General features: G+C 65.3%; 46 protein-coding genes, 1 pseudogene and 1 riboswitch. Of the genes and pseudogenes, 9 read left to right on the forward strand and 38 right to left on the reverse strand.

Annotation, left to right across the window (positions count from 1 at the left end; all coding sequences use genetic code 11):
• Both RUW20_RS10825 and RUW20_RS10830 read left to right on the forward strand, forming a co-directional pair.
• A pseudogene (locus tag RUW20_RS10825) lies at nt 1-453 on the forward strand (glycosyltransferase); the annotation flags it as partial.
• A 172-nt stretch (nt 454-625) separates the two neighbouring features.
• Nucleotides 626-1,987, forward strand: a complete 1,362-nt coding sequence (locus RUW20_RS10830) for a hypothetical protein (protein ID WP_313952223.1) — start codon at nt 626-628, stop codon at nt 1,985-1,987.
• A gap of 67 nt (nt 1,988-2,054) precedes the next feature.
• Here the strand turns inward: RUW20_RS10830 and RUW20_RS10835 are convergent, their stop codons facing one another.
• From RUW20_RS10835 to RUW20_RS10875, 9 genes are all read right to left on the reverse strand, one after another.
• Nucleotides 2,055-3,998, reverse strand: a complete 1,944-nt coding sequence (locus RUW20_RS10835) for a tetratricopeptide repeat protein (protein ID WP_313952224.1) — start codon at nt 3,996-3,998, stop codon at nt 2,055-2,057.
• A 101-nt stretch (nt 3,999-4,099) separates the two neighbouring features.
• The gene (locus RUW20_RS10840; protein WP_313952225.1) at nt 4,100-4,996 is read right to left on the reverse strand and encodes an ABC transporter ATP-binding protein; all 897 of its coding nucleotides are present in this window, start codon (nt 4,994-4,996) and stop codon (nt 4,100-4,102) included.
• Nucleotides 4,993-5,832: a hypothetical protein gene (locus tag RUW20_RS10845; RefSeq protein ID WP_313952226.1), complete on the reverse strand. Its 840-nt coding sequence runs from the start codon at nt 5,830-5,832 to the stop codon at nt 4,993-4,995. Before RUW20_RS10845 ends, RUW20_RS10840 begins: the two co-directional genes overlap by 4 nt.
• On the reverse strand, nt 5,832-6,635 hold the full coding sequence (locus RUW20_RS10850; RefSeq protein WP_313952227.1) for an ABC transporter permease subunit: 804 nt from the start codon (nt 6,633-6,635) through the stop codon (nt 5,832-5,834). The genes RUW20_RS10845 and RUW20_RS10850 overlap by 1 nt, the downstream gene beginning before the upstream one ends.
• A 69-nt stretch (nt 6,636-6,704) precedes the next feature.
• Nucleotides 6,705-7,073 carry a hypothetical protein gene (locus RUW20_RS10855; protein WP_313952228.1) on the reverse strand — a complete coding sequence of 123 codons (369 nt, stop codon included), beginning with the start codon at nt 7,071-7,073 and terminating at the stop codon, nt 6,705-6,707.
• A 26-nt stretch (nt 7,074-7,099) separates the two neighbouring features.
• Nucleotides 7,100-7,282 (reverse strand): type IV pilin protein, encoded by a 183-nt coding sequence (locus RUW20_RS10860; RefSeq protein ID WP_313952229.1) that lies wholly within the window; start codon nt 7,280-7,282, stop codon nt 7,100-7,102.
• 155 nt (nt 7,283-7,437) lie between these two features.
• Nucleotides 7,438-11,424: a PAS domain S-box protein gene (locus RUW20_RS10865; RefSeq protein ID WP_313952230.1), complete on the reverse strand. Its 3,987-nt coding sequence runs from the start codon at nt 11,422-11,424 to the stop codon at nt 7,438-7,440.
• A 24-nt stretch (nt 11,425-11,448) separates the two neighbouring features.
• The gene (ilvA, locus tag RUW20_RS10870) at nt 11,449-12,714 is read right to left on the reverse strand and encodes a threonine ammonia-lyase (protein ID WP_313952231.1); all 1,266 of its coding nucleotides are present in this window, start codon (nt 12,712-12,714) and stop codon (nt 11,449-11,451) included.
• Nucleotides 12,714-12,920 (reverse strand): hypothetical protein, encoded by a 207-nt coding sequence (locus RUW20_RS10875; RefSeq protein ID WP_313952232.1) that lies wholly within the window; start codon nt 12,918-12,920, stop codon nt 12,714-12,716. Before RUW20_RS10875 ends, ilvA begins: the two co-directional genes overlap by 1 nt.
• A gap of 26 nt (nt 12,921-12,946) precedes the next feature.
• Between RUW20_RS10875 and RUW20_RS10880 the strand changes: the two genes are divergently transcribed.
• The 3 genes from RUW20_RS10880 to RUW20_RS10890 all read left to right on the forward strand — a co-directional run bounded on the left by RUW20_RS10880 (nt 12,947) and on the right by RUW20_RS10890 (nt 16,911).
• Complete coding sequence (locus RUW20_RS10880; RefSeq protein ID WP_313952233.1) at nt 12,947-13,807, forward strand: DMT family transporter; 861 nt, start codon at nt 12,947-12,949, stop codon at nt 13,805-13,807.
• A gap of 200 nt (nt 13,808-14,007) precedes the next feature.
• Nucleotides 14,008-15,648, forward strand: a complete 1,641-nt coding sequence (locus RUW20_RS10885; RefSeq protein ID WP_313952234.1) for a methyl-accepting chemotaxis protein — start codon at nt 14,008-14,010, stop codon at nt 15,646-15,648.
• 249 nt (nt 15,649-15,897) lie between these two features.
• Nucleotides 15,898-16,911: an NADP-dependent oxidoreductase gene (locus tag RUW20_RS10890; protein WP_313952235.1), complete on the forward strand. Its 1,014-nt coding sequence runs from the start codon at nt 15,898-15,900 to the stop codon at nt 16,909-16,911.
• Nucleotides 16,912-16,963: 52 nt separating this feature from the next.
• Here the strand turns inward: RUW20_RS10890 and RUW20_RS10895 are convergent, their stop codons facing one another.
• From RUW20_RS10895 to RUW20_RS10925, 7 genes are all read right to left on the reverse strand, one after another.
• Nucleotides 16,964-20,887 carry an EAL domain-containing protein gene (locus RUW20_RS10895; protein ID WP_313952236.1) on the reverse strand — a complete coding sequence of 1,308 codons (3,924 nt, stop codon included), beginning with the start codon at nt 20,885-20,887 and terminating at the stop codon, nt 16,964-16,966.
• Complete coding sequence (locus tag RUW20_RS10900) at nt 20,884-21,249, reverse strand: response regulator transcription factor (protein ID WP_313952237.1); 366 nt, start codon at nt 21,247-21,249, stop codon at nt 20,884-20,886. Before RUW20_RS10900 ends, RUW20_RS10895 begins: the two co-directional genes overlap by 4 nt.
• A gap of 129 nt (nt 21,250-21,378) precedes the next feature.
• Entirely contained in the window at nt 21,379-22,035 is a 657-nt protein-coding gene (locus tag RUW20_RS10905) for a response regulator transcription factor (protein WP_313952238.1), read from the reverse strand.
• The gene (locus RUW20_RS10910) at nt 22,032-24,050 is read right to left on the reverse strand and encodes a GAF domain-containing protein (RefSeq protein ID WP_313952239.1); all 2,019 of its coding nucleotides are present in this window, start codon (nt 24,048-24,050) and stop codon (nt 22,032-22,034) included. The genes RUW20_RS10905 and RUW20_RS10910 overlap by 4 nt, the downstream gene beginning before the upstream one ends.
• On the reverse strand, nt 24,028-25,749 hold the full coding sequence (locus tag RUW20_RS10915; protein WP_313952240.1) for a diguanylate cyclase: 1,722 nt from the start codon (nt 25,747-25,749) through the stop codon (nt 24,028-24,030). The genes RUW20_RS10910 and RUW20_RS10915 overlap by 23 nt, the downstream gene beginning before the upstream one ends.
• Nucleotides 25,742-26,131, reverse strand: coding sequence for a response regulator (locus RUW20_RS10920; RefSeq protein WP_313952241.1), 390 nt, complete (start codon nt 26,129-26,131; stop codon nt 25,742-25,744). The genes RUW20_RS10915 and RUW20_RS10920 overlap by 8 nt, the downstream gene beginning before the upstream one ends.
• Nucleotides 26,131-29,478, reverse strand: a complete 3,348-nt coding sequence (locus tag RUW20_RS10925) for a CHASE domain-containing protein (RefSeq protein ID WP_313952242.1) — start codon at nt 29,476-29,478, stop codon at nt 26,131-26,133. Before RUW20_RS10925 ends, RUW20_RS10920 begins: the two co-directional genes overlap by 1 nt.
• Nucleotides 29,479-29,776: 298 nt before the next feature.
• On the opposite strand from RUW20_RS10925, the gene RUW20_RS10930 reads away from it, so the two are divergent.
• Complete coding sequence (locus tag RUW20_RS10930) at nt 29,777-30,334, forward strand: YaeQ family protein (RefSeq protein WP_313952243.1); 558 nt, start codon at nt 29,777-29,779, stop codon at nt 30,332-30,334.
• Between the two features lie 47 nt (nt 30,335-30,381).
• On the opposite strand, the gene cobJ is transcribed toward RUW20_RS10930, so the two are convergent.
• The 15 genes from cobJ to RUW20_RS11005 all read right to left on the reverse strand — a co-directional run bounded on the left by cobJ (nt 30,382) and on the right by RUW20_RS11005 (nt 43,018).
• Complete coding sequence (gene cobJ, locus RUW20_RS10935) at nt 30,382-31,335, reverse strand: precorrin-3B C(17)-methyltransferase (RefSeq protein WP_313952244.1); 954 nt, start codon at nt 31,333-31,335, stop codon at nt 30,382-30,384.
• Complete coding sequence (locus RUW20_RS10940) at nt 31,332-31,793, reverse strand: cobalamin biosynthesis protein (protein WP_313952245.1); 462 nt, start codon at nt 31,791-31,793, stop codon at nt 31,332-31,334. Before RUW20_RS10940 ends, cobJ begins: the two co-directional genes overlap by 4 nt.
• Complete coding sequence (locus RUW20_RS10945) at nt 31,790-32,533, reverse strand: cobalamin biosynthesis central domain-containing protein (RefSeq protein WP_313952246.1); 744 nt, start codon at nt 32,531-32,533, stop codon at nt 31,790-31,792. Before RUW20_RS10945 ends, RUW20_RS10940 begins: the two co-directional genes overlap by 4 nt.
• Nucleotides 32,530-33,324, reverse strand: coding sequence for a precorrin-2 C(20)-methyltransferase (gene cobI / locus RUW20_RS10950; RefSeq protein WP_313952247.1), 795 nt, complete (start codon nt 33,322-33,324; stop codon nt 32,530-32,532). Before cobI ends, RUW20_RS10945 begins: the two co-directional genes overlap by 4 nt.
• Entirely contained in the window at nt 33,321-34,607 is a 1,287-nt protein-coding gene (cbiE, locus tag RUW20_RS10955) for a precorrin-6y C5,15-methyltransferase (decarboxylating) subunit CbiE (protein WP_313952248.1), read from the reverse strand. The genes cobI and cbiE overlap by 4 nt, the downstream gene beginning before the upstream one ends.
• Nucleotides 34,594-35,760: a cobalt-precorrin-5B (C(1))-methyltransferase gene (locus RUW20_RS10960; protein WP_313952249.1), complete on the reverse strand. Its 1,167-nt coding sequence runs from the start codon at nt 35,758-35,760 to the stop codon at nt 34,594-34,596. The genes cbiE and RUW20_RS10960 overlap by 14 nt, the downstream gene beginning before the upstream one ends.
• Nucleotides 35,757-36,431 carry a precorrin-8X methylmutase gene (locus tag RUW20_RS10965; RefSeq protein ID WP_313952250.1) on the reverse strand — a complete coding sequence of 225 codons (675 nt, stop codon included), beginning with the start codon at nt 36,429-36,431 and terminating at the stop codon, nt 35,757-35,759. The genes RUW20_RS10960 and RUW20_RS10965 overlap by 4 nt, the downstream gene beginning before the upstream one ends.
• A gap of 6 nt (nt 36,432-36,437) precedes the next feature.
• On the reverse strand, nt 36,438-37,346 hold the full coding sequence (locus RUW20_RS10970) for a sirohydrochlorin chelatase (protein WP_313952252.1): 909 nt from the start codon (nt 37,344-37,346) through the stop codon (nt 36,438-36,440).
• 6 nt (nt 37,347-37,352) lie between these two features.
• Nucleotides 37,353-38,129, reverse strand: a complete 777-nt coding sequence (cobM, locus tag RUW20_RS10975) for a precorrin-4 C(11)-methyltransferase (protein WP_313952253.1) — start codon at nt 38,127-38,129, stop codon at nt 37,353-37,355.
• Between the two features lie 2 nt (nt 38,130-38,131).
• A complete protein-coding gene (locus RUW20_RS10980) occupies nt 38,132-38,788 on the reverse strand; it encodes an energy-coupling factor ABC transporter permease (RefSeq protein ID WP_313952254.1) in 657 nt (218 codons plus the stop codon).
• Between the two features lie 16 nt (nt 38,789-38,804).
• Nucleotides 38,805-40,124 (reverse strand): cobyrinate a,c-diamide synthase, encoded by a 1,320-nt coding sequence (locus tag RUW20_RS10985; protein ID WP_313952270.1) that lies wholly within the window; start codon nt 40,122-40,124, stop codon nt 38,805-38,807.
• A gap of 8 nt (nt 40,125-40,132) precedes the next feature.
• Nucleotides 40,133-40,738 (reverse strand): cob(I)yrinic acid a,c-diamide adenosyltransferase, encoded by a 606-nt coding sequence (cobO, locus tag RUW20_RS10990; RefSeq protein ID WP_313952255.1) that lies wholly within the window; start codon nt 40,736-40,738, stop codon nt 40,133-40,135.
• Entirely contained in the window at nt 40,735-40,926 is a 192-nt protein-coding gene (locus tag RUW20_RS10995; RefSeq protein WP_313952256.1) for a hypothetical protein, read from the reverse strand. Before RUW20_RS10995 ends, cobO begins: the two co-directional genes overlap by 4 nt.
• Before the next feature lie 114 nt (nt 40,927-41,040).
• A riboswitch (cobalamin riboswitch) is annotated at nt 41,041-41,270 on the reverse strand.
• A 135-nt stretch (nt 41,271-41,405) separates the two neighbouring features.
• On the reverse strand, nt 41,406-42,506 hold the full coding sequence (locus tag RUW20_RS11000; RefSeq protein ID WP_313952257.1) for a type IV toxin-antitoxin system AbiEi family antitoxin: 1,101 nt from the start codon (nt 42,504-42,506) through the stop codon (nt 41,406-41,408).
• Nucleotides 42,507-42,658: 152 nt separating this feature from the next.
• Nucleotides 42,659-43,018, reverse strand: a complete 360-nt coding sequence (locus RUW20_RS11005) for a DUF2917 domain-containing protein (protein ID WP_313952259.1) — start codon at nt 43,016-43,018, stop codon at nt 42,659-42,661.
• A 154-nt stretch (nt 43,019-43,172) separates the two neighbouring features.
• Between RUW20_RS11005 and RUW20_RS11010 the strand changes: the two genes are divergently transcribed.
• Nucleotides 43,173-44,591 (forward strand): PLP-dependent aminotransferase family protein, encoded by a 1,419-nt coding sequence (locus tag RUW20_RS11010; RefSeq protein WP_313952260.1) that lies wholly within the window; start codon nt 43,173-43,175, stop codon nt 44,589-44,591.
• 25 nt (nt 44,592-44,616) lie between these two features.
• Here RUW20_RS11010 and RUW20_RS11015 read toward each other — a convergent pair whose 3' ends face one another.
• Nucleotides 44,617-45,270 carry a glutathione S-transferase family protein gene (locus RUW20_RS11015; RefSeq protein WP_313952261.1) on the reverse strand — a complete coding sequence of 218 codons (654 nt, stop codon included), beginning with the start codon at nt 45,268-45,270 and terminating at the stop codon, nt 44,617-44,619.
• 223 nt (nt 45,271-45,493) lie between these two features.
• Here RUW20_RS11015 and RUW20_RS11020 point away from each other — a divergent pair, with 223 nt between their 5' ends.
• Nucleotides 45,494-46,012, forward strand: coding sequence for a LysR substrate-binding domain-containing protein (locus RUW20_RS11020; protein ID WP_313952262.1), 519 nt, complete (start codon nt 45,494-45,496; stop codon nt 46,010-46,012).
• A 94-nt stretch (nt 46,013-46,106) separates the two neighbouring features.
• On the opposite strand, the gene RUW20_RS11025 is transcribed toward RUW20_RS11020, so the two are convergent.
• Nucleotides 46,107-46,982 (reverse strand): hypothetical protein, encoded by an 876-nt coding sequence (locus RUW20_RS11025; RefSeq protein ID WP_313952263.1) that lies wholly within the window; start codon nt 46,980-46,982, stop codon nt 46,107-46,109.
• A 229-nt stretch (nt 46,983-47,211) separates the two neighbouring features.
• On the opposite strand from RUW20_RS11025, the gene RUW20_RS11030 reads away from it, so the two are divergent.
• A complete protein-coding gene (locus tag RUW20_RS11030; RefSeq protein WP_313952264.1) occupies nt 47,212-48,822 on the forward strand; it encodes a Na+/H+ antiporter in 1,611 nt (536 codons plus the stop codon).
• 24 nt (nt 48,823-48,846) lie between these two features.
• On the opposite strand, the gene RUW20_RS11035 is transcribed toward RUW20_RS11030, so the two are convergent.
• The 5 genes from RUW20_RS11035 to RUW20_RS11055 all read right to left on the reverse strand — a co-directional run.
• Nucleotides 48,847-50,634 carry an ABC transporter transmembrane domain-containing protein gene (locus tag RUW20_RS11035; protein WP_313952265.1) on the reverse strand — a complete coding sequence of 596 codons (1,788 nt, stop codon included), beginning with the start codon at nt 50,632-50,634 and terminating at the stop codon, nt 48,847-48,849.
• Between the two features lie 47 nt (nt 50,635-50,681).
• On the reverse strand, nt 50,682-51,077 hold the full coding sequence (locus tag RUW20_RS11040; protein WP_313952266.1) for an MAPEG family protein: 396 nt from the start codon (nt 51,075-51,077) through the stop codon (nt 50,682-50,684).
• 30 nt (nt 51,078-51,107) lie between these two features.
• On the reverse strand, nt 51,108-51,857 hold the full coding sequence (locus RUW20_RS11045) for a BPSS1780 family membrane protein (RefSeq protein ID WP_313952267.1): 750 nt from the start codon (nt 51,855-51,857) through the stop codon (nt 51,108-51,110).
• 305 nt (nt 51,858-52,162) lie between these two features.
• Entirely contained in the window at nt 52,163-52,999 is an 837-nt protein-coding gene (locus RUW20_RS11050) for an L-type lectin-domain containing protein (RefSeq protein ID WP_313952268.1), read from the reverse strand.
• Nucleotides 53,000-53,476: 477 nt separating this feature from the next.
• On the reverse strand, nt 53,477-54,648 hold a 1,172-nt coding region (locus RUW20_RS11055), incomplete at its 5' end, for an ATP-binding protein (protein ID WP_313952269.1).

A 54,648-nucleotide genomic window follows, 5' to 3' on the forward strand; every position in this document is an offset into this window, starting at 1 on the left:
GTCGAGATCATTCGCCAGATGGACGACCCCTACCCCTACTTCCGTGGCCTGATCGCCGATATCGGCTTCGAACACGCCGAAATCCCGTTCGTGCAGCCACGGCGCAGCCGCGGCCTCAGCAAAAACAACTTCTACACGCTTTACGACGTGGCGATGCTCGGCATCACCAACCATTCCAAGGTACCGATACGCCTGGCGACGATGGCCGGATTCGGACTCTCGGCGCTCAGCCTGCTGGTCGCCATCGCCTACCTGATCTATAAGCTGATCCGCTGGGATCAGTTCTCCGTCGGCGTGGCGCCGGTACTGATCGGCTTCTTCTTCTTCGCCTCGGTGCAACTCTTCTTCATCGGCATCCTGGGCGAATACATTGGTGCAATCCACACGCAGGTACTGAAGCGACCGCTGGTGATCGAGAAGGAGCGCATCAATTTTTCGCCGGACGACGACTGAAGAAACCGGAAGCGAACCCACTTCGCTTTCCGAACTGTGGCCCCAACCATCTGGATCTGCCGCACTGATCGGTGAGCCGAAGGACGTCGACGGACTGACGGCTTTCGCGCTGGCCTATCTGGCGATACCCAATCTGATCTTTCTCCTTGGCTGGTTTCGCCTGCCGCTGGCCTTGCTGCTGAGCGCCGCGCTGCTCTATCTCATCGCCAGGGTGTGCCGGCCAGCTCCAGCTGCATGGCACTCGGGACATTCGCGCTCGGCCATCCTGTTGATCGTCGCAACGGCTTGCGCGTGGTCGGCCTTCGGCGGCGGCAGCCATTTCCTGTATGCCAACCCGGACTGGGAAATCCGTGATGCGGTGCTCGGCGACCTGGCGCAGCTGGACTGGCCGGTACACTATCTGGCGGCCGATGGCGCACCGCTGATCCTTCGTTCGGCGATCGGCTATTTCCTGCCACCGGCCCTGTTCGGGAAGATCTTCGGTCTGGCGCACCTCGATCTCGCCGTCTACCTGTGGACGACGGCCGGCGTGCTCATTTTTTTGCTGCTGCTGCCCTTGCCTGGGCGAGCCGGCTGGCGGCTCGGCATTGGACTGCTGCTGGTGGTCTTCTTCAGCGGGATGGACATCGTCGGCGTCCTGATCGCCACCGAGGCGCTGCCGATCTTTCCCCTGCGCCTGGAATGGTGGGTTCCCTTGAGTTACCCCTCGCTGACCGGTCAACTGCTATGGGCACCCAATCACGCGTTGGCAGGCTGGATCGCCGCCCTGCTCTGCTTTCGCCATCGCCAAGGCCGGGAATTCCTCCGGGTGGCAAGCGCCATGCTGCCACTGACGCTGATCTGGACCCCTTTCGCGGTGATCGGGCTGCTGCCGTTTGTCGTCCTCGGCGCGATCAACAGCATCCGGAAATTCGGCTGGCGCAGCGTGCCGTGGGACGCCGCCATCGCGGCGACAGTCGTTTCGCTGCCGCTGCTGCTGTTCCTGACCATCGATGTCGGGCACATCGAGTCCGCCGTGCCGACCGTGCCCACCGCTGGTGCCCGCTACGCCTTGCAGGCGGTGTCACTGCACAGCTACCTGCTCTTCGTCGGCTGCGAATTCCTGTTCCTGGCGATGGTCATTGCGCCACACCTGCGGGCGGCGCGAGCAGAGTTCTGGCTTGCGGTAGGCCTGCTGCTGGCGCTGCCGCTGCTGCGTTTCGGCCCGACCAACGATCTCGGCCTGCGACTCAGCACCATACCGCTGGTGATCCTGCTGGTGATCTGCCTGCAGACGCTGCTTGCACCGGGGCAAGGATCTTCGCGGTCGACGCTGTGGATTGCCGGCCTGTTTCTGGTCATCGGCGCACACACCGCATTCAACGAGTTCTGGCGTGCCGTCGTCTTCCCGCACTGGCGGCCGGACTACCGACAGACGCTGGCCGATCGCCAGGGCGGCCAGCCTGCGGCGCACTACGTCGGACATCTCGGCGCGTCGCCATTGCAGCGTTTGCTGAAGCCGCTACCGGCGGCGCCCCGCATCGACCCGCAATGACCGTTCACCAGTAGTTTGCGCGCCCCAGCTGAGGCCTTTGACAAAGACCGCCCCGCAGCAGCCGCGATCAGACAAGCGCCCTCCGGATCCCCGACAGGTGGTCGGTCCACATTCTGAAATACACCTCCTCCAGTGAACGAACGAAACGCGGCATATCGAACAGCGGGCAGTCGCGCTTGTTCTCGTCCAGCCTGGTACGGATCTGACGCAAACGTTGCGGGTTGCGAGCCAGGTCCAGTGCGATCCGGTAGTAGGCGTCGGGCGACTCGGCGATCAATTCGTCGAGTCCTGCAGCGCGCAGCAGGCTGGCGCCGACGCGTCCCGGAAAAGTGTCCCCGAGTAGCGCGACCATCGGCACCCCGGCCCACAGAATCTCGACCCCCGACGAATGCGAGTTGTACGGAAACGGGTCGAGCGCCAGATCCGCCAGTTGCTGGCGTGACAGGTGATCGGCCCGCGAGTCGACCCGCGGTGCGAAAATGATTCTCGCCGGATCGACGCCGCGGGCTTCCGCTTCCTTGCGCAAGCGGTCGGGCGCGGACTCGCCGGGCTGACTCAACCACAGCACACTGCCCCTGGACTCGCCCAGCAACTGGCACCAGAGGTCGAAGACCTGCGGGTTGAATTTGTAGCTGTTGTTGAACGAAGAAAAAACGAAACCTTCTTCCGGTAGCCCGGCCTCGCGCCGCGACGGTCGAGCACCCAGCGTGACCGTGCAATCCGCTGGCAGATAGCAGTTGGGCAGATGCGCGAGCGTCTCCGTATAGCAGTGCTGGTGTGCCAGAGGGGTGACCACAGGGTCCCCAAGAAGATAATCGGCCAGCTTTGGGTGGCCGAGAGTCCCCGCATAACCCAGCCAGTTGACCTGAAGCGGCGCACAACGAAAAGCCAACGCCTCGGGTCGTCCGTCCGTAGTCCAGCCGTGGAGATCGATCAGGATGTCGATGGCGTCGCTGCGCATGCGCCGGGCCATCTCGGCTACGCTGCAGTCCCGCAGATCGACAAAATGGTCGAAGGCTGCACTCAAGCGCTTGCGCGTCTCGCTGTGATCGTCGACTCCCATCGAATAGCCGAACACCTCCACGTGGGATCGATCGTGCAACTCGATGACCTGCGGCATGATCAGACCAACCGCATGGGTCCGGAAGTCGGCAGAAAGGTAGCCAACACGTAGTCGTGAGCGGGGTGGCTGGCCCTCGCTGACGACAGCCGATTCGAGACCCGGGGCGTCGAGAACACTTGCCGGAAAGCCCCACCGCGCGAAATTCGATGCCACCCGCAGCTGCTCCTCGGGGGTGACCCCGGCAAAGGAAAGCGCCGGGAACGGGCTGTCGATCAGCAGGCGATAGTCTTCGGTCAGCGCCCGGAGGGTCAGCAGCCTCGCCTGCAGATCGCTCCAATCGCACCGTTTGAGGCTTGCCCAGACCAGTTGCGACAAGACCGTCGTGTTGCTGCTGTCATTCTTCCACAGTTCGTTGAGGCAAACCCAGGCTTCATCGTTGCGATTGGCGCTGAGCAATGCGTTGGCAAGCTGTTCGATGGCCTCCAGATAATCGCCGGGATAGACCTCTATCGCCTTGAGAAAGTACGGCACCGCCTGGTCGAACCGGTGCATCCGCGACAAGGCGCCGCCGTAGTTTTTCAGAACCTCCGGATCATCCGGCTTGATCTCGATCGAACGCGCGAAGCACTTGATCGACTCGTCCCAGCGCATCAACGCCGAGAGGACGATCCCAAGGTTATTGTGTGCTTCCGGATCATGGGGATTGCGTTCGAGCGAGAAGGCGACAATGGGTAAGGCGTCGTCGTAACGGCCTTGCCCGATCAGGGCGAAACCGAGTGCTTTCAGGGCCAGCGGCTGCTTGGGACGACCGGCGAGGATGCGGCGCGCCGCCGACTCGACCTCCGCGTAGCGCGCGGCATCGACCAGACGCATGAGGGCGATGCATTCGGGATCCAGCGGCGGACGTCTGGCGCCACCTGTCTGCGACTTCTTGCGGGAACTCTTCATTTTCTGGCGGGCACTCTGCAACAATCAGTTCGAAAGGGATGACGTCAAGTCGGTCGGTGGCTCAAGCGGCTATCCACCATTCAGCACCGTGACACAACCGGTCAAGACTGCCCCACGGCGCGCATGAACGCCACCTCCAGCGACAGGCTGGGGCGAACCTCCAGCAGCACATGCCCGGCCTGATGCAAGGCCTCGAGCCGCCGCCACAGATCGGGACGTGCCACTTCACCGATCCAGCGCCCGGCAAAATCCTCGCGCATCCCGTCCACAGGCGCCTCACCGAAAGTGCGCACCAGCACCGTCTCCTGGTCACCGGCAAGTTCAGCAGGCGCTCGAACGGCACGCAACACGCCCTGGTGAATCAAGCCGAAGCGGTCTGCGAGCCGTTCCACGTCGTGCAGCACATGTGAGGTCAGGAAAAGGGTTCCGCCCCCGCGCTTGTATTCGGAAAGGATATCGACCACATCGCGCCGACCGAGCGGGTCCAGACCTGACAGTGGCTCATCGAGAATCAGCAGGCGCGGCTTGATGCACAGCGCCTGGGCAATCGCCACCCGCTGCGTCATGCCCTTGGAGAACGAACGAATCGCCTTGCCGGCGACATGCGCCAGACCCAGCCGCTCCAGCCATTCCCGGCAGTGGGCCTGCGGCGCCGCCAGCTTGACGCGATGCAGGCGCAAACCCATCTCGAGCAGTTCGAGCGGCGTCAGATAATCGTAGAGATAGGGGTTTTCGGGAACGTAGCCCAGGCCACGGCGGGCACTCGGCAGCGCCACCGAAGTGCCGAACAGGCGGGCGCTTCCACCCGTCGCCTGGATCAGCCCCATCAGGATCTTGATCGTCGTCGTCTTGCCGGCGCCATTGGCACCGATGAAGCCGAAAGCCTCGCCCGCCTCAACGGTCAGCGACACGCCGTCGAGCGCAACGACGGACGCCGATCGCCACTTTCTCGGATAGCGTTTCTCGAGCCCTTCAATGGTGATCGCGGGAACCGTCATTTCGAGCCCTCGGACGCTGCAGAAAGGATCGGCCAGCCCGAGGCATCGAGGGCGAAGCCGACGCCCAGCGGATCCTCGGGCAGCGCGGCGATCACGCCACCGCGCACCAGATCGTCGAGTTTTTCCACACCCTTACCATAACGCTCCCGATAGAGCGTGACCGCATCCTGCAGGGCCGCCAGGTCACGCAAGCGTTGCGCCCTGACCTGCAGATAGTTGCGGAAAGCCCCCTTGGGGGAATTGGCCGCCATCCCCTCGACCATCCCCGCCGCATTGGCGGTGCGGTAGCCCTTCTCGATCCACATTGCCGCCAGGTTCTGCAAAGCCCACTCGTCCTGCTGATTTCTCGCCCGCGGAACCGCTTCGAGCAGCCACTTGGCGCCGGCCGCCGGATCCTTGTGAAAATGATAGAAGAGGAAACCGTAATGGAACAGCGGGTACCAGTCAAAGGTCCGTGCGTCCGAGGCCTTGCGCAGCACATACTGGGCCGCGTCCACCTGGCCGTTCCAGGGCAGGATCGCCGCGGCAATGTAGTAGTTGTCTTCGTGTAGCGGATTGAACCAGGCAATATCGCGTTGCAGCTTCGCCTGTACCGCGTAGTCGGCGGCGCTCATCCGACTGGTGTCGGCGACCAGCACGCGAAACCCCGCCAGATTGGCCGCCAGATAACGATCGCCGCCGGCCAGCAGGACCTGCGCAAAGCGCGGCAGCGAAATCAGCAATTCCGGCGCGGAAGCCGGGCGAGACAAGGCGGACAAGCGTTGCTGGGCAAGACCGTAGGTGAACGTCGAGACGATAGCGGCCAAGCACAGTAGCGCCGTCAGCGAACGCTGCATCAGGAAAACTCTCGCCGCGAGAACAGCAGGCTCGCGCAAACCAGCAGCAGGGCGATGTAGGCGACGGCCATGGTCACCGACCACAACACCACATCGGCTCCCGGCGGCAACTGATACATCGCCCACTCCCGCCAATCGAGGCGGGAGAGATCCGGGACCAGCCAGCGGATCAGGTCGATCGCCGGGTTGTAACTGGCGACCAATTCGACGTCGCCGTCAGCGCCTCGCGAAAGGTAGGCGACCGTGGCGCCGAGCGCCTTGCCGGCGACCGCAAAAGCGGCCCCCAGGGCCAGCGGCAGAACCGAAACCGTGGACAAGGCCGCGATGCACAGGGCAAATGCGGCGACGACGGCCGCATCGAGGGTCAGGCCGGCCAGCGCGCTCCAGAAGGGCACGCCCAGCGCCAGGCCGAACTCCTGGTTGTAGCCGCCACCGACCAGCAGCACGGCCAGCAGCAGCAGGAAACCGAGGAGCACTGCCGCCAGTGTCGACAGGAGCAGGATTGCGGCGAAGCGCCCGGCCAGAAACGCGCCGCGCGAGACCGGATAGGCCAGCGAAAAGAGGATCACCCGCCGGTCGATCTCTCGTGCCACCAGTTCCTGCACCCAGAACAGATTGAGCAGGACCAGCGAAAAGCGAATCCCCGAAAAACCGACGTCGAGCGCGACGGTTTGCGGCTGCCGCGGTGAGAAGAAGCCGGAAAAATAGGCGATGCCGATCATCAGCACGCCGAGCAGGAAGACGGCGTGAAAGCTTCTTCCGCGCAGGCCGGAACGCAGCCCGGAAAGGGCAAACTCAAGCATGACTGTCCGCTACCCACAAAAAAAGAGCGCACCCCGCGGCGCGCCCTCTATTAGACCAGAAAATCGCGGTCAGGAATCGGGCGCCGCGGCGGCCGCCGCATTCGCATCGCTTTGCGCACAGGCGCCGGCAGTTGCGCACGCAAGGCCCGCGCTACTCACCGCGCCACCGGCCGACGAACCGCCAAAGGTGAATCTGCCTTTGAGTGATGCTGCACCCACCTTGTAGAGCGTCGCGCTGGCATCGTCTCCGGTCAAAAAGACATTGGCCGAACACTTCGGGATGAAGGTCTGCTTGACAAAGCTGGTAGCGGAAGCGGTGACCGTTGCGCCGTTGGCGGCCGCACCGGCACCGGTACAAATCGAAGTGTTGGCGGCATTCGCCGACAGGGAGGTGACGGCTGCGATGGCAAGAACCGAACCCATGATGATGTTTTTCATTTGCAGTCTCCAATCAGGAAATGGGGTTAGACCGTCGAGTTCGCGATCGCGGTGGTCAGCAGGTTGCGCGCGTCGGACTGTGCGGCCTTGTCCTCACCTTTCCTGGTGTACTCCGTAAACTGCGGAATGGCGATGGCAGCGAGGATACCGATGATCGCTACAACGATCATCAGCTCGATCAAGGTGAAACCTTTTTGTAGCTTCTTCATGGGATTCAACTCCTTCCAGTGAGTTAAACGGACAACCCGTTGCTTTAACTGTAATCAAGTTCCGTGCCAGGGGCTGCAGCCAAGCAAAAGCGTGATTTTTCGCACGCCGCGCGCGACGATCCCGCCCCATTCCGTCACCCGAGTGACAAAATTTGTCAGTTCCCGCCGCCTGCGCTGCGGTCGGGTGCCGTACGCGGCAGGGTCAGGGTGAAGCTGGCGCCCTGACCGGCGGCGCTATCCACCGCGATGGTGCCGCCCAATACCGCGGTCACCAGGTTGTAGACCATGTACAACCCCAGGCCGCTACCGCCCTGGCCGAGGCGGGTGGTGAAGAAGGGTTCGAAAATGCGGTTGAGCGTTGCCGCCGCGATACCCACCCCGTTGTCGCTATAGCGCAACACCACCTGATCGGGGTCGACGGCGTGCGCCGCGATCTGGATGCAGCCTTCGTCGATCCCGTCAAAGCCGTGCAGCAGGGAATTGCCGACCAGGTTGGCGATCACCTGTTCGAGCGGGCCGGGGTAGCTGTCCAGCTCCAGGCCGGCGGGAATCTGCAGCTCGATCCGGTGCCGGGTATGTTTGAAGCTGAGCCGCAGGCTGACCATCATCTCGTCGACGGTCTGGCGCAGGTCGAACGAACGTCGGCGGGCGCTGCTCTGGTCCACCGCCACCTGTTTGAAGTGGCCGAGCAGGTCGGCGGCACGGGCGGTATTGCGTTCGAGCAACTCGACCGCTTCGCGCCCCTGGCTGAGCAGGGCATCGGCCTGCGAACGACGCAGGCGGCCGGACTCCATGGCCGCCGCGAACTTGCGAAACTCCTCGGCAAGGACGCTGGCGACGACGCGCGCGTTACCGAGCGGCGTGTTCAGCTCGTGCGCCACGCCGGCCACCAGATTGCCGAGTGCCGCCAGCTTCTCGGTCTGCACCAGCTGCGCCATCGCCTGACGCAACTCGGCGGTACGCTCGGCCACCAGTTCCTCGAGGTGCTCGCGATGGCGCTGCAGTTCGTCCTCCGCCCGCTTGCGCGCGGTAATGTCCGAGCCGACACTGAAAACCTCGACCACCTGTCCGCGATGATCGGTGACTGCCCGGTTGGTCCAGGAGACCCAGACCCGCTCGCCGCCACGGCGCATGTTCTCGTTGATGTTGTGCTCGAAGCGCTCGGGATGGTGGCAGATATCCTCCATCAGCGGTTGCAGATCCCGACCGTTGGCCCCGCCGGGCGAAACGATCGTCCCGACCACATGCTGCCCCAGCAGTTCCTCTTCGGCATAGCCAAAAAACTGCAGGCCAAACTCGTTGATGAAGGTGATTTCGCCCTTCGGGTTCCAGCGCAGGATAATGCTGTTGGCGTTCTCGACCAGTTCGCGGTACTTCAGCTCGCTCTGCAGCACCGCCTGCTCGGAACGTTTGCGCTCGGTGATATCTTCGGCCAGAACCAGTGCTGCCGGGTGCCCCTGGTAGCTGATCGGATGGGCGATCAGCTCGACGTCGATGATCGTTCCATCCTTGAGGCGATGTCGCCAGATGCCGGCGCAATCGACCCACGGCTCCTCCGCCAGAATGTCCTCGAGCGGGATCGCGGTGTGCTCTTGCGGGTGCAGGTCGAGAACAGTCATGTTCAGGAACTCGTCAGGCGAGTAGCCGTATCGCGTCACCGCGGCATCATTGATGGTCAGGAAGGCGAGCGTTTCCAGATCGTAGACCCACATCGGATGGGGATTGCTTTCAAAGAGCAGTCGGTAGTGCGCCTCGCTCCCCCGCAGGGCCTGATCCGCCGCCTGGCGATCGATGCGGGTCCGCAGCACCGTGATGCCGAAGCTCAGGTCGCCGGCCAGCTCACTCAGCAGGGCGACTTCGTCGGCATCGAAAACGTCCGGCAGCGACGAGTAGATGGTCAACGCGCCCAGGGTCCGCTCGCCGTGCCGCAGCGGCAAGGCGCACAGGGCGGCATAGCCACGCGCCAGCGCGTCCGCACGCCAGAGCGCGAAGCGAGGATCGCTGGCAATATTCTGCACCAGGCAGGGTCGACCGGTACGAATGGCGGTGCCATGGGCGCCCCGCCCACGCCTGCCGCCTGCCCGGCCGGCATTCAACCGATCGAGATAACCGGCCTCCTGGCCGGCGTGAGCCACTGGCCGCAGGGCGCTGGATTGGTCGTGTTCGGCGAAACCAACCCAGGCCATTCGGAAATCGCCGACTTTGACCAGAATGCGGCAGACGGTGTTCAGCAACTCGCTCTCGTCGGTGGCACGGATCAGCGCCTGTTTGCAGTCGCTGATCATCTGCAACTGCCGGTTGGCTCGCTGCAGCGCCTGTTCGGCCTGTTTGCGCTCGGTGGTATCGATGACTACGCCGAGATAGTGGGTCACCTGGCCGGCGGCATTCCGCTGCACTGCTGTCCGGTCGTCTACCCAGCGTATCGTGCCGTCGCGGGTGACGATGCGGTATTCCTGCTGGAATCGATCGTCACCGTGGTCGACGTGGTCCTGCACCTCTTTGCCGACCCGCTGCAGATCGTCGGGGTGGATCAGGGCGGCAAAGTTGATCGACCCATCGAGCAGTTCTTCGGCGGAGTAGCCGAGCTGGCTGACATTGGGCGAGGCGAAGACCGCTGGCCAGCCCTCCTCGGCCCGCCAGCGGAAGAGCATCGCCGGGCTGTTCTCGACCACCAGGTTTGCTTGCCGCAACAGCTCTTCGGCACGAACGCGCTCGGTGATGTCCAGCGCCACGCCCATCACCTGCACCGAACCGTCATCCGCCGGCACTGGATTGAGATAGGTCTCGAACGAGGTTCCCCGAATCCGCGCGGTGAAATGCAGGGCCTCGCCGGCTATCGCCCGGCGCGCCGCTTGACAGATCTCGGGATAGTCGCGGTAGATATCGAACAGCGACTGGCCAACCGCTTCACCAGGCCCCAGACCGCCGCCTGCCAGGCCTTTGCCTTCGCTGAGTGACAACACGCCATGCTGGTCAAACTGGAAGATCACCACCGGCGCATTACTGATCACCGATCGATAGCGCGCCTCGCTGTTCGCCAGATCCTGCTCGCGTTGACGAATCGCCAGCGACATGCGATCGAGGTCATCGGCCAGGCTGTCCAGTTCCCTGATGTTCGAAAGCGGCCAGCCTTGACCGTAGTCGCCGTCGGCAAGGGCACGGGCCTGGGCGGTATAGCGACCGAGGCGCCGGGCAAAGCCGCGCGCCAGGATCAAGGTGGCGGAGGTCGCCAGCAGCAGGGCGACCAGCGCACCGACGAGCAGCGCCGACAAAGTGGCCAGGAAGGGTTTCAGCACGTCACTTCGCGGCTGCGCCACCAGCACCATCCAGCCGAGCTGGGGAACGCTGACCAGGGTACCGATGAACGGCTCACCGTCCCACGAGAACTCCTGAGTGGTGAAACGCCCGCGCAAGCCCTCGCCGACGATCGACAACTGACCGAGGTTGAGCTGCTGTATCCCCGGGCGACGCTGGGAATGGGCGACGACCTGCCCCTGGCGATCAAGAATCATCGTCGACATCCCGGCTTCGATCGGCAGTTGGGCGAGAAACTCGGAGAGCCGGCCGATCGAAACCTCGCCAATCACGGCTCGATCGGCGACCGGGATCGCCAGGCTGACCGCCAGCTGCGCACTGAGCGCCGACAGGAAGACCGGCGACCACACCGCAGCGTTGCGCGCCCGCGCCTCGCGCAGAACGGCCCATCGGGAAAGGTCGATATTCAGTAGATCGCGCCGCTGGCCACGCTGCCCCTCGGGCAAGCCGACAGCGAAGAGCGAGTCCCTGGCATCAACGATGTAGATCGCTGAGAACACTTCGCCGACGCCGGCGTGCGCATCGAGGGCGGCGAACCAGAACGACGGCGAGCGTTCACCTTGCTGGCGTAGATGCTCGGCCACCGCGGCCAACTCACGCCCGGCACCGAGCAAATGCGCCTCGATCTGACCGGAGATGGCACGCGCGAGCGCCTGGTGGCGGTCCGCGATGTCGGCGAGCGCCTGCGGCAAACGCCAGGACAGCACCAGCGCAGCCACCAGCAGCAGGGGCAACACCCCCGCCAGGACGAAGCGCAAGGCCAGCCAGAGCCACAGCGGCCGCGCCGAGGAAAGGGTTCTGGCGGTCGGTGACGAAGCGCTGCGCATGGCGGTCGAGCGACGATTCCCCGCTTACGCGGCTTCGATCAGATTGCGCGCGTCAAGGCCCTGCGCGGCAAAGTGGTCGAGTAGCTCGCGCTGGTGTGGAAAATCGCGCGTCTCGATCTGCAGGATGATCTCGGTCATGCCCACCGGCACGTGCAGTTCGCCGCGCCGGTGCTCGACGTGGCGGACGTTCATGCCATGCTCGGCGACGACCCCGAGCAGCGCGGCCAGCCGACCCGGCGTATCCGCCACCCGTACGGCAAGGCTCATCAGGCGGCCACTCGAAGCCAGACCATAATCGATCGAGCGGCCGACCAGGGTCATGTCGGCGTTACCGCCGCTGACCAGAACGACGACGCAATCGTCCGGCCGCGGCACCACTTTGCCCTTCAGCAGCGCGGCCAGCGCGACGACGCCGGCGCCCTCGCCGATCGTCCGCGTGCGTTCGAGCAGGCAGACCATCGCTTCGGCGATGGCATTGTCGTCAACGGTGACGATGGCATCGACGTGGCGGGCGATCACCTGCCGCGTCAGTACCCCGGGCGCCTTGACCTTGATGCCGTCGGCGATGGTGTGCGCCGATGGCGAGACGACTTCGAGACTGCCGTCTTCGAGAAAGCGCCGGAACGGTGCGACGGTCTCGGTCTGCACGCCGACAACGCGCACATCCGGACGTTGCAGCTTGATCGCCAGGGCGACGCCGGAGAGCAGGCCACCACCACCGAGAGGGACGACGACCAGGCTGGCGGTCGGCAGCGCTTCGATGATTTCCAGTCCGACGCTCGCCTGGCCGGCGATGATCTGCCAGTCATCGTAGGGGTGCACAAACTCGAGCCCGCGCTCGCCCGCCAGCACCTCGGCCAGGGCGCGCGCTTCCTCGAGGTTGGCGCCGGCAAGAATGACCTCGGCGCCGAGCCCGCGACAGGCCTCGATCTTGGTCAGCGATGCCGCCACCGGCATCACCACGGTCGCCGGCAAGCCCTGAGCCCGCGCCGCACGGGCCACGCCTTGCGCGTGGTTGCCGGCCGACGCGGCGATCACCCCGCGTAACGTAGCAGCGCTGCGACCCGCACCACCCGCACCGGTGCTGGCGAGCAGCCGGTCAATCTTGTGCGTGGCGCCACGCAGCTTGAACGAGCCGGTCGGCTGCAGGTTCTCGAGCTTGAAATGAATCGGCACGCCAAAGTCACGCGAGAGCACATCGTTGAGCCACAGTGGCGTCGCCAGCACGGCAGCGGCGATGCGCGCGCGGGCTTGCTCAAGGTCGGCGAGAGTCAGCGGGATGTGGTCCATCACGTTGTGGCCGGTACCCAGTGCCCGCGCGCCGGCAACGGCTGGATCAGCCCGCCGGCTCTCACCGCGATGACAGGCGCCTGCAGGATGATCAACGCTTCGACCGGCAAGTCCATGGCGTGCAGACCGCCCGCATGGCGGCCGGGCAAGATTGACGAAGAGCACAGTCTAACGCTATCGATAACCAGGCTGGGGTTAGAATCCAACGCTCTCCGTCTCGCGAAATCCTGCCATGCAATCTCTCTGGATGGTCGTCGCCAGCCTCCTGTTCGCCTGCATGGGGGTGTGCGTCAAACTGGTGGCGGCGAACCATTCGGCGGTGGAAATCGTCTTCTACCGCAGCTTTATCTCGCTGCTGCTGGTCTTTGCCCTGGCCCGGCTGCGCGGTGTGTCGCTGGCAACAGCGCACTGGCACTGGCAACTCAGCCGCGGCGTCTTCGGCTTCGCGGCGGTGATCGCCTATTTCTCGGCGATCACCCTGCTGCCGCTGGCCACCGCCGTGACCCTCAACTACACCTCGGCGATCTTCCTGGCCATCTACCTGGCCTGCTCCGGCGTGCGCCTGACCGCCGGCATCGTCGGCGCGCTGGTGATCGGGCTGACCGGCGTCGCCCTGCTGCTCAAACCGACGCTGCATGCCGAACAGTGGGTCGGCAGCCTGCTCGGCCTGATTTCCGGCGCCCTGGCTGCGATGGCCTATTTCAGCGTCCGCGAACTGGGCTGGCGCGGAGAACCGGAAATACGCACCGTCTTTCATTTCGCGCTGGTGTCGTCGCTCTGTGCCGCCCTCTGGCTGCTGTTTTCCGAGGTCCATCCGGTCGACCTGCGCAGCGGCTCGCTGCTGCTCGGGGTCGCCGTTTTCGCCACTGCCGCCCAATTGGCGATGACCCGGGCCTATGCCGCGACGGGGACCCTGACAACGGCAGCGCTGGCTTACAGCACGGTGGTCTTTGCCAGCCTGTTCGGGATGGTCTTCTGGAACGAGACGCCCGACCGCTGGTCCTGGCTGGCGATCGGGCTGATCGTCGCGTCCGGGTTAGCGGCGACACACTTCTCGCACCCGCCCGCCCCTGCGCCAACGGCCGCCCGCTAGAGCTGCATCAGAAAGCTCAATCCACTGCCCGTCACGGGCATCCGGGGCGCCCGAAGTGTCCGAAGTGCATCAAAGTGACGCGGTTTGGTGTACAAAGTGACTATCGCTAAAGTATTGCTGGTTTCTGGCCGTTGTCTACAGAGGATTCTTGTCACCAAGGGTCCTTCGGCTAGCCATGGAAAACACCTGGAGACATGAGCATGCTCACTTTTCTGCGAAACCTGACACTGACCACGCGCCTGTATACCTTGCTCATCGGCATGCTGGTGGGACTGCTCGGATTGGGAGCGCTTTCGGTCTTCGAACTACGCCAGCAAGTGCTGCAGGAAAAACGTCTGGCCATCCGCAATGTCGTCAACGCTTCCATGGGTGTACTGCAGGAGCAGTACGACCTGCAGCAGGCGGGCAAGCTGACGCCGGAAGAAGCGCAGCAGCGGGCCAAGGAAGGTTTGCGCAAGAGCCGCTTCAACGGCGATGACTACCTGTTCATCTACGACCTGACCGGCACCACCATGATGCACGGCGTCAAGCCGGAGCGCGAAGGCAAGAACACGCTGGATGCCAAGGACCCGACCGGCAAGGAATACATCAAGGAGTGGATCGAGCTGCTCAAGAAGAACGGTGAGGCGAGCATGGATTACAAGTTCGCCAAGCCCGGCTCCGAGCAACCGATCGCCAAGATCGCTTACGCCAAGGTTTTCGCCCCCTGGGGCTGGTGGGTGGCCACCGGCGTCTACATCGAGGATGTGGATGCCGCCTTCTGGGCCAGCGCCAGCCGCACCATCGCCTTCGTTGGCGTGATCAGCGTACTGCTCGGTGTTTTCGGTTGGACCATCAACCGCAGTGTTCAACAACAGATCGGCGGCGAACCGGCACTGGCGGCGACCCAGGTCGAACATATCGCTGAAGGCGACCTGACGCAGACCATCACCTCCAGGAGCCAGCTGCCGGGAAACCTGCTCGGCGCACTGGTAACCATGCAGAGCAGACTGAACGGGGTGGTGCGACAGATCAACGCGGGCACCGAAATGCTGGCCAGGGAATCCAGCGAACTGTCCGTGGCCGCCAGCGAAATCAGCGTCGCGGCGCGCAAGCAAGCCGAATCGAGTGCTGCCACCGCGGCATCCATCGAAGAGCTGACGGTCAGTATCAGTGAGGTGTCCGAGATTGCCCTGCTGAGCGAGGAGAACTCGCGCAAGACCGCTGGGCTCGCCGCCAAGGGCGCCGACGTCGTTCGTCAGGCAGCTGGCGAGCTGGAAAGTATCGCCGTTTCGGTCAAGGACTCTGCGCAGCGCATCCACGCCCTGGTCGGCCGCTCGCAGGACATCAGCAAGATTACCAACGTCATCCGGGAGATCGCCGACCAGACCAATCTGCTGGCTCTGAATGCCGCCATCGAAGCCGCCCGCGCCGGCGAGCAGGGACGAGGATTCGCCGTCGTTGCCGATGAGGTGCGCAAGCTGGCGGAGCGCACCACCCAGGCGACGGCGCAGATCAGCGAAATGGTCAGCTCGATTCAGGGCGATACCGGTGAGGCGGTGGTGGCGATGCAGAATGCCGAGCCCAAGGTGCGCCAGGGGCAGGACCTCGCTACACAGGCCACCGGCCTGCTCGATGAGATCCAACAGCACGCCGATCAGTCTCTGGGTAGGGCTCGTGACGTGGCCAGGGCGACCAAGGAACAGGCAATCGCCGCCACCGACATCGCCAGCCACGTGGAGGACATCGCCTCGATGACCGAGGAGGCCGATGCGGCGACCCAGAACAACGCGGAAGCCGCCGCGAAGCTGAAACAACTTGCCGGAACGCTGCAGGCTGCTGTCGGCTATTTCAAGGTCTGACTGCGACAGGCTGACCACCCTGACATCGCCCTTCGCGGAACACACCCGCACGCCTCTCCGATCGCTGTCGCTGGCAGCGATAGCGGCTACGCTATCGGGCCAGCCTGTCGGGATTCCCGACAGCCGGCACCAGGCCGGACCGCGCAGTAGGCAGACGCCCCATCGCGCGAGCGCCAACGCGCGATGAAAGTTTGCGCCGGGCCTGCCGCGTGAGGCATGCTGGCGATCCGACGAGAAACGGGAGAAATCATGAGCACGACGATCAACGCCGCCTGGCATCTGGCCTCCCGGCCAGCCGGCCTGCCCACCGCCGCGAACTTCGCCTGGCGGGAGACGACCCTGCCCGAGCTGGCCGACGGCCAGGTGCAGGTACGCAATATCTGGCTGTCGGTCGACCCGACCAACCGCATCTGGATGAACGACGCCGACAGCTACCTACCCAAACTCGAGCTCGGCGAGGTCATGCGCGGCATTGGTATCGGCCGCGTCGAGGCCTCCCGCGACGCCGCCCTGCAGCCCGGCGACATCGTCCAGGGCATGCTCGGCTGGCAGCGTTACTGCGTCGGCCCGGCAAAAGCGCTCACCAGACTGCCGCCGATACCGCTGCCGCTGAGTGCGCATTTCGGCCTGCTGGGCCATATCGGTCTGACCGCGTACTTTGGCCTGACCGACGTCGCCGGTGCCAAGGCAGGCGAGACGCTGGTGGTTTCGGCGGCAGCCGGCGCGGTAGGCTCACTGGCGGTGCAGATCGGCAAGAACCTGGGCATGCGTGTGGTGGCCATCGCCGGAGGTGCCGAGAAATGCCGCTGGCTGCGTGACGAACTCGGTGCCGACGCGGTCATCGATTACAAAGTAGAGGATGTGGCCGCCGGGCTGCAACGGACCTGCCCGGAAGGTGTCGACGTCGACTTCGAGAACGTCGGCGGGCGCACCCTCGACGCCGTGCTGGGCAACCTCAAGCTGGGGGCGAGGATCGCGCTGTGCGGACTGATCTCGCAGTACAACGCCACCGCGCCCGAGCCGGGCCCGTCAAACCTCGCTCACCTGCTGATGCAGCGTGGCCGGATGCAGGGCTTCATCGTCCTCGACTATCTGGATCGTGCGCAGGAGGCCGCCGAGAAGCTGATCGCCTGGCACCTGGCCGGGCGCATGAAATACCGCCTCGACATTTCCGACGGCCTGGCGTCGGCACCCGCGGCGCTGGGCAAGCTATTCACCGGGGCCAACACCGGCAAGGTACTGGTGAAGGTCGGCGAGGAATAGCCGGCGGGCAGCGTCACCGCGACGCGGCGCGCTGTCACCAACTGTCGCCAGCTCAGCGCGGACGATGATCCCGGCGATACCGTTCAAAGGCACTGCGCACCGTTGCGCGCAGTTCGGCATCGTTCCACGGCTTGGTCATGAAACGGTAAATCTCGCCTTGATTTACCGCGTCGGTGACCGACTGCAGATCGGTATAGCCGGAGAGAATCATGCGTACCGAGTCTGGAAACAGCGCATTGGCACGGGCGATGAATTCGCTGCCCGACATCGCCGGCATGCGCTGGTCGGTAATGATCACGCCGACGCGGTGGCGCGCGAGGATCTCGAGGCCCTCAGCGCCACTGCTCGCGCTGAAGATTCGGTAGCGGTCGGCGCGAAGTAGCCGGCGCAGCGCACTGGTGATGTTCGCTTCGTCGTCGACCAACAACAAGGTCCGCGACGCTTGCGCCTCCTCGTCCGCGTCGCTGTCGCCACCCACGCTCAGGCAGCGCGCCTCGCGCAGCAGCACCTCGAAGTCCTGCTGCGACAGCGGCGGACTGAAGTAGAAACCCTGCATTTCGTCACAGCCGCGTTCGCGAAGGAACTTGAGCTGGGCCTCGGTCTCGACCCCTTCGGCAATGACCTTGACGCCCAGACTCTTGGCCATGGCGATCACCGCCAGCGCTACAGCGGCCGCTGCCCGGTCGGTGAGAATGTCGCGCACGAAGCAGCGGTCGATCTTGATCCGGTCGACGGGAAAGCGCATCAACTGGGCGAGCGACGAGAACCCGGTACCGAAATCGTCCATCGCCGTCGTCACCCCGACCGCGCGAATCCTGCTCAGCATTGCCGTCACCCGACCGCCATCCTGCAGCGCCAGGCTTTCGGTCAGCTCGACCTCCAGGTCGCGGCCGTTGAGCCCACTGCGCGCGATCGCCGCCCAAATCTGGTCGGGCAGGTCCTCGCTCTGGAACTGTCGCGATGACAGGTTGATCGCCAGGCGTGGCACCACCAGTCCAGCGTCGCGCCAGACACGCGCCTGCTGGCAGGCAGTGTCGAACACCCAATGGCCGATCGGGACGATCAGGCCGCTGTCCTCGGCAATCGTGATGAAGTCGTCGGGGGCAAGCATTCCGCGCACGGGGTGCCGCCAGCGCAGCAGGGCTTCGGCACCGACGATCTCGCCGCTGATCAGATCAAGCTGTGGCTGGTAGTGGAGTTCGAGCTCACCGTTCTTGAGCGCGTGCGCCAGTTCGCTTTCGAGGGCCAGCTGATTGGTGACACGGATGTTCAGTTCCGCCTCGTAGAACTGGAAGCAACCGCGGCCGGCCGCCTTGGCGCGGCGCATCGCCGCGTCAGCATTCTTCAGCAAGGTCTCGGAGTCCTCGCCGTCACGCGGATACAGACTGGCACCGATGCTGCAACTGATGGTGAACTCGCGTCCGCCCAGTTCGACCGGCAGAGCGATTTCTTCGAGGATGCGCGCGATCACCCGCGCCACTTCGTCCTCGCCGACCGGGTCGCCCAGAATCAGGACGAACTCGTCGCTACCCAGGCGGGCAACGGTGTCACCGTCGCGCACGCCGTCGGCGAGACGCGCCGCAAAAATCCGCAACAGGTCGTCGCCATGAGCATGACCAAGACTGTCGTTAACGCGCTTGAACTGATCGACATCGACGACCAGCAATGCCAGCCCCGCATCATGGCGTTGGGCATGGGCGATCGCCTGGTGCAGACGGTCGTGCAGCAGGTTGCGGTTCGCCAGGCCGGTCAGCGAATCGTGATTGGCCTGGTGTTCGAGCTCGTGTTGGTGGCGTCGGCGCTCGCTGATGTCGTTGAAGACGCTGACGAAATGACCGAGGCTGCCGTCCGGGGCGAAAACCGGCGATACGGTCAGTTCGCTCCACAGCGGTGTGCCGTCCTTGCGCTGGCCGCTCAAGGTCACCTGCGTGGTGCGCCGCTCACGCAAGGCTTGCCGCAGTTCATCGAGTTCGAGTTGATCGAGCTGGCCGGCGAGCAGAGAGCGGCCGTTGCTTCCAAGCATTTCGGCGGCCGAGTAGCCGGTGATCGCTTCGAAGCCCGGATTGACATAGGTGATCGGGTGATCCGTGGCCACCGCATCGGTGATCATCACCCCGTTTCCCGAAGCCTCGACGGCACGCTGCAGAACCACCAGACCCGCTTCGGCGCGGTGCGCGAAGATGCCGTAGGCGAGATCTCCGGCAAGCTCTTCCAGCAGCTCGACAGCGTCGTCATCGAAGCCTTGCGGGTCACCGCTGAGCAAGCCGAGCACACCGATTGGCGCCCCGCGAGCGACCAGCGGCAGGGCGATCGCGGCGCGCGGCCCGCGGTCGGCGAGGTCACCGACCCAATCGGAAAGGCAATCGGCGGAGCCGAACACGCAGCGCAAGGTCTGACGTTGAGCGAGGGCCGGCAGCGACAGCTCGACGCGAAAGCCGTTGTGCCAGCAGAGGCCGTCGAGCGCCGCCGCCGTGGCTGCAGCAGCCGGCTCGGCCGCGAGCTGGCCATCGCTGCCGACGAGCTGGACCCAGACCGCTGCGTAGCCACCCTGCCGGTGCAGCAGGTCGACAATCCGGGCAATGATTTCGCTATCGCTACCAGCACGTACCAGAGCAGCGTTGCAGGCGTGCATCAGGCGCAGCGACGCATTCAGCCGGCGTAGCGCCAGCGCCTGCCGGTGGTGTTCGCTGACATCACGAACCGAACAGGTGATGAGCAGTCCGGCGGCTTCGCGCAGGTAGCTCAGGCTGACCTCGGCCGGGAATACGCTGCCATCCCGGCGCTGGCCGGCGATCTGCGGACCGCGCAGGCTGCCGTGACGTGGCTGGGCGTCGAAGCGGGCGCGCTGCCCCTGGTGTCCGGCGCGCAGCGACTCGGGAACCAGCAAATCGATGCACAAACCCTTCAGGCCAGCCGGCGGGTAGCCGAACATCAGCTCGGCGCTGGCATTGGCCAGGGCAATGGTGCCGGCTGAATCGACCAGCAAAATGGCGTCGGCCGCCGTCTCGAGAACGCCACGGTAGCGCGCCTCGCCGGCGGCCAGTGCAGCCACGGCATGCTGACGCTCGAGCTCCGCCGCAGCGCGGTTGGCAAAAATCTCGAGCACCAGGCGCGCGTGCCCACCGTCGGGCCAGGGCTGCGCGCTGAAGATCGCCAGCACGCCGCTGACCGTGCCGTCGGCCGAACACAGGGGTGTCCCGAGGTAATTCTCGATGGCCGAATCGCAAAGCCGCGGGTCGTTGGCAAAGCGTTGTTGCACCCCGTCCAGCTGGATGCTGCCCGCTTTCGTCACCACCTCGCCGCAGAGTGTTCCAGCGATCGGATAGCTGCCAGCGGAAACCAGCCGGCCGTCGACGCAACCGGCGAGGATTCTCGCCTCTGCCGCGCCGGCGCCGACGCCGACGATTTCGTCGACAAAAGCGGCCTTGGCGTGCAGCGCTGCGGCGAGTTCGTAGACCAGTGCCTCAAAAAACGCCTGCCCGGTCTTGCGCGCCGTACCCGCAAACAGATGGCGCAGCAGCGCTTCCTGTTGCTCGCGCTGGCGCTCGGCACGGCGCTTTTCGAGGGCCAGTTCGACGGTGACGCGCAGCGCCTGTTCGTGCCACGGCTTGCGGATGAAGCCGTAGGGCGCCGAGGCGAGCAATCGCCCGAGGATCTGCTCCGGATTGACCGCCGAAAGCATCACCACCGGCACGGCGAAATGCTCGCGAATCATGGCCGCTGTCTGAATCCCGTCGAGTTCGCCCGGCAACAGGATGTCCATTAGCACCAGGTCATAGGTGGCGCCACGCGCGATGGCGATCGCCGTCGGCCCGTCAAAGGCCTGCGTCGTCTCGTAGCCAGCCGCGCCAAGCTGCAGCGCCAGCAGCGCCGCAAGTTGACGATCGTCCTCAACGATCAGAATTCGCTTCGCTTCGCCAGCACCGGGAACGGTGGCCAGGCGCTGGTGGCCGGCAGGACTGACATCGTCTTTCATTCGCACAGCCTCGCCAGGGTGAGCGAAAGCTCCGGCACCAGATCGCTCTTGCAGATGTAGGCGTCAACGCCAATCGCATCGGCCGCCTGGCGATACTCGGGCGTCGAATGCAGGGAAAGGATCAACAGCTTGACGTCGGCACGCTCCTGGCGGATGCGTTTCGCCGTTTCGAGGCCGTTGAGGCCCGGCATTGCGAGGTCGAGAATGACCACGTCCGGGCACACCTCGGACAGCGTCGCCAGCGCTTCCTCACCGGAGGAAACGCTGCCCGTGACTTCAAAGCCGGGCCGACGCAGCAACCGCTCGAGGAGCTTGCGAAACTCCAGACAATCATCGACCAGCAGTAGCCTGACAACGCGCATGACAGCAATCTCCTCGACGGAACATTCCTGTCAGGGTGAACCTCGAGCCGGTCTCGCGCCATCGGGCGATCCCCTAGAAGCGGCCAGAAAAATCCTGATCACCGGCCGGGAAGCCGGCCGAACCGAACCCTACTCGTCGGCCGAAACGAGGCCGGTCCGGATCGCGTAACGGGTCAGGCCGGCCACCTCGTGGATGCCGAGCCGCTCCATGATCTGGGCGCGATGCGACTCGACGGTCTTGGCACTGATCCCCAGATCGAAGGCAATTTCCTTGGCGCCGCAGCCCCCGGCGATGCGCCGCAGAATCTCGAGCTGGCGAGGCGTCAAGGCTTCGTGAGCCACAATGTCGCCATTCAGACGCGCCACGTAACCGTCGACAACCTGCCGCGAAACGCTTGGTGAAAGCCAGGTCTGACCGCGCATGACGGCGCGCAGGGCAAGCTCGAGTTCGACCGGTGCCGCGTCCTTGATCAGGTAGCCTACGGCCCCCGCTTGCAGCGCCTGCAAGACGTATTCGGCGTCGGCGTGCATCGACAGCACCACCACCCGCACCGCCGGGTACAGGCGGCGCACCTCGGCCGTGGCCAGCAGCCCGTTCATGCCGTTCATGGCGATATCGATCAGCAACACATCAGGTAAATACTCGCCGACGCGGCTAATCGCACCGCCACCATTGTCCGCCTCGCCGACCACCTCGACACCGGCGAAAGCGCAGAGCAAGGAACGGATGCCGGCACGCACGAGACCATGATCGTCGACGAGGACGACGCGAATGCTGTCGCTCACGAGCTCGCCTCGGGAAGAGGAAGCCTGGCGCGAACTTCGCTACCGGTGGGCTGCGAGATCACCGTCAGATCCCCGCCAGCAAGCTCCGCGCGCTCCTGCATCGAGAGCAGGCCAAGACTCTGTCCGCGCGCGGCGTTGGCCAACGCCGCCGCCACGTCGAAGCCCCTGCCATCGTCGCGAACGGAAAGTCTCAGCGCACCATCCGCAAAGCGCAACTCGAAGACTACGGCGGTCGCGCCGGCGTGGCGGACGACGTTGTTCAGTGCCTCCTGTGCGATACGGAAACAGGCGATCGCGGTTTCCTCTCGTAGTTGTGGCGGACACACATCAGCAACCAAGCTCGCCCGGATCCCGGCGTGGCGACAGGTGCTGTCGAGATGCGCGCGTAGTGCCGGCACCAGGCCCAAATCGTCGAGTTGCGGCGGGCGTAGCGCCACCGACAGCGAGCGTACCCGCTGCAAGGTGCGGTCGGCAATCTCGCCCGCCTCGCGGATTCCGTCGTCGTTGCCGCCACTCCAGCGGGTCAGGCCCTGCAGGACGATCTTGATCATCGTCAGGTTCTGTCCGATATCGTCGTGCAAATCGCGCGCGAGACGACGCCGTTCGGCTTCCTGCACACCGATGAGACGTGCCGAGAGCACATGCAGGCGCTCAAGCGTGCCACGCAGGTCGGCTTCGGCGCGCTGGCGCCGGACATCGGCATCAAAGTTGTCGAGCGCGAACGAGATGTCGCTGGCCAGTTCACCAAGCAACTCGATCAAGCCGTGGTCGAAGAAGTCGACCTGTCCGGCGTACAGGCTGAAGGCACCGACCACCTCGCCAGCGCGGCGGATGGGCGATGCCGCCGAGGCCCGAATCCCCGCCGCCCGTGCGCGCTCCTGCCAGGGACGCGTACGTGGGTCGGCCAGGTAATCGTTGCAGATCGCCGTGGCAGCCTCACGCATCGCGGTCCCGACCGGACCATGCCCCTCCTCCTCCTGGCCGTCGATCGAAATGCGCAAGCCGCCAAGATACGCCTTGGCCATGCCGTGCTCGGCGGCGACGCGCAGCCAGCCGTCGGCGTTGAGCAGCCCGATCCAGGCGCCGCTGACACCGCCATGGCGAACGACGATCTCGCAGGCGCGCTCGAGCAGCGCATCGGCCGACTCTGCGTGCATGATCGCCTGATTGGTCTGGGCGAGCGCGTTGTAGAAACCACTCAGCCGGCGCAGGCGCAGCTCGGCGTCCTTGCGATCGCTGATGTCACGGGCAATGCCAAAAACACCACGCACCTTGCCGGCGATCTGCAGACAGCCCTTGGTGGTCAGGAAGGTGCGGGTGAGGTCACCCACGCTGAACACCTCCTCCAGGGTCTCGCTCCTTGCCGTCGCCTCGATCCGCTGGTCGTCGGCACGAAAGCGGGCGGCCATTTCGGCGGGCAGCAGTTCGTCGTCGCGACGCCCGAGGATGTCCTCGCGGGTACGGCCGAACAGTTTCTCGAGGGCGTGGTTGCAAAGCACGTAGCGGCCAGCGCAGTCCTTGGCGAAGATGCAGTCGGTCGAGCCCTCGACCAGCGCCGAGAGCAGGGTCGCGAGTTCGTCTATGCGCTGATCCTGGCGCTCGGCTTCGATGCGCAACAGGGTGTCGTGCTGGTGTCGCTGCAGCGCGAGTTCGATCGCCAGTTGCAGCTCGCGGTCACTGTAGGGTTTGATCAGGTAGGCATACGGCGCCGTGAGGCGGGCGCGCGCGAAGTACTCGTCGTCCGCGTAGGCGGTCAGATAGAGCAGCGGGACACGTTGCTTGTCGAGAATCTCCTGTGCCGCCGCGATGCCGTCGACCTTCCCCGACAGCACGATGTCCATCAACACCAGGTCCGTGCGTTCCCGCGCCGCCAGCTCCACCGCCTCCCTGGCGGTGGCAACCGGCCCGGCGACCTTATAACCCATCGCGGCGAGCCGCAGCGCCAGCGCGCGCGCGACCAGCGGATCGTCCTCGACGACCAGAATGCGTTTGTCACTGGATGCAGTGTTGCTCATCTGAACCCTCCTGCGAAGCGGCAACCTCGACTCGATTACGCCCGCGACTCTTGGCGCGGTACAGCGCGCGGTCGGCGGCTTCGAGGAGTCGCCTCGCCGCGGAATGTTCGTCGAGTGCGGCGACACCGGCACTGAAGCTTACCGTGAAGTCACCGTCCGGCCGGTGGAAAAACAGATCGGCAAACAGGCGGCGGATTTCCTCGAGCACTGCACGCGCTGCCGGACACGGTGTCTCCGGAAAGACCACCGCAAACTCCTCGCCCCCGTAGCGGCCGATCACGTCCACCTGACGCAGACGTTGCTGCAGCAAGCGCGCCAGACTCTTGATGACGATATCACCGACGGCGTGGCCATGGCTGTCGTTGACCGCCTTGAACTCGTCGATGTCGATCATCGCCACCGACAGCGGCTTGCCACCCCGCCGGGCACGTATCACCTCGATTTCGAGTTGCTCCATGAAGCGGGCGTGATTGAGCAGACCGGTAAGACTGTCGCGAGTCATCAGTGACCGTACCCGTCGCGCCCGTTCTATGCGTGCGCCGACGACACGCTGCAGATGCTCGGGGGTGATCGGCTTCTGCAGGAAGTCATCACTGCCGTGTTCGAGGGCCACCAATTGTCGGTCACGGTCGGCCTCAACCGACAGGTAGATGATCGGCACCCCCTGCCAGGTATCGATCTGGCGGATGATCGCCACCAACTCGTCGCCACGACAGCCTGGAAGATACATGTCCATGACGATCAGATCGGGCAGCATCTCCTCCATCCTACCGAGCAAATCCTCCGGGCGGCTGACCAGTTCAGTCATGATGCCGGCGTTCGCCAGCACGGCAACCAGTGCCCTGCCGGTGCTCTGGTCGTCCTCGACAATCAGCACCCGCGCCTGCCGGTGGTCAATCTTGTCGACCAGATCGTCGAGCCGATCGACCAGCACGCCGATATCGAGCGGCTTGGTCAGGTAAGCATCACAACCGCCGCGCAAGGCGTGCAGGCGCGCCTCGATATCGCCGCGCTCGGAAACGACCAGCACCGGCACCGGCACCGGCGCCAGCGTCCGGACCTCCGCCAGCAGCGTCTGATCAAGCAGGCCGCCGGGAAAGGCAAGATCGAAGACCAGGGCGTCGGGACGCGTCTTGCGCAAGGCTTCGATGACCTCGACCGGCGTCTCGAAGAGACGCGCTTCGTAGCCGTATTGATTGAGTTTTTCAACCATCTCCTTGCCGAGCAGGCGATCGTCATTGACGACAAAGATCCGGCGCCTCCTCGGCGCATCCGGCAAGGCCACCACCACTTCCGCAGCCGTCACCTCGGCGACCGTCGGCGTGGCGACACCGACCGTCACCACCAGACTCGCCAGCAGCGCCTTGAGCTGCTCGTTCGCGCGATCACCACGCTCGGCGGGGTTTGCCCGCAGGCGCTGCACCAGCTCCTCGAGCTGGTGGGCCTTGGCCCCCAGCTGGAGTTGGCCAAAGGTTCCCGCCGCGCCGGCAAGACGATGCGCAGCCTCACGCAGCGCGACCAGCGCCGCCTCGTCCCAGTTCTCGGTGACCCCCGCCCACGCCGCTTTGATTTCGCCAACTCGTGCCGGCACCGAGTGCAGGAATTCCTCGCCCAGGTCGGCCAGTTGCGCGGCCAGTTGCGCGGCCAATTGGGCGGCACGGTCGGCACCGTCGACGGGTTCAGTGGGCCGATCACGCATCGCGGCTCTCCCAGAGGCTGCGCACGTCGTCAGCCAGCTTCATCGGGTCGAAAGGCTTGGTGATCACACCGATGGCCCCCTGCGCCTTGAGTGACATCACCTCGCCCGGGTGCGCGCGCGCGGTCAGGAAGATCGCCGGCACGGCAGCGGTTTCCGGCAAGGCGCGCAAGGCACGCAGGGTCGCCGGCCCGTCCATTCCCGGCATCATCACGTCAAGCAGCAGCAGTTCGGGGAGGAACTCGCGCGCGCGCAACAGGGCTTCTTCACCGGATGCAGCGAGCTCGACGGAAAAGCCACCGACGGCTTCGAGCGCCAGCTTCGCCACCGTGCGGATATCGGCTTCGTCTTCGACACAAAGAATGCGTTTCAGCGTACCGCTCATCATTTTTCCCCTGTTTTTCCTGTCGTTCCTGTTGGACTGCGCGCTTCGCCTCGCCACGCGCCCTGGGTGAGTTCACGCACGATCTCCACCAGCCGCTCGTTCGACGTGCGCGACTTGACCAGTCTGGCGACCACCGCATCCTGCGCCTCGAGGCGCGCCTCGGCGTCGCTGGCCGAAAAGATGATGACCTGCGGCTGCGGCGCCAATTCCTGGATCATCGGCAGCAGGCCCAGCCCCGAGCCGTCTGGCAGGCCGAGGTCGAGAATCACCACGTCGAAGGCCCTGCTGGCCAACTCGTCCCTGGCAGTAGACAGCGTTGGCGCGCCGATGATTTCCGCCAGATCGCCGAACTGAACGGCAACGATGCGCGCCAGATCGGCGTCGTCCTCGACGTGCAGGATCCGCGCCCGCTGTGACTTCCGGCCATGCACCGCGCGCTTGACGGCGGCGGCCAGTCGCGGCGGGTCGATCGGCTTGTCCAGCCAGTCGGACACCGCCAGCGGGCCGCCGATAATTGGCGTCGCCACATTCCTCGAACCCGAGACGACCACCACCGGCAGCTCGAAACCGACGTCACTGCTACGCAACTCGCGCAGCAGATCCATGCCGCTGGCGTCGGGCAAGCCCATGTCGAGGGTCATCGCAGCGTACCTGTGCGCTGCCAGGCGCTCCTTGGCAATCGCCGCACTCGCCGCCCAATCGACCCGGTAGCCCGCCTGCGTCAGCAGCGTCGACAGCAGCTGTGCGACATCGAGGTCGTCTTCGCAGACCAGCACCCTGGGCCCGTCGCCCGGCACCTCGTCGACGGGTTTCGCTTCACTCGACAGCGGCCCCCGCTCCACCAACATCTCCGGCAGCTCGAACCAGAAGCAGCACCCTTCGCCGACAACACTCGAAAAGCCAATCTGGCCACCCATCCGCTCGACCAGCGCCCGCGAGATCGAGAGACCGAGACCGCTGCCGCCCTTGTCGCGCGTCGTCGATCCATCGGCCTGCGAAAATTTCTCGAAAATGCGCGCGCGAAACTCCTCGGGGATTCCCGGCCCGCGATCGACGACTTCGATACGCAGGTGCTGGTCACGGCGCAGCAAGGAGACACCCACCGTCTCACCGCGGGGTGAAAACTTGGCCGCGTTCGAGAGCAGGTTGGCGAGTACCTGCAAGAAACGATCCGGGTCGACCCGTGCCCTGGCATCGGGAAGACGTGCAAGGATCTCGAGACGCACGTCATGCTGCACCGCGAAGCCATGATTGGCCTCGACAGCCCGCTCGATCAGCGGCATCAGCGGCTGTATGCCGAGATCGAAGCTGAGCTTACCCGACGCTATTTTCTCCATGTCGAGAATATCGTTGATCAGCGCGACCAGCCGCTCGCAGTTGTTGGCCGCAATACCGATCAGCGATTTCGCGCTATCCGGCAGTTCGCCCCCGACACCGCCCTCGAGCAAGCCCAGCGAACCGCGAATCGAGGTCAAGGGCGTGCGCAGCTCGTGGCTGACCGTCGACACGAACTCGTTCTTCAGTTGTTCGATCTTCTTGCGCTCGGAGATGTCGTAGTTGATGCCGATCATCCGCTGCGCCTGTCCAGCGCCATCGCGCAGGACCAGGCCGTTGGCCTTGATATAACGGAGCTCTTCGCCAAAGCGGCCGTGGACGCGAATGCGAAACTCGATGTCGAACGGCGTCTCGCCACGCACCGCCGCCTGCAACGCGGCGACGGCGAGATCACGATCATCGGGATGAATGGCGTCTTCCCAGACGGCGTAGGCGCCGCTGAAGTCTTCGCGACGAACGCCATAGAGCGCGTACATACGGTCGTCCCAGACCAGGGTGTTGGCCGTGATATCCCAATCCCATACCCCGAACGCGGCCGATTCGGCGGCCAGGTCCAGACGCCGGTTGAGCTCGTGCAGTTGCTCTTCGGCCTGCTTGCGTTCGGTGATGTCACGTACCAGCCCGATGAAACGGCGGCGATCGTTCACCACCACCTCGGTGACCGCCAGCTCCATCGGAAAACAACTGTCGTCGGCGCGCTTGCCGACGACTTCGCGACCGATACCGATGATCTTGCGCACCCCGGTACCACGATAGGCACTGAGGTAACCGTCATGCTCGCCGGCGTACGGTTCAGGCATCAGCATCTTGATGTTGCGGCCAAGCACCTCCTCGGTGCGGTAGCGGAAAAGATTCTCGGCGGCGAGGTTGAAGCTTTCGATCAGCCCCTGCTCGTCGATGGTGATGATCGCATCGAGCGTGTTGTCCAGCACCGCGCGGGTGCGCGCCTCCGATTCGCGCAGCTCGCGCGTCATGCCATCAGCCAGCTTGAGCGCGCGCGCGCGCGATCCGGCAAAGGCCTGCAGCAGGGCGAACAAGAGGACGCTGATCAGCGCACCGCCGGTCAACACGGTGACAGCGGTGCGCTTGACGGCCACCGCCGGATCGACCGCCTCGGTGCGTAGCCGCCACTCCCGGCCGCCGAACGCGAGGCGCGTTTCTCTGGCGTAGGCCGACGACGAGAGCGCTGCATCCGCCGGCGTCAGATGCAGCAGAGACAGCGCCTCGACACCAGCGCTGCCTGCCCGGCCGACGTCGACCACCGTCAGGTCAAAACTGTCCGCCTCACGCCCGTACACCCCGCGCGCCAGATCCTCCATCCGGAACGCCGCGTAAACCACGCCGGCGAAAGCTTCCCGCCGTTGCTCCACCGTCGCAATCGATGCGCCGTTGCGATACAGCGGCAACATCAACAGGAAGCTGGCCTGACTTCCTGTCTCCTGGACCAGTTTTACCGGCGCGGTTGCAGCGGGCGCACCGCTCGCGCGCGCATGCTCGGCAGCGAGCCGGCGTTCATCCTCGCTGAACAGGTCGAAGCCGAACGCCGCTTCGTTGCCTTTCATTGGTTCCGTATATTCAGTGACCAGGTACTCTGGCCGCTCGTCAGGCGGACGAATGGAGAATGCTGGATATCCTTGCGGTTCGAGTCGACGATCCGAACGGACAGCATCGATATAGGCGGCGCGCCGCGAGGCAGGCACGCGGCGCGCGAAACCGATGACCTGGACGCCAGGCAAACGCACCTCGAGATCAAGGCGCTGGATATAGCGTTGGAACTCGTCGCGATCTACCTCGGTCGATCCCGCGAAAAATCCCTGCAGGCCGCGCAGGACGCCTTCGTAGGCATCCAGTCGCTCCTTGAGTTGCAGGAAACGTCCCGCAGCGGCCCTGTCGAAAGCGTGACGTGCCTCGCCTTCGGCGATGCCGGCAGCCCATTGGCCCGCCCAGAGGGTCAACGCCAGGCCACCGATCAGCGAAAAAAGTGCGCTGCGCTGAATGCCGAACGGAGTCATCACTGGTCGCCACCCTCCACCACGTCGCTTGCCGACCCCCGCGCGTTGTCGCCACCTGATCGGCGCGGGTCACCCTCCGGGCGAAGGATGGGGGAATCGGAACATCAGTGGCCTTGTCATGAGTATAGGTTCTGCTGTGAACCACGGTCAATCAAGCATTTGGGGGAGCACGCTCCGGAAATGAGCCCTCACCGCTTTTCCCTTGCAGCCCTGGCGCGCGCGTCGCCGAATCACCGGCGCCTTGTTCGAATGCAGTGTTTCGCGCACACTGGCCGCCCACCCGCAAGAGAGCCCGTACATGGCACTGAAAGCCACCATCTTCAAAGCTGAACTCACCGTGTCGGATACCGATCGCGGCTATTACGCCACGCACGCGCTGACCATCGCCCGCCACCCCTCGGAGACCGACGAGCGGATGATGGTGCGCTTGCTGGCCTTTGCGCTACATGCCAGCGACACCCTGCAGTTCACCAAAGGACTGTCCACCGAGGATGAACCCGATCTCTGGCAAAAATCCTTGACTGATGAAATCGAGCTATGGATCGACGTCGGCCTGCCGGATGAAAAGCATCTGCGCAAAGCCTGTGGTCGCGCACGGCAAGTGGTTGTCTACGCCTACGGTGGCAGCAAGGCGAGCCTCTGGTGGGAACGAGTGGCCGACGCACTTGGCCGTTTCGACAACCTGAGCATCTTCACCCTACCGCGCGAAACAAGCGTCGCGCTGGCCGCGCTGACCCAGCGCGGAATGACTATCGCCTGCATGATCACCGATGGCAGTGCCTGGCTGAGCGATGCCACAGAGAATATTCTGGTCGAGCCGGCGGCGTCGATGACTGCCCACGTCCGCGGCCAATAGTACGCGCCTGGTGACCCGACCGGTGCGCGACCGGCTCGGACGGGCGGCTAGCGCTCGCTCACTACGGCCTCGATTTCAGCGACCGGCAGGTCGAAAAAGCGGGCAATTTCGTCGCTGCGCTGCCCCAGCGCCAGACGCTCGCGCACCTCCGCTTGCCAGCCTTCGAGCCCGAGACTCAGCGAGCGACCGGCCTGCTCGCCAGCCCGCGTCTCACCACCGAGTCCGGCGTACTTGTTGGCGTAGCCACGCGGGGTGATCATCAGGCCGTCTTGCACGAAGGTACTGCTGTTACCGATCAGGACGGTGGTCAACATGCCGATCTCGCATTCGGCCATTTGCGCCAGGGTGGTCAGCTGGATCGCCTGCTTCTTGCGGTACGCCGACTTGACCACCGCCACCGGCGTCTCCGGTGCGCGATGGCGCAGCAGGATGCGCTGCGCCTCGACGATCTGGCCGGTGCGCCGGCCGCTCTTCGGGTTGTACAGGGCGACCACGAAATCGGCGTGCGCCGCGGCGTTCAGCCGGCGGGCGATGACCGGCCACGGCGTCAGCAGGTCGGAGAGCGAGATCGAGCAGAAGTCGTGCGTCAGCGGCGCGCCGACCAGCGCCGCGCATGCCGACAGCGCCGTGGCGCCGGGAACGACCTCGACCTCGATTCCCGAACCGGGGCGCCAACCCGCTTGCAGCAGGACTTCGTAGGTCGGACCGGCCATCCCGTAGACACCGATGTCGCCGGACGAAATGACCGCCGCGATCTTGCCCTGGCGGGCATGCTCCCAGGCTTCGTTGCAACGATCGAGCTCTTCGGTCATACCCTTGCGGATGACCAGCTTGCCGTCGAGCAGGTCTTTCACCAGCTTGATGTAGGTGGCGTAGCCGATGACCACGTCGGCCTCGGCGATTGCCGCGCGTGCGCGCAAGCTCATGTGTTCCGGCGCCCCCGGGCCGAAGCCGACGAGGATGATTTTTCCTGTTTTCTGGATCGGGTCAGTGGCGTTCATTGGCGCTCATCGGTGCTCATTTGTGCTCGTTGGTGAATTCGGGCAATGGAGATAGTGGCGTTGCGGCCATCCGGGCCGCGCAGCTTGTGTTTTTCGACAATCAGATCGGCCTTGTCGGCGCCGGCGGCAAGCAGCGCCGCCGCTTCGGAAACCGACGCAGAACCGGTGTGCCGGCGTACCGTTTCCGAGGGATTGGGAACGTCAACGGCAGCGAGCTCGGCCGCCGCGTAAAAGTGGATACACCAGGCCCGTTCCCTGGCCACCTGCAGCAGGCCCGCTTCGTCGGCCTTGAGGTCGATGCTGGCCACCGCACGGACGTCCGACGGCTGCCCGCCGCAGGCCGCCAGCGCCTCGCTGATGGCCTGGTTGATGGTCGCCGCCGGCGTGCCGCGATCGCAGCCGAGACCCAGTGCAAGCGCAAACTGCCGCGGGTTTTCCGCGCCAGGAGCGCCGTTCAACGCGCCTCCCCCGGCCGGTAGACGATCACCTTGCCGGCCAGCTGCGCCGCATAGTCGGCCGGCATTGCACGCTGGCTGATCCAGAGCAGCGCAGCGAAGCGCTGGGGATCGACGTCTTCGAGGCGGGAAAAGCGTTGCAGCGTCGCGGGTAGCGGGCCACTGCGACCATTGGCGTGCCCCGTCCACCAGTCGCCGCGGCCGTCTTCCTGGACCACAGCCACCGGCTCGTCGTTGACCACCGCGGCGCTGACGCGAACGATTTCGGCGTGCGTCGCCTCGATCGTCCAGCCGAGTTCGCGACCGAGGAGGTCGACGGCCAGCGTCTGGCGAGCGTCCGAGGCGGTGGTCAGCACGGCCGTCGCTCCCAGCGCGGTGGCCAGCTGGCCAGCCAGGGCGTTGGCGCCGCCGACATGCCCCGAGAGCACCGGGATGGCAAAGCGGCCGGCCTCATCCACCACCACCACCGCCGGGTCGCTTTCCTTGTCGCCCAGATGCGGCGCGATCAGGCGGACGACTGCACCCAGCGAGACGATGGCGACGATGCCGTCGAAGGCGGCGAACAGCGCCGGCACCTGCTCGCCGACCTTGCCGCTGTAACACTGCACGACCGCCGGCGCCGCGGCTTCAGCCTCGGCGCGAAACTTTTCCGGGGCGAACAGCGAGGCACCGGGCAGCGCGGCGACCACCTTGCCAGCCAGGGCAATGCCGTGCCGGGTGATGGCGACGACAGCGATCTTCATGCGGCCTCGGCTGCCGGCGCCGCTGCCAGTGCTTCCTTGCGCGTGCGGCAACCGCGACGCAATTCGCCGCGCACACGCTTCGGGTTATGGACCAGCATCAGGGACAGGTAATTGGCTTTTTCGCCTTTCAGGCTGGCCACGTCGCGAACCACGCGCTCGTCCGGCGCGCCGACCTTCTCGACAAAACAGGTGCTGTCGAGCAGGCCACGCCGCTCCAGCAGCTCGATGACTTCGTCCAGCAGCGGCTTGACCTTGAGCAGGACGACGGTATCGAACTCGTCGAGCAGGTGATCGATGACGCCGACGCCGTAGGCCGCCGGAATCACCGCCAGCGTTTCATCTTCCTCGGCCAGCGTGCTGCCGGTGGTCGCCGCGGCAGCGGCGAACGAACTGACGCCGGCGATCGTCTCGACGACCACCTCAGGTGCCAGTCCGCGGACGACGCGGGCCAGGTGACCAAAGGTGGAAAAGGTCGACGCGTCGCCTTCGACCAGGAACACCAGGTCGCGGCCTTCGGCGAGCAGCTCGACCGTGCGCAGGGCGGCGCGCGCCCACGCCTTGCCGAGAATCTCGGCGTCGCGGCTCATCGGGAAGACCAGTTGCTCGGCGTCGTCGGGCACGGCGATGCCGCCGCGCGTGACGATGGCCAGTGCGTACGAGTCGTCCTCGGCCTTTTTCACCGGGTACAGCCAGCGCGCACCAGACTGCAGAACCGCCCAGGCGCGGCGAGTGATCAGTTCGGGGTCGCCGGGGCCGAGTGAAGCGCCGATCAGTTTTCCATAGCAGGTCATTGTTCTTCCTTTCTTGCGGTGAGGATCCACACCGGGTTCTGGGCGGCCAGCCGGTGCATGTCGAGAATCGGCTGGCTGCGACTGGCCTGCAGCTGTACCAGCTCCCACGGCACGGCAGCGGCAGCCAGCGCGTGGGTGGCGGTAGCCAGGTTTTCGAGGGTGACGAAGTTCATCACCAGGCGGCCACCCGGCTTCAGGCGGCCAAGAATGCGTTCGATCAGTTCGGCGAGTTCGCCGCCGGAGCCACCAATGAATACCGCATCGGGGTCGGGCCAGGTATCGAGGAGAGCTGGCGCCCGGCCTTCGACCAGCGTGTAGTTGCTGGCCCGGAAGCGGACGGCGTTGGCCCGCGCATTGCTGGCGTCACCGGCGTTCTTTTCGATTGCCCAGACGTGCCCCAGGGGCACCAGGGCCGCCGCTTCCAGCCCGACCGCTCCGGAACCGGCGCCGATATCCCAGACCACCGCGTCGGCCGCCAAATGCAGCTTGGCCAGCGACAGGACGCGCGCCTCCTGCTTGGTGATCAGGCCTTTTTCCGGCGCCCGCTGCAGGTACGCGTGGTCTTCGCGACCGAGGGCTGCCGACCCGCCCGGCAGCACCCTTTCGACCAGCAGCACGTTCGGCTCCGGAAACTCGCGCTCGGCAACCTCCGCGAGTGGCAGATCGGGAAACAGCTGCTCGTCCGGCAACAGCAGGCGGCAAGCCACCGACAGTCTGAGATCCGCACCGTAGCCGGCGGTGAGCAGCGCGCGCGCCAGCCGCGCCGGGGTGTTCTCCGAACCGGTGAACACCGCCACCAGCGGCTGCAGGGCGATTGCCCGCAGTACGCGGTAGAGGCCATGCGCGGGCGACGCGCCAAGCCACCACTCGCCGGCGTCGGCACCGTGACACGAGGCAATGCGCAGGTTTTGCCAGGGCTTGCCGAGGCGCGCACAAAGCAGTTGAACGGTGGACGGCGCCGGCAGAACCTCGATCTGCGCGGCGCCAAGCTTGCCGATGAGCAGCGGCGCGATGCCGTGACAGAGCGGGTCACCGGTGGCCAGAACGGCGACCGATCGGCCATCCGCGCGCGCCGCCGCGATCCATTGCGGCACCTGCTTGATCGCCGCGTCCATGTCCTGCAGCTGGCAGTCCGTCGGCAGCTGCGCGCGCACCAGGTCAAGGGTGCGCGCGGCACCGATCACCAGGTCGGCGGCGAGCAGCCGCTGGCGCGCGCGGTCCGCCAGGCCGGCCCAGCCGTCGTCGAGAATGCCGATCACGGCACACGGTTCACAGGGCTTCATTTTCCTCCACACGAACGATGAAACGGCCTTCGAAGTCGCAGACCAGCACGGTCAAGCGATAGCTACCGGGGTAGCAGGCCTTGAGACTGCGGATGGCGCGCATCGCCAGCGCCCGATGGAAGGCTTCACCGAGTCCCAGCGTGGCCAGGCGTTCGGCGGCGAAACGACCGGTTTCGGCGTTGCGGATGGCCTCGACCAAGTCTGCTGGCGCGCCAACCTCCTGTGCCGCCTCAGCGAGTACGTCGCGGTCGATCTCGGCCTTCCAGGCGTGCGTCACCGCCAGGCCCTGGCACATCTTGGTCAGCTTGCCGACCATCGCGCCGACCAAGACGTGCTGCATGTCCTGCTTGACTGCGGCCAGAAATGCCGCCTTGACGAAGTCGCCCATCTGCACGAAGCAGCTTTCGTCGAGTTCGCCCAACTGGCGCATGGCGAACTTCTCGCTGCGCCCGCCGGTGGTGAACACGACGCTGCGCTGGCCCTGCCTGGCCGCCACCTCGACCCCCTGGACGACACTGGCGCGAAAGGCGGCGGTCGAGTACGGACGGACGATGCCAGTGGTACCGAGGATCGAAATGCCCCCAAGAATTCCCAGACGCGCGTTGAGCGTCTTTTTGGCCATCTCCTCGCCGCCCGGGACCGAGATGGTCACCCGCAGCCCGTCGTGCTCAAGCAGTTCGCCAGCGACCGCCCGCACGTTGTCGCGAATATTGCGCTGCGGCACCGGGTTGATCGCCGGCCCGCCCAGGGTCAGACCGAGCCCCTCGCGGGTGACCGTGCCGACCCCGGGACCGCCACACAGCTCGATCTCGCCGGCACGCTGCGGCAAGCGCTGCACAGCGGCGGTCAGATGCGCGCCGTGCGTGACATCGGGATCGTCACCGGCATCCTTGACAATGGCGGCGCAGGCGCGGCGCAGCAGGCCTTCGCCGACAACGCTGGCATCGATCACGGCGAAGCTCACCTGCTGGCCATTGGCCAGCCGACACAGGACGTGCTCGGGCACCTGCCCGCTCAGCAGGCCGAGCGTCGCCGCGCGTGCTGCTGCTGCCGAGCAGGCGCCGGTGCTGAAACCGGTGCGGTTGCCACGCTGCCGACGCGTCGCCGACTTGCGCAGCTTGGGCGGCGCAAGCGCTTCAGCGGTGTCGCTCATGCCAGGCGTTGCTGTTCGTTTTCGGCGAAGGAAAGTAGCGCGTGAATGGCCGCGACGACCAGCGTCGAGCCGCCCTTGCGGCCGCGGATGGCCACCCAGGGGACGTCGCCAACGCTCATCAACAGATCCTTCGACTCGGCTGCCGAGACAAAACCAACCGGCATGCCGATCACCAGTGCCGGACGGACACCCTCCTGACGAATCAGGCGCACCACTTCGATCAGCGCCGTCGGCGCATTGCCGATGCCGACGATGGCGCCGTCGAGCTGACCCTGGCGATGTGCCTTGCGCATCGCCTGCACGGCCCGCGTCGTATTCTCGGCGTGCGCCCGCTCGATGACGTCCGGATCGGAGATGTAGTGCCGCGTGTGCAGCGCGAAATGCTGCAGACGCGGCCTGGACAAGCCGGTACAGATCATCTCGACGTCGGTGACGATCGGCGTGCCGCTCTTGAGCACCGCGGCGAGACCAGCGGCTATCGCCTGCGGGTGAAAGACGGTCAGGCCATTGAACTCGAAATCGGCATTGGCGTGGATCATCCGTCGCACCAGCGGCCACTGTTCGGCGGTGTAATCGTGCGCCCCGACTTCGGCGTCGATGATGGCGAAAGAACCGTGCTCGATGGCGCGGCCGCTGGCGGTCAGTTGCTCGGTAACGTTGTGGGCGGTCATGGCGGCTCAGATATGGGCGTGCTGATGGTCGTCCTGGCCGACGTCATGCGCATGGGCGTGAACGCTAGCGATCGTGACGGTATGGCTGTGGTCGTGCAGGTGCTCGGCCTCGGCTGCCTGGCGATACTTGCAGCCATCGCATTCAAGCAGTGCCCCGCTGGGCAGGTCGCGGCCGGCGACGCGCGCATCGAGCAGGTCGAAGATGCCCTGATCGAAACCGAAGTAGCTGCCGGCCGCAAAAGCGATCTGTGGGTACTGCTTCTGCAGCCGTTCGACCTGCGCCTTGATGCGCTGGATCAGGACGCCGTTGAACAGATAGACCGGCACGATGCAGAGCTGCGTCATGCCCAGCCGTACCTGCCGCTGAACGACGGTTTCCAGGCGTGGCCAGGTGACGCCGGTAAACGCCAGTTCGACCAGTTCGTGCTCGTGGGCCTCGAACAGCCAGCGCGTCAGCTTGGCCAGTTCGCCGTTGGCACCGGCATCGGAGGAACCGCGGCCAAGCAGGATCACCCCGGTGGTTTGCGGGTCCGGCATGGCCAGCGATTTCATCAATTGCGCGAGCTGACCCTGCAGCACGGCAAACACCTCGCGCCCCATGCCGAGATGACGGGCGCAGTGAAAACTGACCTCCGGATGAGCGGTACGAGCGGCGTCCATGGCCGCTGGCAACTCCATCTTGACGTGGCCGGCGGCGTTGAGGATCAAGGGAATGACCAGCACCCGGCGGGCACCCCTTGCCGCCCGCTGCAGACCCTCGGCGAGCAGCACGTCAGCGTGCTCGATGAAGCACACCTCGATCCGCCAGGCGGGATGACGCTGCCGCCACTCGACAGCGAAGCGGCGGATCTCGTCGTTGCCCTCGGGGTGGCGGGAGCCGTGCGCGGCAAGCAGCAATGTGGTCGAACTATCCATCTCGTTTTACTCCGATGCCCGGCGAAAGCGGTGCGTGAAAGTTGCGTCGTAGAGTTTCGATTTCTTCAGTTGTGGCCAGTGCCGTGCGCCGAGCGCCGGACTGGCGATGATCATCGCCTGGCTGGCAATCTTTTCCGCGCGACACTTGTCGCGGATGTCGGCGAGCGTCCCGCGGATGATCTTTTCCTCACCCGGCCAGCTCGCCTTGTGGACCACCAGGATCGCGGCGTCGTCGCGCCAGCCGGCCGCGCGCAAGTCCTCGACCACCTGCTGCAGCAGGGTGATCGAGAGAAACACACACAGCGTGCAGTGGTGCTGCGCCAGTTCCTGCAGCGATTCGCCTTCCGGCATCGGCGTGCGGCCGGCAACGCGGGTCAGGATCACCGTCTGGGTGACCTCGGGCAAGGTCAGCGTCTCGACGGCGGCGGCCGCCGCGGCCATCGCCGACGAGACGCCCGGCACCACGCCGACCTCGATACCAGCGGCATCAAGCGGCTGCGTCACCTCGATCAGCGCACCGTACAGTGCCGGGTCACCGGTCTGCAGACGAATGACGATGGCTTTGGTCTGCGCCTGCTCGATCAGCCAGGTGGTGATTTCCGCCAGCGCCATGTCCTTGGAATCGGCGATCGCACAGCCCGCCGGCGCCCAGCGCATGGCGGCCTCCGAGACCAGCGACCCGGCGAAAAGAATCGCCCCGGCGCGGGCGATCAGATCGCGGCCCTTGACCGTGATCAGATCGGGGTCGCCCGGACCCGCGCCAACGAACCACACCTTGCCCATCTTCAGTTCGCCAGCTTGAGCGACTGGATGTTGAAGCAGGCGGCGATCAGGCGCTTATTCTCGTGGCGCTTGAGAAGGCGAACGACAGCCAGCGTAAACAAGGGCTCGCAGATGACGATCAGCAGGTAGGAGCTGGCAAACGACGCCCAGGCGGCCAGCGGCGTCGCCACCTCGGCGGCGAGCAGCCAGAAACCGACCATCGCGGTGACGCCGGAGTAGTACATGGCATCAAGCTTGACGATCGACCCCCAGCTGACGACGCGGCCGGCCATGGCCGCACGCAGCTGGCGACCAACGCTGTAGTGGACGGCGATCAGGGGCACGATCAGCGACAGCGAGTTGACCGCCAGCTGCGGCAGATCCACGGGTTCGAAGAGCAGGCCCTGGAGCAACAGCCCGGCGGCAAAGCCAAGTAGCGTCGGCAGAAAACCGAGTGTCAGGTAGATGGCCATGGCGCCGACGAAGTGCAATTCCGAGGGACCCACATTGACGTGCAAGCTCTGCATGAACAGTGAGAAGAACAATGCCGCGAGCCCTGTCCGGACGATGTCCGCGGGTCGTTTGAGCAGATCCCTGGCGTAGTAGGCGACGACGCCGGCGGCGACGACGTTGGCCAGCGCGACTTTGGCTGGGGCGATGATTCCGGGTTCAATATGCATGGTGATTTCCTTTCTTTCAGCTGGAAAATGAAGAAGGTGCTGGCGCAAACAGACGTGCCACCGCCTCCGGATTGGACGGAAAATAGAGATGCAGGTACGAGGCGTGCAGACGCCCGACGCGATAGACGGCCTCGCCGCGCCGCCCCGGACGCGCGCCTTCGCTGGTAGTAGTCGGCAACAGCGGCGTTTCCATCCGGGAATAGTGAAAGGTATGCCCGCGCAACTCGCCCTCGGGCAGCACGACGCGGTGCAGGCCGAGGTTGGCGAGCCGGCCGAGCATCGTCGCCTGCCCGGGCAGCAGGCCGACCATCTCGGCGACATTACCCTCAGTATCGGCAAGCGATTCGAGTAGATAGAGCATGCCACCGCACTCGCCAACAAGGGGCTTGCCGGCGGCATGGTGGGCGCGGATGGCGGCGCGCAGGGGCGCATTGGCGGCCAGCGCCGCGAGGTGAAGTTCGGGATAGCCGCCGGGCAGGTAGAGCGCATCGGCCTCGGGCAGCGCAGGATCACGCAAGGGCGAGAAGAACGTCAGCTCGGCGCCCAAGGCGCGCAGCAGGTCCAGATTGGCCCGGTAGAGAAAGGCGAAGGCGCCATCGCGCGCCACGGCGATGCGCACGCCGAGCAGCGCTGGCGGCGCGTCGGCCGGCTGCGCCGCTGGCGCGGTGAAAGGCACCGGCGCTGGCAAGGCTTCCTGAAACCCCGTGAGCGCGGCGGCGGCGCGGGCGATGCGGGCGTCCAGATCGGCCACTTCGGCCGCCTGCACCAGGCCGAGATGGCGCTCCGGCAGGGCGATGTCGGCGTCGCGCGGCAACCAACCGAAGGAAAGCAGCCCCGTCGGCAGGCTCTCGGCGAGCATCTCGTAATGGCGTTCGCCAGCGACCCGGTTGGCGAAGACACCGGCAAAGGGCAAGCCCGGCCGGTAGCTGGCCAGACCATGGGCCAGCGCACCAAAGGTCTGGGCCATGGCACTGCCGTCGATCACCGCCAGCACCGGAATGCCGAACAGCGCGGCCAGATCGGCGCTCGAACGGTCGCCGTCGAACAACCCCATGACCCCTTCGACCAGGATCAGGTCGGCTTCGGCGGCCGCCTCATAGAGAAGTTCACGGCAGTGATCCTCACCGCCCATCCACAGGTCGAGCTGATAGACCGGCGCGCCTGACGCGCGCTCGAGGATCATTGGGTCGAGGAAATCGGGGCCGGTCTTGAAGATGCGCACCTTGCGCCCCAGCCCGCGATGACGGGCGGCGAGCGCCGCGGTGACCGTCGTCTTGCCCTGGCCGGAGGCGGGTGCAGCAATGAACAGTGCCGAACAGGCGCGCACCGTGCTCACCGCGGCGCTCACAGATCGACCCCCTTTTGCGCGCGGATGCCGGCGCGAAAGGCGTGCTTGACGTCGCGCAGCTCGCTGACCGTATCGGCCGCTTCACAGAGCGCTTCGGGCGCGCCGCGGCCGGTGATCACCACGTGCTGCATCGCCGGGCGAGCGGCGAGATCGGCAAGTACGATTGGCAGGTCCAACCAGCCGTTCTTGAATGCGTAGGTTAGCTCGTCAAGCACGATCAACCCCAGCGACGGGTCGCTGAGCATTTCGCGCGCGACGGCCCAGGCACGCCGGGCCGTTTCCCGATCGCGCTCGAGGTTTTGCGTTTCCCAGGTAAAACCTTCGCCCAGCACGTGCCAGACGACGTTTGGCTGAGCACGGAAGAAGGCTTCTTCCCCGGTATCCGAGCGCCCCTTGATGAACTGCGCGACACCCACCCGCAGGCCGTGACCGAGGGCGCGGGCGAGCATGCCAAAAGCCGAGCTCGACTTGCCCTTGCCGTTGCCGGTAAGGACCAGCAACAGGCCTTTGTCCCGATCGGCACGAGCAATGGCCGCATCGACGACCGCTTTCTTGCGCTGCATGCGGGTGCGATGGCCTTGCTCGCGATCGCCGGCGCTCACGCCCGCCCCCGATCGATCGCGTCACTGCCGATGGCGGGGTAAGCGCCGGCAGCGCTGGAGGGAGAGTTGCCGGGATCACGCGCCGGGCCGCGCGGGCTATGCCCGGCGTCGCACGGCGTCAGGGCATAAGGGCAGGACGAGCGGGCGAGCCGCGCGCCGGCCTGCGCCGGTAGGGATAGTGCACGCACCTTGTTCTCCTCTGCGCACACCCGCGCGCAAGCCGAACTAAAAACGACACGAGGAGGAGGAGGCACCGGGAAAGCGGCCGAAAGCCAGTTTACCGAGACATCGCCCTCCGCGATGCCGATCTGTATGCGTCAGGCAGGTCTCCGGGCTCACGAGCGGGGCAATCCCTGGACCTGCGCCTTCCCATGCGATTGCACAGTGGCGTGTTGCAGATCCTTGCTCTCGTTTACCGTTGCGGGGGCAGCGCCGGGATAGTCACGACCTGTGGAACAAGGCCTGATGCACCGGCTTCCCATTTCGTCCCGCGAGCGAACACCCTCGGGACACCTGAAGCATCGGCATCTTTTACTCGACGCGGGAGAGGACTGTCAAGCGCTTTGGCGCACAGCTCCCGCAAGTGCCTGGGAGGCGCGGAGGGGATCGCCCAAAGCCAGGCGCCAGGGGCACCGCCCCGCCAACTCCGGGCAACGCGAAAACCCGTCTACAGGCACCAATCCGTGCTTGCCGCCAGGGCTGCGCCAGGCGGAAAGCGGGCGACCAGGTGAGCGTTATAGATCAGCTCTGCCATTTCGAGGCAGTGCGCACTACCGGCGGCGAGCAGGTCGGCGTAGATCAGCGCCGGCGGCACCGTTGCGGCAGGCTCATCGGCGTCCAGGGACTGGCCCCAGAAAGGTTTGCGCAGTTCGACCAGATGCTCGTAGGCGGCCGGGGTTGCCGCCTCGAGTTGCTGCTGGTCAATCAGCCGCGCGGGCAATTTATCACCGTAGAGGGTCAGCACGCCCGGCGTCAGTTCGTGTGGAGAATGCTCGCCAACCAGCAGGGTGGCTGCCGCCTCACCACCCCAGCGGGTGTGCGCCGGGTTGAGCTGCCACTGGCGCCAAGCATCGAACTGCGGCGTCAGATAGCGACCGGCCAGCGTCTTCCCGCGCAGACCAAGAGCATAAGCCTGGGCCCACTCGTCGAGCAGCCGTTTGCTGCTGTTCAGACGCCGCCGTTGCTCGCTGACGATCAAGGCACCGTGCTGCTGCAGATCGGCGATCACCGCCGGCATGGCACCGAGGGCGATCCCCGCCGCCGCCGCGATCGCTCGGTAAGGCGCCGCGGCCAGGTCAGGATCGCAGATCAGCGCGAAGAGGACCTTGAGCCGGGTTGCGCTGAAGCCACTGCTCGCCCGTAGCGCACGCTGCTTCGCATGCAGCTTGCGCCCGCTGACGAAGACGAAGAAGCCGCCGGCCTCGAGATAGGCGTTGCCAGCGGTATCGGCGAATTGTTGTTGCTGTTCTCGCAGTTGATCCGCCAGCGACGTGCTCACGTAGTCGGTGACCAGCAACGGCGGCGGTTCGCCAAGGTCCACCGAGTGCCGCAACTGCGTCAGCACGGCCCCGAGAGAGCTCGGCGCCAGCCAGCGCTGGAGCGCTGCGGAATAGTCAAGCTGGTGGCCATCCTTGCTCAGGCGCAAGTGTGCGGCGGGCCGGCGCCGGGCGGTGCCTTCGGGTTCGCCCTGCACGCTGACCATCAGTCCATGCCCGCGCAGTGCCTGCGCCACCCTTTCGAGAAGGGTCCCCGGCTCTTCCTCGCCCATCGCCGCCCACCGTTATGGTCGTGAACAATCGAGAATTATGAACGCAGATCGGCCGTTGTTCCATTCTTTGCTGCCTTCACGACGCTGTCAGTCACGAAGAAGGGGTCGCAATCGGCGGCTAACCGGCCGCTGGCAAGCTGCCGAGCACGGGACTACGCGCCAGCGTGGCGCGGACCCACAGGCAGCGAGCGTGCCGGGTGTCGATCGAGCAGCGGCAGCTCGCGCCCTGCCTGCCAGAGCCTTTGCAAGGGAGCAAGGACCAGCTTGCGCCAGGGGTCGGGGGCCTTCTCGAACCTGACCCGGCCGCTGCCGATGGCTTCCAGCAAGGCCAGACCGTGACCGCGAACGAGATGACTATCGCCGGCTGCCAGAAGGAAATCGCCGGCTTCGCCTTCGACCGTCAGCCAGACCCGACCCGCGGTGCAGATGATGCGCACACCGCTGGCAGACGCCAGCCGGATCGGTGCGTTATGGGCAAGACATAGTTCGCTGTTGTACAAATCGAAGTCCATGGCGGTATCTCCTGTTGCGGGTGTTGACGTAGAACAGTGTAGAACGTCCGCCGCTGATGATACAGTCACACCTGGACAGAATTGTGACCAGCACAATTTGTAACGGCAACAACTGTACCTGTCACGACCAGCGGCAACTGTATTGGTGGAGAAAATGGAAAACGAACTCTTGCGTTACGAACGGCTGGCGGAGGATCTCGGCAGCATCATCGCCGCCGGCAATCTGCGACCGGGCGAACGGCTACCGTCGGTGCGGCGGCTTTCGCGCGAGCGGCGGCTTTCGGTTTCGACCGTCCTGCAGGCGCTGCACCAGCTCGAAGACCAGGGGCTGGTCGAGGCACGCCCGCAATCCGGCTATTTCGTTCGCCATGCACCAGCGCCTCGGGCGCAACCCAGCGTTCGCTCGACCCCCGACGAAGCGGTGCCGGTGGATGTCAGCCAACGCCTGATGCGCGTCCTGCAGACCGGTATCAAGCCCGGCGTGGCGCCGCTGGGCGCCGCCCTGCCCTCGTCCACCCTGCTGCCACTGGCCGCCCTGCAGCGGCTTTACGGTGGCGTCGTGCGACGCCATCCCCGGCTGCTCGAAGGCGGCAGCCACATCAACATGGACGAACCGGCGCTGGTCCATCAGCTGCTCCTGCGCTCCCTCGGCTGGGCCGGGCCGCTGGCCGCGAACGAGTTCATCATCACCAACTCCTGCACCGAGGCCCTCGGCCTGTGCCTGCGCGCGGTGACCAGCCCCGGCGACACGGTGGCCGTCGAATCGCCGGCCTACTACCTGATGCTTCAGCTACTCGAGACGCTGGGCCTGAAAGCGCTGGAAATCCCGACCGATCCGTGCACCGGCATCTCCATCGAGGCCTTCGACCTGGCCACGCGGACGGGCCAGGTCGCGGCCTGCCTGCTGGTGCCCAACGCCAGCAACCCGCTGGGCAGCATCATGCCCGACGAGCACAAGCGCCGACTCGCCAATCTGGCGGCCGAGCGCGGCGTGGCGGTGATCGAGGACGACATCTACGGCGACCTCTACTTCGGCAACACGCCACCGAGACCGATCAAGGCTTTCGACAGGACGGGCAACGTCATGCTCTGCTCATCCTTTTCCAAGTGCCTGTCGCCAGCCCTGCGCATCGGCTTCGTCGCCGCCGGCCGCTACCGGCGGCAAGTCGCCCTGCACAAGACGGTCAGCAGCGGCGGCACCAATCCGATCACCCAGCACGTCCTGGCGGAGTACCTCGAATCGGGGTCCTACGACCGCCACATGCGCGGCCTGCGGCGGATCTATGAACGCCAGGTCGACGCCATGCGGGCCGCGGTCGCCCGGCACTTCCCGCCCGCAACACGGATCACTCAGCCACAGGGCGGCTTCGTCCTGTGGCTCGAACTGCCGGACGACGTCGATACCACCGCGCTATACGACCGGGCGATCGCCGCCGGTGTCGCGTATGTGCCGGGTGAGCTCTTCTCGGCCAGCGGCATGTATCGCAACTGCCTGCGGCTCAACTGCGGCAACCCGCACACGCCCGAGATCGAGGACGCGGTTCGCCGCCTCGGCGCCCTGATGACGCAGTGAGCTCGGCAAGCCTCGCGCCCTACCGTCACTGGTCCAGCGGCACCGCCGTGAACGCTGCGCTCGCTTCGAGCCTCGCCGCCAGCGCTTCGAGCGCCGGATATTGGCCCCTTGGCCACTCATCCGGCTGGATGGTGCGCACGAAGCCGATACCGGCTACCGTCGTAACGTCAGCCTGCGTCAAGCGACCGCCGTGCAGGAAGCCGCCCGTTCCCGAGACGCCGGCCATGCGTTCTTCGAGCATGGCAAAGGCCTGCCGCATCTGGCCACGCAAGCGGCTGCTCCAGTCGGGCCATTGCAGCTCGGCGGGACGCTTGCGCTCGTATTCCATGGCCACCGATTTCTCGGTGGCGACGATGGCCAGGGCCATCAGTTGCTGCACCTGCCGCCGCTGCGGACCGGAGCGCGGAATCAGCGGCGAAAGACCGCGCTCGGCAGCGAGTTCATCGAGGTAGTCGAGCACATACGCACTCTCGTAGAGCTTCTCGCCACCGGGCAGCGTCAGCATCGGCACCTTGAACAGCGGATTGAGCGGGCGCATGGCGTCCATCTGCCGGAACACCGACAGCGAGACGTGCTCGAACGGGATTTCGTAGAGATTCATGGTCACCGCCACCCGCCGCACGAAGGGTGAGTCGTAAAGCCCGAGAAGCTGGTAGTGCTGACTGCTGTTTGCGTCCATCTTGTTGTGCTCCGATCGTCGAAGGTTTGCGGTGATTTGAGGTGCCGGGCCGCGGCTTTCAGGTCCAGGCCAACGCGGCGCGCCGCAGCGCGAGTGCCGGCAGGCGCCACTTGCTGCCGACACGTGCCAGCGGCGGCGCCAGGCGAATTCTAGCGGGTAGATCGGCGCCTGCTACCGCCAAAGGCCAGCATTCGACCACCATTCTTCCCGCGCCTGCGACGAGATGGTGGTCGCCGGGAAGCAGCGCGATGTCTCGACCACCGTTCGCTTCGGGCACGGGCACTCCCCCGGGCTGAGCTGCCGGCTGTTGATGAAGGACTGGTATTACCCGGTGTGTTCGCCCGAGTTCATCACCCGCCATCGCCTTGCCAGTCCCGAACAACTGCTCGGGCTGCCGCTGCTGCGCTCCAACGACGAGCTCTGGCAACCGTGGTTCAGCGCTGCCGGGGTGGCTATCGAGGAACCACAGCGCGGGGCCGTCTTCGACGATTCGAGCTTGATGCTGATGGCCACGGCGTCCGGCCAGGGAGTTGCCCTGGCACGGCACACGCTGGCCGTCGACGATCTGGCGAGCGGCCGTCTGCTACGGCCGTTCGCCTTGTCGGTCGAGTCACCACTGTCTTATTTCTTCGTCTGTCGTCCAGCCGACGAGCAGCAGGCTGCCGTCGTCGCCCTTCGCGAGTGGCTGTTCGAGAAAGCCAGCTCGTATTGCGCGCCGGACGGCGTGCTTGCTCCAGCATGAGGCGACTGGCTGTCGCCAGCCCGAACTCACCCGATGGCGCAATGCCCTGCGCGAGGATCGATCACCGGTAACGAGGGTCCCGGGTTCACGCGTCTCATTCGGGGCGCGTGGGCAAGCGCGTGAGTTCGAGGACACGGCCGCGGCCTTGCTCGGCGATCAGCAAATGCCCGGGAGCGAGAGACAGCACGGTCTGTGCGGAACGCAGATGTTTCAGGATGACCTGCAGGGATCCGAAGCGGTCCAGCAACAGCAGACGCGCGCGATGGGTGGCATCCTCGGTCACCCAGAGACCTTCGTCGTTGCACATCAGAAAGCCCGGCGCGTTGAGACCGCCGAGAACCACTTCGTCCCGCCCCTCGGAGCGCCAGCGCTTGACCCATCCCCGACCCTTTTCGGCGTAGTACAACTGCCCATCCGGGCAGACCGCGACGCCCTCGCCGGCATGCAGGCCCTCGCGCAAGACGGTGACCACCTTCGTCGACGGGTCAAAACGAAGCAGCCGCCCGTCTCCGGGACGATCCTCGATAACGTAAAGAAAACGCCCGTCAGTAGCGATCCCTTCGGCATTTTTGGCGACAAACAGCGCTTCAATCTCGCCGCCATGAATCCACAGCAGCGGGTGCTCGCCGCCCTCCTGGCTGACGACCATTCCGTCGCCAAACGACGCCAGGCCGTCGGGCTTGGAAAGACCGGCCAGGGCCACCTTCCTGGCGCCGCTGGCGTCAAGCGTAAACACGTTGCCGTGCTTGTTGTTCAGTTCCTGAGTGACGTACAGCAGGCCGTGTTTGTCTCTCGCCAACGCGCTGACGTAGGGCAGCTCGTCAAGAAACACACGCGACGACCAACCATCGGCGACCGTCACGGGATAGAAGTGCTGCCACGCCAGAAAAACCAGCCCGGCCAGCAGCGCGATCAGTATCGCCAGCGCCGCGAAGATCAGCCTCGTCTTGTTCGGCCTGCGCTGGGACAAAGGAAGCTGCGAAGTAAGAAGCTGCGAAGTAAGAACCATGTCAGTCAGGGATCGCTTGGTGGATTTGTTCGGAGAGGGCCAGTTTTGCGTCATCTGCTCCTCTTGCGGTTGAGCCCCACGCGGGCGCAGGGCGTCGACTCCGCGCATCCTTAAGCGCGCAAATGAAACGGACCTTAAACCGCGACCGCTAGCGCATCCCATAAGTCATCCGAGTAGGCTAGAATCGCGCATGCCTCTCATCGAACTCAGCCTGCTGCTACTCCTCGCGGTCGCCGTCGGCGGCGCGATCGTCCATTGGACACCGCTGCCCTTGCCGATCCTGCTGGTGGTGGTTGGCGTCGTGGCCTCGTTCCTGCCCGGACTCGACGGCATCGAGATCGATCCGGAACTCTTCCTGCTGCTGTTCATCCCGCCGATTCTCTTTGCCGACGCCTGGGTCTTGCCGCGGCGCGATTTCGTGCGCACGCTCAAGCCGGTGCTACTGCTGGCGCTCGGCCTGGTCGTTCTGACCGTGGTCGTCGTCGGTTATGTCATGCACTGGCTGATCCCGGCGATGCCCCTGGCGGTCGCTTTCACGCTCGGCGCAATCGTTTCACCGACCGACGCCGTGGCCACGGTGGCCACCACCCAATTGCTGCCCTTGCCGGCACGGATCGTGCACATCGTCAACGCCGAAAGTCTGCTCAACGACGCTTCGGGACTGGTGGCCTTCAAGCTCGCGGTTGCTGCCGCGGCCACCGGGCTCTTCTCGTCAGCGGCGGTTGCCGGCAACTTCGTGCACCTGGCTGGCGGTGGCATCATCGTCGGCATCGCCGTCGAGTGGTTTGGCCGTGAACTGCGCCAACGCCTGATTCGCCTGCACGCTGGCGACCCGGTGCTGCAAACGCTGCTGACGGTGTTGATTCCCTACGGTGCCTACCTTGCGGCCGAGGCTCTGCAGGTCTCGGGAATCCTGGCCGTGGTGGCGGCCGGGCTGTGGGCCAGCGGCCAGGAAGTGAAAGGGCTGACCGCCGATGCGCGCCAGCACGCCCGCGAGGTCTGGCGGATGCTGTCCTACGTGCTGAACGGTGCCGTTTTCGTGCTCCTCGGCCTGCAATTGCGCCGCATGCTGACCGGCGTCGACGATTTCGCACCACTCGACCTTGCGCTCTATGCCTTCGTCCTGTGGGCGCTGCTGATGGTGCTGCGGCTGGCCTGGGTGTGGACCTCCGCGCACCTGCGCTTTCGTCTCCATTGGGGCTGGACCGGCAGCACTTCGGGGCCGGACGCCAAGCGCATGCTGCTGGTCAGCTGGGCGGCAGTGCGCGGCTCGATCACCCTGGCGACGGCCCTCTCGGTGCCCACTGTGGTCGCCGCCGGAACACCTTTTCCCGAGCGCAGCCTGGTCGTCTTCTTGGCGGCAGCGACGATCATCCTGACCCTCGCCTTCAACGGCGTACCGCTACCCTGGCTGATCCGCAAGCTGGCCCTCAACAGCGACCAGGACGACGCCGGCGAGGAACGCAAGGCGCGCGCCCAGATCGCGCGCGCCGCGCTCGCCGCGATGGCGGACGTCGCCAGCGAGCTTACCGATCCGGAGGATCTGGCTTTCGTCGAGCAGTTGCTGAGTCGCTACCGCGGCAAGCTCGAGCTGCACGAGGGCGACCCCGGGGACGCTTCGCTGCGGGCAACGCATATCGGCCTGCGCAGGCGACTGCGTCTGGCCGCGATCAACGCCGAACGGCGGTGCCTGCATGAGTTGTGCGCGGCCAACGTGATCAACGACGAAACCTTGCGGGTGATCGAAAGCGAACTCGACGAGCGCGAACTGATTTCCTCGATCAGCGTCGAGCGTGGCTAGCAGGAAGCTGCGCCAGCGACCCGCTCACAGGCCGAACTGCAGCGCTGCCAGGCGCGCATAGAGGCCACCACGCTCGACCAGTTCGAGGTGCGTGCCGGCGTCGATCAGTTGCCCGTGATCGAGCACGATGATCCGGTCGGCGCGTTGCACGGTAGCCAGGCGGTGGGCGATGACGATCGTCGTTCGCCCGCTCATCGCCGCTTCGAGCGCCGCTTGCACTACCCGCTCGCTCTCGGCGTCGAGGCTGCTGGTCGCTTCGTCGAGCAACAGCAGCGGCGCGTTCTTGAGAATGGCGCGGGCGATGGCGATGCGCTGGCGCTGGCCACCGGAGAGGCGAACGCCGCGCTCGCCGACGAAGGTGGCGTAGCCCTCGGGCAGGCGCTGCACGAACTCGTCGACGAAAGCGGCGCCTGCAGCCGCCCTGATTTCCTCATCGCTGGCCCCCGGTCGGCCGTAGCGAACGTTGTCGGCAATGCTCCCCGAGAAAATTACTGCCTCCTGCGGCACCACCGCGATGCGTGCGCGCAGGTCGGCCAGGCGCGGGCGGCGCAAGTCAATCCCGTCGATCCGGATAAGGCCTTCGCTGACGTCATAGAAGCGCTGCAACAACTGGAAGACGGTGGTCTTGCCAGCGCCCGACGGCCCGACCAGCGCCACCGTCTGGCCGGCTTCGATGGTCAGATCGAGGCCCTGGAGGACGAGCTGCGCCGGTCGCGAGGGATAGACAAAGCGCACCTGCTCGAAAGCGACGCGCAGGCCGCCGGCTGGCGCCGGCAGCGCGACCGGCGCTGCCGGCTCGTCGATCGGCGAACGCAGAGCGAGCAGTTCCATCAAGCGCTCGGTGGCCCCGGAAGCTCGCAGCAGATCGCCCCAGACTTCGGCCAGCACCGCCACACTGGTGGCGACGACCATCACGTAGAGCACCGTCTGACTCAACTGGCCGGCGCTCATTTCACCAGCCAGAACCGCCTGCACGCCGCCGTACAAGCCGTAGAGCAAGGAGCCGAAGACGCCGACGATGACAAACGCGGTGAATGCCGAACGTGTGCCGGTGCGGCGAACGGAGGCGGCGAAGGCTTTCTCGTTGGCGAGTGAAAAGCGTGCTACCTCGGCATCCTCCTGGGTATAGCTCTGGACGATCGAAATGGCATTGAGGATCTCGCCGGCAATGCCGCTGGTGTCGGCAATGCGATCCTGACTGGCACGCGACAGCTTGCGCACGCGCCGACCGATCAGCACCGACGGCAAGACGAAGAGGACGATGATGCCGGCGACGGTGAGCATCAGGCGCGGCGTGGTCGTTACCAGCATGGTCAGTCCGCCGACGAACAGGACGGCGCTGCGCAGGCCCATGCTGACACTCGAACCGACGGCACTCTGGATGACCGTGGTGTCGGTGGTCAGACGCGACAGTACCTCGCCGGTTTTCAGGGTCTCGAAGAACTGCGGGCTCTGCCGCAGCACGTGCGCGTAGACCGCCTGCCGCAGGTCGGTGGTCACCCGCTCGCCGATCCAGCTGACCATGTAGAAGCGTCCAGCGGTGGCCAGACCGAGCACCACCGCCACCGCGAACAGCAGCAGAAAGTGCTCGCGGATGGCGGCCATCCGCGGCGCGAGGTCTGCCCCTGGTGTCAGCGCGAGGCCACCGTCGACCAGCAGCTTGACGGCGTAGGGCAACGCCAGGGTGGCGGCGGCGGCAATCAGCAGTAGCAGCAACGCCAGGGCGATCTGCCTGCCGTACGGTGCCACGTAGGGCAGCAGGGCGCGCAATGGCCGCAACTTGGGTGTCACGGCGGGCGGCGGCGCGATCATGCCGCTGGCCGCAACGGCTGCGGGCGGCTCGCGGGGAGCCTGGGCGTTCAGCCGAACAACCCGCTCAGAACGCCCCAGGCACCGGCCAGGCCGAGAGCACCGAAGCACAGCATCGACAGCCCGAAACCACCGCCCCGGGTCGCCGGATCCCTGGCGTAGGCCAGCGCATACCAGACCCGCCCCGCCAGCCACCCGCCACCGAGCACGGTCGCCCACAGGCTCGAAAAAGTCAGTGCGCACACCCACAGCACCGGCAGGAAAGCGACGGTGTTTTCGAGCGTGTTCATCTGGATCCGGTAGGCAATCTCGAACTGTGGGTGGCCGCTGATCGCCGGCGCCTTGATGGCGAACTTGATCCGGCAGCGACCGACGTAGGCGGTACACGCAAAGAGCAGCAGGGAGCTGGCAAGGCTTAGCAGGGCAGGTCCGGGGTAGGCAGTCATGGTGTCGGTGTGCGCTTTGAGCGGCAGCGGTCAGTGTTCAAAAAAGACGTCGCGGTAGAACGCGTACTGCGAGGCGTAAAGTACCGGCAGCAGCAGCAGCCAGCCGAGTAGCAGCGGCAGGCTGGCGATCACCGCGGCCAGCAGGACCAGAACGCCGTAGAGAAAGAACGGCACAAAGTTGCGTCGAGCGACGGCGAAACTGGTCTGGATCGCCTGCAACGCCGAAAAATCGTGAAACACTACCAGCGGCGGTGCCAGCCAGAAGGCCATGGCCAAGGGCACGAACAACAGGAGGGTGGTGGCAAAACCGACCGTCAACAGCGGCGACGAAGGATCTCCCGAACCGCCCACGGCAGCGACCAGACCGGCCACCATGGCCAGCGCCAGCACTGCCAGCAGGTAAAACACTCCGACCAGCAGCAGACTACCCGGGCGCCGAAAAAAGCCGGCAAAGAGGTGTGTGAAGCGAATCCGGTCGTCGTCCTCGATGGCCCGGCAACCGATGGCGACGCCGCCGATCAGGACCGGAATCACCAGGTTGATCGCGACCGCCAGCACCGGGATGAAGCTGACCACCAGGGTCAGCGTCAAGAAGGCTGCGGAGATGCCCATCCAGGTGGCCGGTGCCGTGTGGAAAATCGCCCAGCCACTGAGCAACCACTGGCAGCAATTGCCGACGGGCACCCGCCGCCCCTCGGCAATGAAGCGCCCGCTGGTGGTTGCTCCGTGCGCATCCAGCCGCAGGAGCGGGGCCTGGAAGGGTTTGTGTTCAATGTTCATCACTGGTTCATGCCGTCCCAAGTTGCGGAAAATTGTCTGCTCGCACCCGCCTTGCGGCTCAGCCGCCGGCGGCGCGGCGCCCACTATAACGCGCGCAGCCGTGTTCCTGTGCAGTTGTGCCCGGGGGAACCGGACCGTCGGTCCGTCCCCGCCGACATCGAGGCGGCCAAGGCCACCAGGAGCCGGCCACTGCATCCACTTTTCGGGTTCTCCACGTCGATTTGCCGTCGCACCACGGCCGCGTTGCAGCCCCCCTGGAAGCAAAAAACCCCGCCGAGGCGGGGTTTTCGTGCCTACGGCGGGGATCAGGCCTGCTTGCGACGACCCAGCCCGAGGCCGGCCAGGCCAAGCCCGAGAAGCGCCAGAGAGGCGGGCTCCGGTACATTCCCCCCGCCGATCGGTGCGAAGTTATCCGCCAGGGTCCACGTCAGCACGTCGTGGTTGGCCCACGCAGCGCCGGTTCCCGAGGTGAAACCGACGAAGGCGTTGGTCGTGCCCAGGTCAGTTGCGAGATTGCGTGTCAGCGAGAGAATGGCGGCGCCGGGGCGAACCGCAGAGCGCGTCAGACGCACTTCAAGCAGGTTGCTGCCGCCGTTGTAGTCGACCCACGCGTTCCAGACGTCACCATTGTTCATGTCGGCTTCGTTCACTTCTGCCAGCACGAGCGAAGTCACGCTGCCATTGACGTCGATGCCGACATGGTTGCTGCTGTTGTTGTCGCCACTACCGTTGTTCCAGGTGTCGAACTCGATGCCGACGCTGTTGTTGATCCCCGCGTAGCCGATGCCGCCGCCGGCGCCGCCGACGTTGTTGCCGACCGTCTGGACGGTGAATACCAACCCATCCGCACCGACGCCCTGGCCGTCGGACCCCGCGGGTTGCGTGAAACGGAACTGAAAGAAGGTACTGAACGAGGCATTCGCAGCCAAGGACACGGCAGTCGTCGAAAAGGCGCTGCCAGACTGGCCACCGACCGCAGGGGTGACTCGCAGAACGTTGCCAACCTGCGCCGCATTGCCGTTGAGCGTCAATCCTGCAACGCTCGAGAAGTCCGTGTAATCGATGACGGTTGTGGCTCCGACGCAGGTCGCCATGCTCAGCATCGCGGTAGCAACGGCACAACGGGAGAGGATATTTTTCATGGTGTTTCCTTCTTGCTTCAGCTGGCCATCTTGTGAAATCGAGGAGAAAGGCAAAATGCAGTCGGTCTGGAAACAGAGGGACGGCCTTTACCAATACCACGCAAGTATCATGCCTGCAATCTCTACAGCGGTATTCAGGCACGTGATATCAGTTACATAGCTATGACTCGCCCTGAAAAACCCCGCCATGACCAGCCGCTGCTGAGGATCGGTGTAAAGAAAGTCGACACTTGGGGTGACTGGCGCGTGAATTTCACGACTTCCCGGAAAGTGCCGCTGAAAACCTGATCCTGGTGCACGCAGCTTGTCCCGATCGGCCTCAGGGCGCCGAAGGTGACCTCGCAACGGTCAGCTTCGCCAGGTTCAGCCGGCACCCTGGGCGATCAAGTTCCGGTCAGAGGTGCCCGTCGGTCGTGCACAAGAGTGCAATGGCATCCCGACGCAGTCGATGAGCGATCGACCAATGATGTGAGCCGCCTAGGCTTCGAGCGTCGCGGCAGGCGGAGTGTCAGACTCGGGTGCATCCGATGGTGCCGGTGAACCGTTGATGGGCAACCCGACCCGGAAGCGCGTGCCGACGCCGGACGTACTGAATACCTCGATACGCCCGCCGTGCTTGCCGATAATGCCATAGGAGACCGAGAGACCGAGGCCGGTCCCCGCACCGATCGGCTTGGTGGTGAAGAACGGCTCGAAGATTCGCTTCTGAACCGCCTCGCTCATGCCACAACCACTATCTTCGATTTCGAACCAGGCATCTTTCTCGTCGTGCCCGCTGCGGATGGTGATGATGCCGTTCGCCTCGATGGCGTGTGCCGCGTTCACCAGCAGGTTCATGATGACCTGGTTGACCTGGGGCGCGTTGCACAACACATCCGGCAGATCGCCGAGCTCGAGTTGCGCTTTCGCCTTGTACTTGATTTCGTTCCAGACGACATTGAGCGTGCTCTTGATGCAGTTGTTCAGATTGACCTGTTGCCACTCGCCCGTATCGATGTGCGAGAAGTCTTTCAGATTCTGCACGATGTCGCGAACCCGCCTCAGCCCATCGTCCGATTCGCTCAACAGCTGATCGAGGTCGGTGCGCAGATAGTCGATGTCGACCGCGCTGCGCAGGGCTGCCAAGTCCGCTGCCGCGTCGGCAGACAGTTGCGCGCTCGATGTGGCCACCGCATAGGCGTCGACCAGACGCAGCAAGTCGTGGGAATAGGTAGCCAGCATGCGCAGGTTTGAACTGACAAAACCGATCGGATTGTTGATTTCGTGCGCCACCCCGGCCGCCAGCAATCCGATCGAAGCGAGCTTTTCCGATTGCAGCAGCTGGTCTTGCGCTTCTTCCAGGCGACGGTTGGTCTCCTTGAGCTGCTGCAGGTTTTCGCGCAGCGCTTGCTCCGCCTGCTTGAACTCGCTGCGGTCCTCGATCAGCCAGATGGTTCCCTTCGCAGGATCCTTGGGGTCGATCAGGTAGCCGATCAGGTTGCCCCAGAATGTGCTGTCATCGGCGCGGCGCAGGAACAGTTCGCGCTGGAAGGGCTGACCCTGCGAGAGCAGCGGAAACGCCCGGCGTCCGACTTCAGCATAGTCTTCATCGCTCGGGTAGAGTACCTTGCCGGGCAGGCCAATGGCGCTTTCGCCGGGGTAGCCGAACA

Origin of the sequence: Accumulibacter sp. (assembly GCF_032229525.1) — a bacterium.
Lineage (GTDB): Bacteria > Pseudomonadota > Gammaproteobacteria > Burkholderiales > Rhodocyclaceae > Accumulibacter.

What these genes read in the sequence shown, in the direction of transcription:
- RUW20_RS10835 (WP_313952224.1), bottom strand. Translation starts at nt 3,998, where the DNA reads ATGAAGAGTTCCCGCAAGAAGTCGCAGACAGGTGGCGCCAGACGTCCG.
- RUW20_RS10840 (WP_313952225.1), bottom strand. Translation starts at nt 4,996, where the DNA reads ATGACGGTTCCCGCGATCACCATTGAAGGGCTCGAGAAACGCTATCCG.
- RUW20_RS10845 (WP_313952226.1), bottom strand. Translation starts at nt 5,832, where the DNA reads ATGCAGCGTTCGCTGACGGCGCTACTGTGCTTGGCCGCTATCGTCTCG.
- RUW20_RS10850 (WP_313952227.1), bottom strand. Translation starts at nt 6,635, where the DNA reads ATGCTTGAGTTTGCCCTTTCCGGGCTGCGTTCCGGCCTGCGCGGAAGA.
- RUW20_RS10855 (WP_313952228.1), bottom strand. Translation starts at nt 7,073, where the DNA reads ATGAAAAACATCATCATGGGTTCGGTTCTTGCCATCGCAGCCGTCACC.
- RUW20_RS10860 (WP_313952229.1), bottom strand. Translation starts at nt 7,282, where the DNA reads ATGAAGAAGCTACAAAAAGGTTTCACCTTGATCGAGCTGATGATCGTT.
- RUW20_RS10865 (WP_313952230.1), bottom strand. Translation starts at nt 11,424, where the DNA reads ATGCGCAGCGCTTCGTCACCGACCGCCAGAACCCTTTCCTCGGCGCGG.
- ilvA (WP_313952231.1), bottom strand. Translation starts at nt 12,714, where the DNA reads ATGGACCACATCCCGCTGACTCTCGCCGACCTTGAGCAAGCCCGCGCG.
- RUW20_RS10880 (WP_313952233.1), top strand. Translation starts at nt 12,947, where the DNA reads ATGCAATCTCTCTGGATGGTCGTCGCCAGCCTCCTGTTCGCCTGCATG.
- RUW20_RS10885 (WP_313952234.1), top strand. Translation starts at nt 14,008, where the DNA reads ATGCTCACTTTTCTGCGAAACCTGACACTGACCACGCGCCTGTATACC.
- RUW20_RS10890 (WP_313952235.1), top strand. Translation starts at nt 15,898, where the DNA reads ATGAGCACGACGATCAACGCCGCCTGGCATCTGGCCTCCCGGCCAGCC.
- RUW20_RS10895 (WP_313952236.1), bottom strand. Translation starts at nt 20,887, where the DNA reads ATGAAAGACGATGTCAGTCCTGCCGGCCACCAGCGCCTGGCCACCGTT.
- RUW20_RS10900 (WP_313952237.1), bottom strand. Translation starts at nt 21,249, where the DNA reads ATGCGCGTTGTCAGGCTACTGCTGGTCGATGATTGTCTGGAGTTTCGC.
- RUW20_RS10910 (WP_313952239.1), bottom strand. Translation starts at nt 24,050, where the DNA reads ATGAGCAACACTGCATCCAGTGACAAACGCATTCTGGTCGTCGAGGAC.
- RUW20_RS10915 (WP_313952240.1), bottom strand. Translation starts at nt 25,749, where the DNA reads ATGCGTGATCGGCCCACTGAACCCGTCGACGGTGCCGACCGTGCCGCC.
- RUW20_RS10920 (WP_313952241.1), bottom strand. Translation starts at nt 26,131, where the DNA reads ATGAGCGGTACGCTGAAACGCATTCTTTGTGTCGAAGACGAAGCCGAT.
- RUW20_RS10925 (WP_313952242.1), bottom strand. Translation starts at nt 29,478, where the DNA reads ATGACTCCGTTCGGCATTCAGCGCAGCGCACTTTTTTCGCTGATCGGT.
- RUW20_RS10930 (WP_313952243.1), top strand. Translation starts at nt 29,777, where the DNA reads ATGGCACTGAAAGCCACCATCTTCAAAGCTGAACTCACCGTGTCGGAT.
- cobJ (WP_313952244.1), bottom strand. Translation starts at nt 31,335, where the DNA reads ATGAACGCCACTGACCCGATCCAGAAAACAGGAAAAATCATCCTCGTC.
- RUW20_RS10945 (WP_313952246.1), bottom strand. Translation starts at nt 32,533, where the DNA reads ATGAAGATCGCTGTCGTCGCCATCACCCGGCACGGCATTGCCCTGGCT.
- cobI (WP_313952247.1), bottom strand. Translation starts at nt 33,324, where the DNA reads ATGACCTGCTATGGAAAACTGATCGGCGCTTCACTCGGCCCCGGCGAC.
- cbiE (WP_313952248.1), bottom strand. Translation starts at nt 34,607, where the DNA reads ATGAAGCCCTGTGAACCGTGTGCCGTGATCGGCATTCTCGACGACGGC.
- RUW20_RS10960 (WP_313952249.1), bottom strand. Translation starts at nt 35,760, where the DNA reads ATGAGCGACACCGCTGAAGCGCTTGCGCCGCCCAAGCTGCGCAAGTCG.
- RUW20_RS10965 (WP_313952250.1), bottom strand. Translation starts at nt 36,431, where the DNA reads ATGACCGCCCACAACGTTACCGAGCAACTGACCGCCAGCGGCCGCGCC.
- RUW20_RS10970 (WP_313952252.1), bottom strand. Translation starts at nt 37,346, where the DNA reads ATGGATAGTTCGACCACATTGCTGCTTGCCGCGCACGGCTCCCGCCAC.
- cobM (WP_313952253.1), bottom strand. Translation starts at nt 38,129, where the DNA reads ATGGGCAAGGTGTGGTTCGTTGGCGCGGGTCCGGGCGACCCCGATCTG.
- RUW20_RS10980 (WP_313952254.1), bottom strand. Translation starts at nt 38,788, where the DNA reads ATGCATATTGAACCCGGAATCATCGCCCCAGCCAAAGTCGCGCTGGCC.
- RUW20_RS11000 (WP_313952257.1), bottom strand. Translation starts at nt 42,506, where the DNA reads ATGGGCGAGGAAGAGCCGGGGACCCTTCTCGAAAGGGTGGCGCAGGCA.
- RUW20_RS11005 (WP_313952259.1), bottom strand. Translation starts at nt 43,018, where the DNA reads ATGGACTTCGATTTGTACAACAGCGAACTATGTCTTGCCCATAACGCA.
- RUW20_RS11010 (WP_313952260.1), top strand. Translation starts at nt 43,173, where the DNA reads ATGGAAAACGAACTCTTGCGTTACGAACGGCTGGCGGAGGATCTCGGC.
- RUW20_RS11015 (WP_313952261.1), bottom strand. Translation starts at nt 45,270, where the DNA reads ATGGACGCAAACAGCAGTCAGCACTACCAGCTTCTCGGGCTTTACGAC.
- RUW20_RS11020 (WP_313952262.1), top strand. Translation starts at nt 45,494, where the DNA reads ATGGTGGTCGCCGGGAAGCAGCGCGATGTCTCGACCACCGTTCGCTTC.
- RUW20_RS11030 (WP_313952264.1), top strand. Translation starts at nt 47,212, where the DNA reads ATGCCTCTCATCGAACTCAGCCTGCTGCTACTCCTCGCGGTCGCCGTC.
- RUW20_RS11035 (WP_313952265.1), bottom strand. Translation starts at nt 50,634, where the DNA reads ATGATCGCGCCGCCGCCCGCCGTGACACCCAAGTTGCGGCCATTGCGC.
- RUW20_RS11040 (WP_313952266.1), bottom strand. Translation starts at nt 51,077, where the DNA reads ATGACTGCCTACCCCGGACCTGCCCTGCTAAGCCTTGCCAGCTCCCTG.
- RUW20_RS11045 (WP_313952267.1), bottom strand. Translation starts at nt 51,857, where the DNA reads ATGAACATTGAACACAAACCCTTCCAGGCCCCGCTCCTGCGGCTGGAT.
- RUW20_RS11050 (WP_313952268.1), bottom strand. Translation starts at nt 52,999, where the DNA reads ATGAAAAATATCCTCTCCCGTTGTGCCGTTGCTACCGCGATGCTGAGC.